The sequence below is a fragment of the Polaromonas sp. P1_F1 genome, from assembly GCF_056405795.1.
On the sequence record NZ_JBFUBJ010000002.1, the window covers coordinates 55,810 to 112,377 of the forward strand.

General features: G+C 60.7%; 55 protein-coding genes and 1 tRNA gene (2 of these 56 cut by a window edge). 21 read left to right on the plus strand and 35 right to left on the minus strand.

What is annotated here, in order from left to right; translation table 11 throughout:
• From AC1DZE_RS06440 to AC1DZE_RS06450, 3 genes are all read left to right on the plus strand, one after another.
• Positions 1-640, plus strand: the 3' portion of a protein-coding gene (locus AC1DZE_RS06440; RefSeq protein ID WP_477667835.1) for a Bug family tripartite tricarboxylate transporter substrate binding protein. Its footprint begins 350 nt before the window's first position; the window shows 640 of its 990 coding nt (coding positions 351-990); its start codon lies beyond the left edge, outside the window; the stop codon is at positions 638-640.
• A gap of 23 nt (positions 641-663) precedes the next feature.
• Positions 664-1,656, plus strand: a complete 993-nt coding sequence (locus AC1DZE_RS06445) for a substrate-binding domain-containing protein (RefSeq protein ID WP_477699888.1) — start codon at positions 664-666, stop codon at positions 1,654-1,656.
• Between the two features lie 75 nt (positions 1,657-1,731).
• Entirely contained in the window at positions 1,732-2,697 is a 966-nt protein-coding gene (locus AC1DZE_RS06450; RefSeq protein WP_477672803.1) for a DMT family transporter, read from the plus strand.
• A gap of 22 nt (positions 2,698-2,719) precedes the next feature.
• Here AC1DZE_RS06450 and AC1DZE_RS06455 read toward each other — a convergent pair whose 3' ends face one another.
• The 13 genes from AC1DZE_RS06455 to gabT form a co-directional block, all read right to left on the minus strand.
• Positions 2,720-3,355 (minus strand): hypothetical protein, encoded by a 636-nt coding sequence (locus tag AC1DZE_RS06455; RefSeq protein ID WP_477672802.1) that lies wholly within the window; start codon positions 3,353-3,355, stop codon positions 2,720-2,722.
• Between the two features lie 172 nt (positions 3,356-3,527).
• Positions 3,528-3,601, minus strand: a tRNA-Gly gene (locus AC1DZE_RS06460).
• Positions 3,602-3,659: 58 nt separating this feature from the next.
• On the minus strand, positions 3,660-4,109 hold the full coding sequence (locus tag AC1DZE_RS06465; RefSeq protein ID WP_477672801.1) for a DsrE family protein: 450 nt from the start codon (positions 4,107-4,109) through the stop codon (positions 3,660-3,662).
• A 111-nt stretch (positions 4,110-4,220) separates the two neighbouring features.
• Entirely contained in the window at positions 4,221-5,786 is a 1,566-nt protein-coding gene (locus AC1DZE_RS06470) for a tripartite tricarboxylate transporter permease (RefSeq protein ID WP_477672800.1), read from the minus strand.
• Positions 5,786-6,208, minus strand: coding sequence for a tripartite tricarboxylate transporter TctB family protein (locus AC1DZE_RS06475; RefSeq protein ID WP_477668897.1), 423 nt, complete (start codon positions 6,206-6,208; stop codon positions 5,786-5,788). Before AC1DZE_RS06475 ends, AC1DZE_RS06470 begins: the two co-directional genes overlap by 1 nt.
• Before the next feature lie 265 nt (positions 6,209-6,473).
• The gene (locus AC1DZE_RS06480) at positions 6,474-7,973 is read right to left on the minus strand and encodes a sensor histidine kinase (RefSeq protein ID WP_477699889.1); all 1,500 of its coding nucleotides are present in this window, start codon (positions 7,971-7,973) and stop codon (positions 6,474-6,476) included.
• A complete protein-coding gene (locus AC1DZE_RS06485) occupies positions 7,954-8,655 on the minus strand; it encodes a response regulator (RefSeq protein WP_477699890.1) in 702 nt (233 codons plus the stop codon). The genes AC1DZE_RS06480 and AC1DZE_RS06485 overlap by 20 nt, the downstream gene beginning before the upstream one ends.
• A 46-nt stretch (positions 8,656-8,701) precedes the next feature.
• A complete protein-coding gene (locus tag AC1DZE_RS06490; RefSeq protein ID WP_477699891.1) occupies positions 8,702-10,180 on the minus strand; it encodes an NAD-dependent succinate-semialdehyde dehydrogenase in 1,479 nt (492 codons plus the stop codon).
• A gap of 175 nt (positions 10,181-10,355) precedes the next feature.
• Entirely contained in the window at positions 10,356-11,180 is an 825-nt protein-coding gene (locus AC1DZE_RS06495; protein ID WP_477699892.1) for an ABC transporter permease, read from the minus strand.
• 35 nt (positions 11,181-11,215) lie between these two features.
• Positions 11,216-12,469, minus strand: a complete 1,254-nt coding sequence (locus AC1DZE_RS06500) for an ABC transporter permease (RefSeq protein ID WP_477673367.1) — start codon at positions 12,467-12,469, stop codon at positions 11,216-11,218.
• Between the two features lie 20 nt (positions 12,470-12,489).
• On the minus strand, positions 12,490-13,518 hold the full coding sequence (locus AC1DZE_RS06505; protein WP_477673368.1) for an ABC transporter substrate-binding protein: 1,029 nt from the start codon (positions 13,516-13,518) through the stop codon (positions 12,490-12,492).
• A gap of 67 nt (positions 13,519-13,585) precedes the next feature.
• Complete coding sequence (locus AC1DZE_RS06510) at positions 13,586-14,671, minus strand: ABC transporter ATP-binding protein (RefSeq protein WP_477667815.1); 1,086 nt, start codon at positions 14,669-14,671, stop codon at positions 13,586-13,588.
• Positions 14,672-14,697: 26 nt separating this feature from the next.
• On the minus strand, positions 14,698-15,990 hold the full coding sequence (gene gabT, locus AC1DZE_RS06515; protein ID WP_477699893.1) for a 4-aminobutyrate--2-oxoglutarate transaminase: 1,293 nt from the start codon (positions 15,988-15,990) through the stop codon (positions 14,698-14,700).
• A gap of 200 nt (positions 15,991-16,190) precedes the next feature.
• Between gabT and AC1DZE_RS06520 the strand changes: the two genes are divergently transcribed.
• On the plus strand, positions 16,191-17,606 hold the full coding sequence (locus tag AC1DZE_RS06520) for an aminotransferase-like domain-containing protein (protein ID WP_477699894.1): 1,416 nt from the start codon (positions 16,191-16,193) through the stop codon (positions 17,604-17,606).
• Between the two features lie 93 nt (positions 17,607-17,699).
• Entirely contained in the window at positions 17,700-20,360 is a 2,661-nt protein-coding gene (gene alaS, locus AC1DZE_RS06525) for an alanine--tRNA ligase (RefSeq protein ID WP_477699895.1), read from the plus strand.
• Between the two features lie 103 nt (positions 20,361-20,463).
• Here the strand turns inward: alaS and egtD are convergent, their stop codons facing one another.
• Entirely contained in the window at positions 20,464-21,492 is a 1,029-nt protein-coding gene (gene egtD, locus AC1DZE_RS06530) for an L-histidine N(alpha)-methyltransferase (RefSeq protein ID WP_477674405.1), read from the minus strand.
• Between the two features lie 247 nt (positions 21,493-21,739).
• Positions 21,740-22,246, minus strand: a complete 507-nt coding sequence (locus AC1DZE_RS06535) for an N-acetyltransferase family protein (RefSeq protein WP_477674404.1) — start codon at positions 22,244-22,246, stop codon at positions 21,740-21,742.
• Between the two features lie 146 nt (positions 22,247-22,392).
• Here AC1DZE_RS06535 and AC1DZE_RS06540 point away from each other — a divergent pair, with 146 nt between their 5' ends.
• The 9 genes from AC1DZE_RS06540 to AC1DZE_RS06580 all read left to right on the plus strand — a co-directional run bounded on the left by AC1DZE_RS06540 (position 22,393) and on the right by AC1DZE_RS06580 (position 28,620).
• Entirely contained in the window at positions 22,393-22,938 is a 546-nt protein-coding gene (locus AC1DZE_RS06540) for a TlpA disulfide reductase family protein (protein ID WP_477699896.1), read from the plus strand.
• 142 nt (positions 22,939-23,080) lie between these two features.
• Positions 23,081-24,202: a transglutaminase-like domain-containing protein gene (locus tag AC1DZE_RS06545; protein ID WP_477699897.1), complete on the plus strand. Its 1,122-nt coding sequence runs from the start codon at positions 23,081-23,083 to the stop codon at positions 24,200-24,202.
• A 323-nt stretch (positions 24,203-24,525) separates the two neighbouring features.
• The gene (locus tag AC1DZE_RS06550; RefSeq protein WP_477699898.1) at positions 24,526-24,990 is read left to right on the plus strand and encodes a hypothetical protein; all 465 of its coding nucleotides are present in this window, start codon (positions 24,526-24,528) and stop codon (positions 24,988-24,990) included.
• Positions 24,991-25,084: 94 nt separating this feature from the next.
• Positions 25,085-25,417 (plus strand): hypothetical protein, encoded by a 333-nt coding sequence (locus tag AC1DZE_RS06555; RefSeq protein WP_477674420.1) that lies wholly within the window; start codon positions 25,085-25,087, stop codon positions 25,415-25,417.
• Positions 25,418-25,501: 84 nt separating this feature from the next.
• Positions 25,502-25,825, plus strand: coding sequence for a hypothetical protein (locus AC1DZE_RS06560; protein ID WP_477668942.1), 324 nt, complete (start codon positions 25,502-25,504; stop codon positions 25,823-25,825).
• A gap of 381 nt (positions 25,826-26,206) precedes the next feature.
• Positions 26,207-26,920: a hypothetical protein gene (locus AC1DZE_RS06565; RefSeq protein WP_477668944.1), complete on the plus strand. Its 714-nt coding sequence runs from the start codon at positions 26,207-26,209 to the stop codon at positions 26,918-26,920.
• A gap of 123 nt (positions 26,921-27,043) precedes the next feature.
• Entirely contained in the window at positions 27,044-27,622 is a 579-nt protein-coding gene (locus AC1DZE_RS06570; protein ID WP_477673932.1) for a class I SAM-dependent methyltransferase, read from the plus strand.
• Positions 27,623-27,792: 170 nt separating this feature from the next.
• Entirely contained in the window at positions 27,793-28,167 is a 375-nt protein-coding gene (locus tag AC1DZE_RS06575) for a putative quinol monooxygenase (RefSeq protein ID WP_477673931.1), read from the plus strand.
• Positions 28,168-28,215: 48 nt separating this feature from the next.
• Positions 28,216-28,620 carry a DUF5071 domain-containing protein gene (locus AC1DZE_RS06580; protein ID WP_477673930.1) on the plus strand — a complete coding sequence of 135 codons (405 nt, stop codon included), beginning with the start codon at positions 28,216-28,218 and terminating at the stop codon, positions 28,618-28,620.
• Between the two features lie 170 nt (positions 28,621-28,790).
• Here AC1DZE_RS06580 and AC1DZE_RS06585 read toward each other — a convergent pair whose 3' ends face one another.
• From AC1DZE_RS06585 to AC1DZE_RS06605, 5 genes are all read right to left on the minus strand, one after another.
• Positions 28,791-29,711: an RluA family pseudouridine synthase gene (locus AC1DZE_RS06585; RefSeq protein WP_477668947.1), complete on the minus strand. Its 921-nt coding sequence runs from the start codon at positions 29,709-29,711 to the stop codon at positions 28,791-28,793.
• Positions 29,712-29,729: 18 nt separating this feature from the next.
• The gene (gene trmB, locus AC1DZE_RS06590; RefSeq protein ID WP_477668948.1) at positions 29,730-30,449 is read right to left on the minus strand and encodes a tRNA (guanosine(46)-N7)-methyltransferase TrmB; all 720 of its coding nucleotides are present in this window, start codon (positions 30,447-30,449) and stop codon (positions 29,730-29,732) included.
• A 17-nt stretch (positions 30,450-30,466) separates the two neighbouring features.
• Positions 30,467-31,447 (minus strand): tRNA glutamyl-Q(34) synthetase GluQRS, encoded by a 981-nt coding sequence (gene gluQRS / locus AC1DZE_RS06595; RefSeq protein ID WP_477673451.1) that lies wholly within the window; start codon positions 31,445-31,447, stop codon positions 30,467-30,469.
• A gap of 112 nt (positions 31,448-31,559) precedes the next feature.
• Complete coding sequence (locus AC1DZE_RS06600) at positions 31,560-32,633, minus strand: NAD(P)/FAD-dependent oxidoreductase (protein WP_477673452.1); 1,074 nt, start codon at positions 32,631-32,633, stop codon at positions 31,560-31,562.
• Between the two features lie 179 nt (positions 32,634-32,812).
• Positions 32,813-33,760, minus strand: a complete 948-nt coding sequence (locus AC1DZE_RS06605) for a LysR family transcriptional regulator (protein ID WP_477668951.1) — start codon at positions 33,758-33,760, stop codon at positions 32,813-32,815.
• Between the two features lie 124 nt (positions 33,761-33,884).
• Between AC1DZE_RS06605 and AC1DZE_RS06610 the strand changes: the two genes are divergently transcribed.
• From AC1DZE_RS06610 to AC1DZE_RS06635, 6 genes are all read left to right on the plus strand, one after another.
• On the plus strand, positions 33,885-34,586 hold the full coding sequence (locus tag AC1DZE_RS06610; RefSeq protein ID WP_477668952.1) for a pirin family protein: 702 nt from the start codon (positions 33,885-33,887) through the stop codon (positions 34,584-34,586).
• A 126-nt stretch (positions 34,587-34,712) separates the two neighbouring features.
• On the plus strand, positions 34,713-35,108 hold the full coding sequence (locus tag AC1DZE_RS06615) for a DoxX family protein (protein ID WP_477647720.1): 396 nt from the start codon (positions 34,713-34,715) through the stop codon (positions 35,106-35,108).
• Between the two features lie 96 nt (positions 35,109-35,204).
• Positions 35,205-35,759 carry a flavodoxin family protein gene (locus AC1DZE_RS06620; RefSeq protein WP_477668954.1) on the plus strand — a complete coding sequence of 185 codons (555 nt, stop codon included), beginning with the start codon at positions 35,205-35,207 and terminating at the stop codon, positions 35,757-35,759.
• A gap of 27 nt (positions 35,760-35,786) precedes the next feature.
• A complete protein-coding gene (locus tag AC1DZE_RS06625) occupies positions 35,787-36,194 on the plus strand; it encodes an OsmC family protein (protein WP_477672580.1) in 408 nt (135 codons plus the stop codon).
• Positions 36,191-37,075, plus strand: a complete 885-nt coding sequence (locus tag AC1DZE_RS06630; RefSeq protein ID WP_477672579.1) for a pirin family protein — start codon at positions 36,191-36,193, stop codon at positions 37,073-37,075. Before AC1DZE_RS06625 ends, AC1DZE_RS06630 begins: the two co-directional genes overlap by 4 nt.
• A 58-nt stretch (positions 37,076-37,133) precedes the next feature.
• Positions 37,134-37,829, plus strand: coding sequence for a DUF599 domain-containing protein (locus AC1DZE_RS06635; RefSeq protein ID WP_477668957.1), 696 nt, complete (start codon positions 37,134-37,136; stop codon positions 37,827-37,829).
• A gap of 1 nt (position 37,830) precedes the next feature.
• Here AC1DZE_RS06635 and egtB read toward each other — a convergent pair whose 3' ends face one another.
• On the minus strand, positions 37,831-39,111 hold the full coding sequence (gene egtB, locus AC1DZE_RS06640; RefSeq protein ID WP_477699967.1) for an ergothioneine biosynthesis protein EgtB: 1,281 nt from the start codon (positions 39,109-39,111) through the stop codon (positions 37,831-37,833).
• Positions 39,112-39,294: 183 nt separating this feature from the next.
• Positions 39,295-40,101, minus strand: a complete 807-nt coding sequence (locus tag AC1DZE_RS06645; RefSeq protein ID WP_477668959.1) for a sulfurtransferase — start codon at positions 40,099-40,101, stop codon at positions 39,295-39,297.
• 86 nt (positions 40,102-40,187) lie between these two features.
• Between AC1DZE_RS06645 and dnaE the strand changes: the two genes are divergently transcribed.
• Positions 40,188-43,670 (plus strand): DNA polymerase III subunit alpha, encoded by a 3,483-nt coding sequence (gene dnaE, locus AC1DZE_RS06650; RefSeq protein WP_477699899.1) that lies wholly within the window; start codon positions 40,188-40,190, stop codon positions 43,668-43,670.
• Positions 43,671-43,730: 60 nt separating this feature from the next.
• Here dnaE and tolA read toward each other — a convergent pair whose 3' ends face one another.
• From tolA to AC1DZE_RS06715, 13 genes are all read right to left on the minus strand, one after another.
• Positions 43,731-44,372, minus strand: coding sequence for a cell envelope integrity protein TolA (tolA, locus tag AC1DZE_RS06655; protein WP_477668961.1), 642 nt, complete (start codon positions 44,370-44,372; stop codon positions 43,731-43,733).
• 268 nt (positions 44,373-44,640) lie between these two features.
• Positions 44,641-45,081, minus strand: a complete 441-nt coding sequence (locus tag AC1DZE_RS06660; RefSeq protein WP_477668962.1) for a biopolymer transporter ExbD — start codon at positions 45,079-45,081, stop codon at positions 44,641-44,643.
• A gap of 106 nt (positions 45,082-45,187) precedes the next feature.
• Positions 45,188-45,880 (minus strand): protein TolQ, encoded by a 693-nt coding sequence (gene tolQ, locus AC1DZE_RS06665; RefSeq protein WP_457280238.1) that lies wholly within the window; start codon positions 45,878-45,880, stop codon positions 45,188-45,190.
• A gap of 13 nt (positions 45,881-45,893) precedes the next feature.
• Positions 45,894-46,328, minus strand: coding sequence for a tol-pal system-associated acyl-CoA thioesterase (ybgC, locus tag AC1DZE_RS06670; protein ID WP_477668963.1), 435 nt, complete (start codon positions 46,326-46,328; stop codon positions 45,894-45,896).
• Between the two features lie 115 nt (positions 46,329-46,443).
• Positions 46,444-47,640 carry a pyridoxal phosphate-dependent aminotransferase gene (locus AC1DZE_RS06675; protein ID WP_477699900.1) on the minus strand — a complete coding sequence of 399 codons (1,197 nt, stop codon included), beginning with the start codon at positions 47,638-47,640 and terminating at the stop codon, positions 46,444-46,446.
• A 25-nt stretch (positions 47,641-47,665) separates the two neighbouring features.
• Entirely contained in the window at positions 47,666-48,181 is a 516-nt protein-coding gene (nusB, locus tag AC1DZE_RS06680) for a transcription antitermination factor NusB (protein WP_348045906.1), read from the minus strand.
• Between the two features lie 38 nt (positions 48,182-48,219).
• Positions 48,220-48,684 carry a 6,7-dimethyl-8-ribityllumazine synthase gene (gene ribH / locus AC1DZE_RS06685; RefSeq protein ID WP_477672355.1) on the minus strand — a complete coding sequence of 155 codons (465 nt, stop codon included), beginning with the start codon at positions 48,682-48,684 and terminating at the stop codon, positions 48,220-48,222.
• Positions 48,685-48,722: 38 nt separating this feature from the next.
• Positions 48,723-49,829, minus strand: a complete 1,107-nt coding sequence (gene ribBA, locus AC1DZE_RS06690; protein ID WP_477668966.1) for a bifunctional 3,4-dihydroxy-2-butanone-4-phosphate synthase/GTP cyclohydrolase II — start codon at positions 49,827-49,829, stop codon at positions 48,723-48,725.
• 3 nt (positions 49,830-49,832) lie between these two features.
• A complete protein-coding gene (locus AC1DZE_RS06695) occupies positions 49,833-50,483 on the minus strand; it encodes a riboflavin synthase (protein WP_477668967.1) in 651 nt (216 codons plus the stop codon).
• Positions 50,484-50,723: 240 nt separating this feature from the next.
• On the minus strand, positions 50,724-51,824 hold the full coding sequence (gene ribD, locus AC1DZE_RS06700) for a bifunctional diaminohydroxyphosphoribosylaminopyrimidine deaminase/5-amino-6-(5-phosphoribosylamino)uracil reductase RibD (protein WP_477668968.1): 1,101 nt from the start codon (positions 51,822-51,824) through the stop codon (positions 50,724-50,726).
• A gap of 54 nt (positions 51,825-51,878) precedes the next feature.
• Positions 51,879-52,505 (minus strand): hypothetical protein, encoded by a 627-nt coding sequence (locus AC1DZE_RS06705; protein ID WP_477672359.1) that lies wholly within the window; start codon positions 52,503-52,505, stop codon positions 51,879-51,881.
• Between the two features lie 21 nt (positions 52,506-52,526).
• Positions 52,527-53,036, minus strand: a complete 510-nt coding sequence (locus AC1DZE_RS06710; protein WP_477668970.1) for a type IV pilin protein — start codon at positions 53,034-53,036, stop codon at positions 52,527-52,529.
• Between the two features lie 5 nt (positions 53,037-53,041).
• Positions 53,042-56,568 carry the 3' portion of a pilus assembly protein gene (locus AC1DZE_RS06715; protein WP_477699901.1) on the minus strand. It continues 1,549 nt past the right edge of the window, so the window shows 3,527 of its 5,076 coding nt (coding positions 1,550-5,076); its start codon lies off the right edge, out of view — the gene reads right to left on this strand; its stop codon occupies positions 53,042-53,044.

Genomic DNA, 56,568 nt, shown 5'->3' on the forward strand with positions numbered 1-56,568 from the left:
CTTCAAACGTGACTTCATGCCCGTGTCGCTCGCGGCTCGCGCGCCGCTGTACCTGGCGGTTCACCCCAAAGTACAGGTCAATACATTTCAGGAGTTCATCGCGCTCGCCAAGGCCAAACCGGGAACCCTGAACTACGGCTCTTCAGGTATCGGAAGCACGCACCATCTGACCATGGAGGCGCTGAAGGCATCGCTCGGCCTGCAAATCACGCATGTGCCGTTCAAGGGCACGGGCCAGTCGGTTCCCGCGCTGATCGGTGGACAGGTCGACGTGCTGTTCTCGGCGCTGCCGTCCCTGGCCGGTTTTGTAAAAGGCGGGCAGGTCAAGCTGCTGGCCAATAATGCCGCCCAGCGCTCCAGCCAGGAGCCCAATGTGCCGGCGATTGCAGAGACAATCCCGGGTTTTGACTTCGCGCCCATCGTGGGCGTGCTGGCTGCTACGGGCACGCCAGCCAGCGCGATAGAGCGCATCAGCGCGGAAATGGCACAGATCGCCAGGATGCCGGAAGTCATCACCACGCTGAACAACGCCGGCATCGAGCCCATCGGCAGCAGCCCTGCCGATTACAACAAGGCCATCCTCGGTGAGAACGAACGCCTCGCCAAAGCCATCGTGGCGTCCGGTATCAAGCCGGAATAACCATCTCAGGAACACACTGCGACATGTCAAAACTGAAACTGACCTTCGGCTGCTGGAACTATGACCGCACCCGCGCCCTGATGGACGGGAGCGTGCAGCCCGATGGCATCGACCTGAACTATCTCAACATGCCGGTGGAAGAAACTTTCTTTCGCATGCTCAGGCATAAGGAGTTTGATGCTGCAGAAATGTCGCTCTCGTCGTACACCGTGTCCCTGTTCAATGAGTCGCGGCCGTTTGTGGCGATTCCGGTTTTCCCCTCGCGCTTTTTCCGCCACTCCTGCATCTATGTGAATGCCAACTCCGGCATTCGCGAGGCGAAGGATTTGATAGGCAAGCGCGTGGGCAACCCCGAATACCAGATGACGGCGCCGGTGTGGATACGCGGCATCCTGTCCGACCACTACGGCGTGCCTGTCGACAGCGTCACCTACTTCACCGGCGGCGAGGAAGAACCCGGCCGCTCCGAAAAGATCAAGCTCGACCTGCCGCCCAACATCAAGGTCGAGCGCATTGGTCCCGGGCAGACACTGGCGCAGATGCTGCTCGACGGCGAGATCGACGCGCTCTACACCGCGCGTATGCCGTCAAGCTTTCTCAAGGGTGGCGGCAAGGTCAAACGCCTCTTTGAAGACTACGAGCAGGTCGAGCGCAATTACTTCAAGGAAACGAAAATTTTCCCCATCATGCATACGGTGGCGATTCGCCGCGACGTGTATGAAGCCAACCGCTGGGTGGCGCGCGCGCTGATGAAGGCGCTGGAGGAGTCGCAGCGGCGCACTTACGAAGACCTGTACGAAACAGCGGCACTCAAAGTCATGCTGCCCTGGCTGACGTCGCACATCGAGCAGGTCAAGCGTGAGATGGGCGAAGATTTCTGGCCTTACGGGTTTGAGAAGAACGAAGCCACGCTGCAGACCTTTTTACGTTACTCGTTTGAGCAGGGCCTTTCAAAGCGGTTGCTCAAGCCTGCCGAATTGTTTGCGCCCGAGTCACTCGAGGCGTTCAAGATATGAATAAGTTGCTATGAATTTTATAGCTGGTGGCGCACGTCCAACAGGCGCCAACGGTCAATAAGATGATGAATACGGATGACTGATTCCTTCCTCGGTTACTTGCTGGCCAGCGCTGCGCTGTTGCTTTTCACGGTCTCCATTCTGGTTACCAAGGTGGCATCCAGTCGCCTGGAGCTGGGCCTGGGCTTTCTCATCGCGGCTTCCTCGAACGTGGTGTTTTCTGCGTTGGCCACGCTGGTGCAGATGGGTCTGCGCACGGATGGCTTGCAGTGGAACGCGCAGGCGTTCTGGCTTTTTGCCGCCGCCGGTGCGTTTGCCACCTACCTGGGGCGCTGGTTTTTTTACGAGTCCGTGGTGCGTTTCGGACCGGCCAAGGCCAGTGTTTTCCAGATCAGCAGCCCGCTGTTCACCGCACTGATGGCCTGGCTGCTGCTGGGTGAGCGCCTGAGCATGCTGGTGGCGCTGGGCATGGTCATGACGATAGGCGGGCTGATGCTGGTCAGCTACAAGCCCGGCTTTTTTTCGCGCCGCGGTTCCACGGCAGCGCTGGCGCCCGACGGAGGCCCCGCACCTGCGCCTGTGCAATCCACCGCGCTTCAGCGGGCGCTGCAATCCGCCTTTTTGCTGGGTATGGGCAGCTCGCTGGCATATGCGATCGGAAACGTCCTCAGGGGATCTGCGGTGCGCAGCTGGAATGAACCCGTCGTGGGCGCGCTGATAGGCGCCGCCAGCGGCCTGGCCCTGCTCCTGGTTTTCACCGCCGACAAGGGCGCGATGGCCGCCCGCCTGCGCTCAGCCAGCCGCAGTGGCATGGCGCTGTACGCCCTGATCGGTGTGACCACCATTTCAGCGCAAATGTGCGTGATCGGCGCCATGCGCTACATACCGCTGTCCGTTACCACGCTGGTGACGTTGTGTACGCCGGTGTTGGTTTTTCCGCTCAGTCATCTGCTGTTCAAGGACCAGGACGCCATCAAGGCCATCACGCTGGCGGGTAGCGGCTTGACTTTGCTGGGTATCGTCATCATCGTGATGCGTTGAGGGTGGTCTGGACGCAGATTTCCTATACCGACGGCGACCCGGAGGCAGGCGAACTGCCTGGCGTCTCGGTGCGGCGTTTCACTTGGGCTTTTCTGATTTTGGCCAGCTCTTGCCACCCTATTAGTTCGCTACGTATGCTGGGCATGCACACCTCCACCATAATCTGGTGTCTTTGCACGTCCTCGCCATTGCGACTGTTTTTGCCGATTACCAAGGGCATTGATGCTTCGATTGGACCGTCATAGAACTCATGTCCTGCCCAACCTGACACTTCAAATGTCTTGCTCTCTTGAGCCTCAAGCGTTGGTATGTGGATTGGTGGCTTTATCCAGATGTCGCGTGGCATGTGAGTCTGGTCAACACCGAAGCAGTCAGGCTGCAAGAGCTGCGCGTAATGCAGCTCAAGCTGATGCAATGCTTCGCTCCCTTTATTTTTCACCATCAGCGAATACATCTGTTCCCCTACGTCCGAAGAATCCAGCACAACCAGCAACTGCTCGAAGATTTTTCTGGGAGGCATGACAGGCGGCGCCCACGAAGATGTGACTGCCGAAAATTCAGGATCGAGTCGATGTTCAACAGTGGGGGCCGTCCATACGGCCTTTATGGTTTTAAAGAACTCAAATGGCTTCAGCATCCAATGAAGTATTTTGGGCATACGAAGATATTAGCGCTTGTGATGAGCGGTATTCAGCGTCCACCGAATGGGTGTATTGGCCGCTGTGCGTTGCTTCTCGAAAGTGCGAGCGCAAGCGACGGTTTTGAGCCTTGGGCAAACCTTGGGGTGGAATGCCAAATCCTCAAAAATCCCAAAAAAAACTGGCTGATATTGGAGCGGGTGATGGGAATCGAACCCACGCTATTTGCTTGGGAAGCAAAAGTTCTGCCATTGAACTACACCCGCGTTGGTGCTGATTATAGAAGCGGTAGCCTGGCGAAGCCAACCCAAGCCTGACTGCCCATCATGGCCTCAAATAGGCCCAGCCTTCGTGCTGCTTCTTCATGATCTCCGTGACGCCGGCGGGCACATAGCTGATGCCAGCCAGCATGTCGTCTTTCGTCAACTTCTGGCCGCGCATGGTGTTTTCGCAGGCGGTGACCTTGATGCCGGCTTTGGCGGCGTCGGCGACGCGCGCGCCGGTGGGCGACTCCAGCTTGAGCATGCCGATGCCGGGGCCGTAGGCGACGATTTCAATGTCGACGTTGGCGGCGCCCACGTCGTCCTGCAGGTTTTTGGCGTTGTTCAGCGCCAGGTTCCACTTGGCCGGATCGTTGTCGCTGACCTGGATCACGATTCCATGGCGTTTTGTACCTGCAGCGCCCGCTGGTTGTGCGCGAGCAGCTATCAAAAAAGGAGCAAAAAGGGCCAGCGAGCCGACGGCCCCGGCCTGGATGAAGAGTCTGCGGTTCATGGTGGCGTGTCTCCTGAAGGGGACGCTCATTTCACCACATCAGCCGCGTGACACAAGCCCCCGAACCGTCGCGAGAGGGTTCGGGGGGCGTGCCGCTTCGCCGGGCCAGCCTTATTCCCCGGTGGCTACGGGCACAGTCGTGGCGGTTGCCGAAGCTGCCGTGGGCGTGCTGCTGCCGGCATGAATGACATGGTCGGGTGATTTCCACAACTTGCGGACAAACACCACGACCTGCCACACGACCAGAGTTCCGATCATGGCCAGCAAGGTCCCGCTGATGGGGCGGTTGACGAAGACGCTAAAACTACCCCGGCTGAGAAGCATGGCGCGGCGGAAATTTTCCTCCAGCATGGGTCCCAGAATGAAACCCAGCAGGAGTGGCGCGGCTTCCATCTCCAGGCGCAAAAACAAATAGCCCACCAGGCCGAACACGGCTGTGATGTAGATGTCGTCCAGGCTGTTGTTGATGCTGAAGGTGCCGATGCAGCAGAAAAAGAGAATCGCCGGAAACAGCACGGTGTAGGGAATCTTGAAGACCGACAGCCAGTAGCGCACCAGGGGCACGTTGAGGATGACGAGAAAGCAGTTGCCCACCCACATACTGGCCACCAGACCCCAGAATAAATCGGGGTGGCTGGCGATCATGTTGGGGCCGGGCTGGATCCCCTTGATGACGAAGGCGGCCATCATCAGGGCCATGACGGCATTTTCGGGAATGCCGATGGCCATGAGCGGGATAAAGCTGGTGCGTGCGGCGGCCTCGTCGGCGGCGGCCTGCCCGGCCACGCCTTCGATGCAGCCGGTGCCGATCTCATGCTTGTATTTGCTGAACTTCTTGTCGGCGGCGTAGGCGGCGAACTGGGCAATCGTGGGGCCGCCGCCGGGCAGTATGCCCAGGACCGAGCCGATGATGCTGCCGCGCAGGGCGCTGGGGATGATGCGCTTGAACTCGGGCCAGGTCGGCATGAGCTTGATCTCGCCGTTGAACGGTGTGAGGACGTTTTTGTTGTCGAGATTTTTCACCACCTCGGCAATGCCGAAGCAGCCCAGGGCGATGCTGATCAGGCCAATCCCGTCCATCAGGAAGGGCAGGTCCATGGTGTAGCGCGCAGTGCCGCTGTTCACATCGGTACCCACCATCCCGAGCAGGACGCCGACCATGGCCATGGCCAAGCCGTTGAGCAGGCTGCCGCTGCTGACAAAGCTCACGCAGAAAAACCCCAGCAGCATGAGGGCGCAATAGTCAGCCGGCCCAAACAAGAAGCCCACTTCACCCAGTGGTTGAGCCAGGGTCGAAAGCACCACAATGGCCACGGTGCCGCCAATGAAGCTGGAAATGCCCGCGGTGAACAGGGCCAGGCCGGTTTTTCCCTTGAGCGTCATCTGGTAGCCGTCTATACAGGCGACGATGCTGCTGGCATGCGGGATCTTCATCGTGATGGCGCTCACGCTGTCGCCATATTGGGCCCCGTAGTAAATGCCGGCCAGCATGATGAGCGCGCCGCCGGTGGGAATGGAATAAGTCAGGGGCAGCAACAGGCTGATGGTCGACAAAGGGCCCAGTCCCGGCAGCAGACCGATGAGTGTGCCCACCGTGCAGCCAAGAGCGCAATAAAGGAGGTTTTGCCAGGTCAGCGCATGCTCGAAACCCAGCGAGAGGTTATGCAGGATGTCCATCAGTAGAGAGGCAGGCTAAGGCCGAGAAAGTTTTTGAAGGCAAAGGCAACCAGGATCAGACCCACCGAGATCTTGATGTTGCGCACCACGGAATACGACGTACCTGCAAGCGTGGAACAAAACACCAAAAAGATGATGGCCAGAATCATGTTGAGGTAGTGGGAAATCACTGCAAACCCGACGAGGCTCAGCAGAATGAGGGCGATATTTTTGACGCCGTAGTCCAGGGGGACAGGGTCATAGAAGTGCGAGCGCACCACCGTGAGAACGCCAATCACAAACAGCAGGGAGCTCACGATCAGGGGGAACATGCCGGGTCCGGACCGGCTTAATTCGCCTATTGAGTAGTTCAGCGACACCCCGCCAAAGAGCAGGGCGATCGCCATGAGGCACAGGCCCCGCACGAAGTTTCGGTTCTTCATGTTCATAGGGGTTTGCTCCATGGCTGCGCCGCTGCGGGCGTTGTCACAAACGGGGGGTGAGTCATCCGTGTCTCCTTGGTGGTGGCCCTGCCTTTGGCCGGTGCACAAGTTGCAGTCGACTGGGGGCGTTTGGGATGGAGCGGATGTTAGGAAGCGAGGCTTCCAATCGGCTTTCGTTTTACGCAGCCGAACTCAAAATACGTGTTATCACTAACAGGGCCGGTGGCGCCTGCGGCGCTGCCGGCTACGGCTCAGCCGTGTGCGTTCAACCCTGGGGATCGGACGCCAGCGGCAGCCGCAGGATGGCGCGCAAGCCGGGGCCGGAGCCTGCATCGCCCAGCTCGATGTCGCCACCGTTGCGCCTGGCATAGGCGCGTGCGATGGCCATACCGAGCCCGGCGCCGCGCGCACCTTTTTCCGTCGGGCCGGCCGAATGAAAGCGTTCAAACACTTCTGCGTGCCGCGCTTTGGCTATGCCCGGGCCGTCGTCGCGCACCTCGGCGAGCGCCGCGCCATCGCCGGCGCTCACCTTCACGGTGATGTGCCCACCCGGCGGGGTGTAGACAATGGCGTTGTGCACCAGGTTGGACAGCGCCTCGTGCAGTTCGGCGCCGCGAGCCAGTACCGGGACTGCAGGGTTTTTGTGCAGCGCGTCGGGCACCGGTGCATCTTCAGCAGCGTCCAGGCCCAGGTCCTGGTCTTTCTCATGGGCCAGTGTCAGGTGCTGCAGCACCACGTCCCGCGCGATGCTGTTGAGGTCCACGACGGCGGGCGCATCTTCGGATGGTGCACCGTCGCTCGCATGGGCCAGCGACAGCAACTGCTCGCACAGGCGCCGGCTGCGCGAGATCTGCACGACCATGGCGCGCAAGGTGGAATGCAACTGCTCAGGGTCTTTTTCTCGCAGCGCAACCCCGGCCTGGGTCAGCATGATGGCCAGCGGTGTGCGCAGCTGGTGCGATGCGTCGGCCAGGAACTGCGATTGCTGCTCAAGCAAATCGCGGTAACTGGCCAGGTGCTGGTTGACGGCGTCGACCAGCGGCGCCACTTCATGTGGCACGTTGGTAGTGTCCAGCGGCTTGAGGTCACGCCCCTTGTTTTGCAGCACGGTTTTGCGCAGGCGTTCCAGCGGCCGCAGGGACCAGGTCACACCCAGCCAGACCAGCAGAATCATCACCAGCACCATTCGGGTGTCGCGTATCAATTCCTGGCGCAGCGTGGCCGCCTGCGCCCGGTCGCGCGGCTCGGTGCTTTCGGCCACCTGGATCAGCAGGTCAAAGGCCTGGCCACGCTCGTCAAGCACTTTGCTTTGAAGCGCCACCACGCGCACTGCATGGTCCCGGTAGTCGCTGTCGTACCAGACCACGGGGGAGGCGATGGAAGAGGGCGAGGGGGCTTGCTGCGCAGGCGGTGCAGGCAGGTCGGTTGCGCCTAGCAAGGTCACCTCACTTGCAGAGTCCACCCCTTGCGGCGTCAACCCGATATGCAGGTACTTTTGCAGCGGGCCGGCGGCATCGACCACCGCCTGTACCGCCAATGGCGCGTTCAGGTGCAGCAAGCCGTCCGGACCTACCGACAGACTGCCGCGCAGCACATGGACGGATTCGAGCATGGCCTGGTCGTAGGCGTCCTGCACCTGGTTGCGTAGTGCGCGGTAGTCGTTCCAGCTGTCCAGGGCCAGCAGGCCCAGGATGGCCGGCAGCAGCAGCGTCAACAGGCGCGCGCGTATGCCGAAGCGGTCGGGGTCAGTCCGCAGTATCTTCATGCGCGGTGCTTTCCGGCGTGATGCTTTCCAGCATGTAGCCCAAGCCGCGCACGGTGACGATGCGCACGTCGCCGCCGTCGAGCTTGCGGCGCAGCCGGTGCAGCACCAGTTCGATGGCGTCAGGGCCGGCATTGCTGTCGGCCGGAAACACCTTGGCCGAGAGTTGCGACTTTTCTACCGGCGAGCCGCTGCGCGCCAGCAGCACCGACAACGCGGCGCCTTCGCGCGGCGTGAGTTGCAGCAGCGTGCCGGCCAACGTGAAGGCGCGGCTGTCGTGGGCGCATGAGAGCGAACCGCACTGCAGCGGCGCGTGCGAGCGCCCCCGGCTGCGTCGCACCAGTGCGGCGATGCGGGCCTCGAGTTCTTCAATCGCAAAGGGTTTGGTCAGGAAGTCGTCAGCGCCGACGTTCAGGCCTTTGACCCGGTCTTGAAGCGAGCCCTGCGCGGTCAGCACCAGCACGGGCGTGCGGTTGCCTGCCTTGCGAATGTCGGCCAGCAGGTTCAGCCCGTGTTTGTCGGGCAGCCGCAGGTCGAGCACGATCGCGTCGTAGTCATTGCCGGCCAACAGCGACTCGGCGGTGCCGGCGTCCGACGCATGGTCGGGCACAAAGCCGCTTTGCTTGAATGCGCGCACCAGCCACGAGGCCATCTCGGCTTCGTCTTCCACAAGCAGCAGGCGCATGGATTCTTCAGTGGTAAGGGCGGTTGCGGATGTGTGGCGGTTCAGCTCAGCGCTGGATGTCCCCGAGGCACAGGTACTTCATCTCGAGGTACTCTTCCATGCCGTGGCGGGAGCCCTCGCGGCCCAGGCCCGACTGCTTCACGCCGCCGAAGGGCACGTGTTCGGTCGCGATCACACCCGCATTGATGCCGACCATGCCGTACTCCAGCGCCTCGGCCACTCGGTAAATGCGGCCGATGTCGCGGCTGTAAAAATAGCTGGCCAGACCGAATTCGGTGTTGTTGGCCGCGTCAATCGCCTCCTGCTCTTTCTGGAAGCGGAACACTGGAGCAAAAGGCCCGAAGGTTTCTTCGCGGGCGCAGAGCATGTCGGCGGTGGCTTCGGAGATGACGGTCGGCTCAAAGAACTGACCCTTGATCTTGTGACCACCCGCAAGCAGTTTTCCGCCTTTGGCCATCGCGTCATCCACATGGCGCTGCACCTTGTCGACAGCGGCGTCCTCGATCAGCGGGCCCTGCACCACGCCATCCTCAAAACCGTTGCCGACCTTCAGCAGCTTGACCTTGGCAGCGAACTTTTCAACGAACTGGTCGTACACCCCATCCTGCACATAAATGCGGTTGGCGCAGACGCAGGTCTGTCCCGCATTGCGGTATTTGCTGGCCATGGCCCCTTCCACGGCCGAGTCCACGTCGGCGTCGTCAAACACGATGAAGGGGGCGTTACCGCCCAGTTCCAGTGCCAGTTTTTTGATGGAGGGAGCACTTTGCGCCATCAGGATGCGGCCAACTTCGGTGGAGCCGGTAAAGCTGATGTGGCGCACCACGTCACTCGCGCAGAACACTTTGCCCACGGCAATGCTGTTGGCGCTGTCGGCTGTCAGCACGTTGAGCACGCCGGCCGGGATGCCGGCGCGAATGGCCAGCTCGGCGGCGGCCAGGGCCGTCAGCGGTGTGAGCTCAGCTGGCTTGATGACCACGGGGCACCCAGCGGCGAGAGCCGGGGCGACCTTGCGCGTGATCATGGCCAGCGGGAAGTTCCAGGGTGTGATGGCTGCGCACACGCCAATCGGCTGCTTGATGACCATCAGGCGGCGGTTGTTGTCGAACTGCGGCAGGGTCTCACCGTTGATGCGCTTGGCTTCTTCGGCAAACCACTCGACAAAGCTGGCGCCGTAGGCGATTTCGCCCTTGGCCTCGGCAAAGGGCTTGCCCTGCTCGGCCGTCATGATGCGGCCCAGGTCTTCCTGGTTGGCCATGAGCAGCTGATACCACCTGAGCAGGATGGCGTGGCGCTCCTTGCCGGTCTTGCTGCGCCATGCGGGCCAGGCCGCGTTGGCCGCGGCAATGGCGGCTTCGGCATCCTGGGCGCCCAGGTTGGCCACATCGGCCAGCTTCAGGCCGGTGGCCGGGTCATTGACGTCAAAGCGGGATGAAGCGGCGACCCACTGGCCATTGATCAGGGCGTCGGTCTTGAAAATGCTGGGGTCTTTGAGAAGGGAGATGGGGGAGGTTTTCATGTCCATGGAGATGTCCTGAAAAAATGGGATGTGGTTGCGGGTATCCGGGCAATGGGGCTGATTTTGACTGCTTTCGGATCGGGGTGCTTTGGGGCCGCTCGTTCTCCCGGTGCCAATGAGGGGCGGACGCCGTCACCCGCAGTTGGCGGTCCTGCAAGGGCATGGCATCACAAATGCCTTGTCAGCCCCGGCGCCCGCGTAACCACTCGAGGAACAGCAAAAGCGCCGTGGTGAACAGGATCAGCAGTGTGGCAACAGCGGCGATCGTGGGGGAGATGTTTTCCCGGATCCCGGTGAACATCTGCCTCGGCAGCGTGGCCTGGTCCGCGCCTGCCAGGAACAGCGTGACCACTACTTCGTCAAACGAGGTGGCAAATGCAAACAGAGCACCCGAGATGACACCCGGGGCGATGACGGGCAGTGTGATCCTGAAAAACGTCCGCAACGGGGTCTCGCCCAGGCTGAGCGACGCGCGCACCAGGTTGTGGTTAAAGCCTGCAAGCGTTGCGAGTACGGTGGTCAGCACAAAAGGCGCACCCAGCGCGGCATGCACCACGATCAGCCCGAAGTAGCTGTCGGCAAGGCCCAGCGGGGCGAAATACAGGTAGGTGGCCACGCCGACGACAACGATGGGGACCACCATGGGCGCGATGAGGATGCCCATGAGCAGGCTCTTGAACCGGAAGTTGGTTCTGGACAGGCCGACAGCCGCCAAAGTGCCCAGCGCGGTGGCGATCAGGGTTGCAGCGGGTGCCACGATGAAACTGTTTTTGGCAGCCCTGGCCCATTCAGGCGAATCCAGCAGGTTGCGGTACCACTTCAGCGACCAGCCCGGGATGGGGTAGCTCAGAAAAGAGCTGTCGGAAAAAGACAGCGGCACCATGACCAGGATGGGTGCCAGCAGGAAAACCAGAATGGCAACGCATGCGGCGCGCACCAGCCACCAGCCGGCCTTGTCTGCCAGGGTGGCATAGCGGGGAAAGGCGGGCCCTTTGATTTTAAACATGGTGGATTGGCGTCTGGGTCTGAAAAAGAAGGATGTCAACCAATGCTGAGTTCGGCCTTGCCGATGCGCCGGTAAACGCTGTAAAGAACCATGGTGGCCGTCAGCAGCACGGCACCCAGCGCACAGGCCATGCCCCAATTGACTTCCACGTTGGTATAGCGGGCGATGTAATAACTCAGCATCTGGTCATCCGCACCACCGAGCAGGGCGGGGGTGACGTAATAGCCGATCGAGAGGATGAACACCAGCAGCGCCCCGGCGCTGATGCCGGGATAGGTCTGCGGCACATACACCCGAAAGAAGGCAGCCAGCGGTGCGCTACCCAGGGAAACGGCGGCCCGCACGTACGTAGCGGGCACATTCTTCATCACGCTGTAAAGCGGAAGAATCATGAAAGGCAGCAGGATGTGCACCATGGCAATCACCACGCCTGCGCGGTTGAACAGCAGCGCCAGGGGGCTGTCTATGAGGCCGATACCCATCAGCCCCCGGTTGACCAAGCCTTCTGATTGCAGCAGCACGATCCAGGCCGCCACGCGCACCAGAATCGATGTCCAGAAAGGCACCAGCACCAGGATCATCAGCAGGTTGGCCTTGCGCGCCGGCAACGAGGCCAGCCACCAGGCCAGGGGGTAGCCCAGCGCCAGGCAAAAAACGGTGACCAGAAAACTGATCTGAAAAGTTCGCAGCAAAATGGCGCCAAACGCGCGCTGATCCGGCGGCATGCGCTCTACCTCGCCCTTGCTGTCTCGCCGCAAGTCCACCGATGCCAGCAGATAGTCGGGCGTCCAGCGGGAACTGTTTTTGGCGATCGCTTGCCAGAAAAGCGGCTCCGCCCAGCGCGGATCAAGCTGGAGCAGCCTGGCCTGTATTTCTTCAGACGAGCCCGTGATGGGCAACGCGCGGTAGGTGCCCATGACAAGGGAGCGCGCACCCGGCACTTCGGAGTTGAGTCGCCGCGCGAGGGCGCCGGCATCTGAACTGTCAGAAAGATGGCCCAGGTCTTCCACCAGTGCTGCGTAACTTGCAGGGCCGGGGGGAGTCTGGGCGTTCCAGTCCTTGAGGCTTTGCGCCGTCCGGGGCAGCGCCCGCGCCACCTCCGGATTTTCAACGGCGCGTTGCAACAGGGCCGCAATCGGTACCAGCAAGGTCAGCAGCAAAAACACCAGCAAGGGCACTGTGAGCGCAAAGGCGCGCCATTTACGCCGTACATCCGCGCGCGACAGCGCCTGACGCAATGTGACGGCGTCATTGCCCTGAAGGGCGCCCTGGCTGGTGATGCTGCTCATGGGGTGCTTGCTCCGCCGGCTTATTGCGTCGCCCAGGCAGCAAAGCGTTTTTCAAGCGCCTCGCCCTGGTCGGCCCAGAAGCCAACATTCATCTGGATGGCCTCTTTGGCATTGGCCGGCGACGTTGGCAGATCGTCCAGCACCTTCTTGTCGAGCTTGGCCAAAGCCTGGTTGTTGACGGGGCCGTAGGCAATGTTCTGCGCATAGACGGCCTGGGTGGCGGGCTGGCTGGCAAAGGCGATGAATTTCATCGACGCGTCCTTGTTGGGCGCGCCTTTGGGGATGACCCAATAGTCCAGGTCATAAATGCCGCCGGGCCAGTAGATCTTCAGGTTGCGGCCTTCGCGGTTGGCGGCGTCGATGCGGCCGTTGTAGACGGTGCTGAGGGCGACGTCACCGGCCACGAGGAACTGCGCAGGCTGGGCGCCGGCTTCCCACCACTGGATGCTGGGCTTGAGTTCTGTGAGCTTGCGAAATGCGCGGTCGGCTCCGTCCTTGGTGGCCAGGACCTTGTAGACATCTGCAGGCTTGACACCGTCAGCCAGCAATGCAAATTCCAGGTTGTAACGGGCGCCCTTGCGCATGCCGCGCTTGCCGGGAATCTTCTTGACGTCCCAGAAATCGGCCCAGCTCGTGGGGGCGGTCTTGACCTTGTCGGCGTTCCAGGCCATCACGGTAGACCACACAAAAACACCCACGCCGCATTCTTTGACCGCTGCGGGCAGAAAGTCTGCCTTGGGGCCAATTTTGCTGAAGTCGATTTTTTCAAACAATCCTTCATCGCAACCGCGTTGCACATCGGGTGCTTCGACCTCGACCACATCCCAGGTGACTTTTTTCGTCTCGACCATGGCTTTGATCTTGGCCTGCTCGCCGTTGTATTCCACGGCAACAACTTTGGTGCCTGCTTTTTCGAAGGGCTCGTAGTAGGCCTTTTTCTGCGCATTGGCATTGGCGCCGCCGAAGTTGACGACAGTGATCTGCTGCTGCGCGAACGCGGGTACGGCCAGGCACGAAGCCATGGCAAGGGCAATGATGTTTTTCTTCATGGTGCTATTTCCTCGGTGGTTGATAAAGGCAGAAGGGAACGTTGAAAATGGTGAAAAGAGAAAGCGGTTACACCGCATAAATCCGCGTAAATTCGGGCGGAAATTCGAGGTGCACCGCTTCGCCCGGTTGCGGCGGCGGCTGGCCGTTCAACAGGGTGAGCGGCAGCTTGACTGTCGCTTCCGGCTGGCCGGCGCCGATGTCGCACAACAGCCGCAGGTGGTCGCCGAAATAGATGATGCGAGCCACGCGGGCCGGTAGCACGCCGGCAGATGAAGCCGGTACCTGGCGGTGCAGCACAATGCGCTCCGGCCGGATATAGGCTTCGACCTGCGCGCCATCAGCCGCCTGATTCACGTTGGTGCCGCCCAGAACGCGGCCATCCGGCAATTCGATGCCTGTGGCATTTCCCTTGCCTTTGAGTACCGTGCTGTCTCCGACGAAACCGGCAACAAAACGGTTGGAGGGCGTTTCATACAGCGCCTCTACAGGCGCCAGCTGCTGGATCGCGCCGTCGTTGAAAACAGCTACTCGGTCGCTCATAGTCAAGGCTTCCCCCTGGTCGTGCGTGACATAGACAAACGTGACGCCTAGCTGCTTGTGCAACTCCTTCAGCTCGATCTGCATGTGCTCGCGCAGCTGCTTGTCGAGTGCGCCCAGCGGTTCGTCCATCAACACCAGCTGGGGCTCGAACACCAGGGCCCGTGCCAGGGCAACGCGCTGCTGCTGGCCACCCGACAGCTGCCCGGGCAGGCGGTCCGACATGCCCGACAGGCGAACCATATCGAGCGCACGCTGTACGCGGCTGGCCTGGTCGCTTTTTGACACCTTGCGCACCGTGAGCGGATAGGCCACGTTCTGGCCCACCGTGAGATGCGGAAACAGCGCATAGTTCTGGAACACCATGCCGAAGTTGCGTTTGTGCGGCGGTGTGCCCGTGATTTGCGAGCCGTTGAGGAAAATTTCCCCGGCGGTCGGCGACTCAAAGCCGGCCAGCATCATCAGCGTGGTGGTTTTCCCCGAGCCGGAGGGGCCGAGCAGGCTCAGGAATTCCCCGCGATGAATGTCGAGGTCGAGTTGCTGCACGACAAGCTGTTCGCCGTCATAGGTTTTCTGCACGCCTGAGAAGCGCACAAGGACATCGTTATCAGTCATCGTTTTTCCTGAGCTGTCCACGGAGATCAGCGCGATGCGGCGAGGCTGTCGGCCAGGATTTGCAGGCCCTCGTCCAGCAAGGCGTCTGACGCCGTGAGGGGAACCAGAATCCTGATCACGTTACCGTAGGTGCCGCATGAGAGCAATATCAATCCGCGCCGGGCGGCTTCGGTCACCACGCGTTTGGTCAGCGCCGCATCGGGGCGGGCAGGGTCCCCTTTTTCAAAGAGCTCTATGGCCACCATGGCGCCCAGGCCCCGCACGTCGCCGATAGAGGTTTCTTTTTTCGCAATCGCGTGCAGGCCTTTGACCAGATGGGCGCCCAGCGTCTTGCTGCGCTCCAGGAGTTTTTCTTTCTCAAAGGCCTTGAGCACAGCCAGCGCTGCCGCGCACCCAATGGGGCTGCCGGCGTAGGTGCCGCCCAGGCCGCCGGGGCCAGGTGCATCCATGACCTCGGCGCGGCCGACCAGGCCCGAGATCGGGAAACCGCCCGCCATGGATTTTGCGATGGCGATCAGGTCGGGCGCCACCGGCCATTGTTCACTGGCATACCAGGTACCTGTGCGGCCGGCGCCGGTCTGGACTTCATCGGCGATCAGCAGGATGCCGTGCCGGTCGGCCAGCGCCTTCAGGCGGCTGACGAACTCGGGCGGGGCAATGTAGAAGCCTCCTTCACCTTGCACCGGCTCAATGATGAAGGCTGCCACGCGCTCGGGCTCGACGTCGTTTTTGAGGATTTGTTCGACCGAATGCAGCGCCTGGTCGATGCTCACGCCGTGCAGCGCGTTGGGGTATTCGGCATGGAACACTTCGCCGGGAAAGGGGCCGAACCCCAGCTTGTAGGGCGCCACCTTGCCGGTCATGCCCAGTGTCATGTTGGTCCGGCCGTGATAGCCGCCGGTAAAGGCAATGATGCCGGGGCGCTTGGTGTAAGACCGCGCCACCTTGACTGCGTTCTCGACCGCTTCGGCGCCTGTGGTCAGCAGCAGGGTCTTTTTGGCGAAATTTCCAGGTGCCAGGGCATTGAGCTTCTCGGCCAGTTCAACGTAAGGCTCATAAGCGACGACCTGAAAGCAGGTGTGCGTGTAGAGGTCGAGCTGGGCCTTGACTGCGGCAATGACTTCGGTATGCAGGTGACCGGTGTTGAGCACGGCGATGCCGCCTGCGAAGTCAATATAGCGGCGGCCTTCAACGTCCCATAGTTCGGCTTTTTTTGCCCGGCTAACGAAAATTTCGTGGGCCTGGCCTACGCCGCGTGTCACGGCGGCTTGGCGGCGCGCCATCAGGGCGGCGTTGCTGGAAGTCTGGTTTGGCTGCATGGTGGAGGTGATTTCCGGAATTTCTGGGTTGACTGGGTTGAGGAAGGAGTTGGGTGGACTTTAGAAGTCGGGGCAAGGCCCGTCCATGTACACCGCCGCGCTGTTTTCGACACACTGTGCGGGTCTAGAATCCTGTACATGGATTCCCCAACCCGGTGCACGGGCATTGCGATGCACAATCTGCCCTTTTTGGTTTTTTGATGCTCACACTTCGCCCGGAACTGCAGACCCCCCTTGTGAGCCAGATCGTCGACGGCCTGCGGGGCATGATTGCCGGGCAAGCGCTGAAACCGGGCGTCAAGCTGCCGTCCATCCGCGGTTTTGCCGCCATGCACGGCGTCAGCGTCTTCACGGTGGTAGAGGCGTACGACCGCCTTGTGGCCCAGGGGTGGCTTGTTTCCCGAGCCAATGCCGGGTTTTTCGTCAAGCGCAGGGGCGATGATGGTGCATCGGGGGTGCCGTACGCGCAGCCCCCGCAACCTAAATTTGACGCCCGCTGGTACCTCAAGCAGATTTTTGAAAACCGCAACCTGCCGATGAAGCCCGGTTGTGGCTGGTTGCCGCACGATTTCCTGTTCGGGGACGCGCTCCGCCGCAGCATGCGGCACCTGTCGGTGGACGGTTCCTCTCTTGAGGGTTACGGCCTGCCTTATGGACATATGGCCCTTCGCATGGTGATTGCGGAGGCGCTCACCGAAAGCCAGATATCGGTCGAGGTCGACCAGGTGCTGCTGACGCAAGGCTCCAGCCAGGCGCTGGACCTGGTGGCCCGGCAACTGGTCAAACCGGGCGACACCGTGCTGGTCGATAGCCCCGGTTATCCCAACCTGATGTTCATGCTGCGTTTTCTGGGCGCCAACCTTGTGGGGGTGCCGCGCACCCCTACCGGGTACGACCTGGCTGCGCTGGAGGCGCTGCTGGCGGTGCACAAGCCCAAGGCCTTCTTCACGCAGCCGCGCCTGCAGAGCCCGACCTGCTCGATTGCCTCGGCGGCCCATCTGCACCGCTTGCTGCAACTGGCCGAGGCGCACGACTTCACGCTGGTGGAAAACGATATTTACGCCGACATGGACCCGGTCTCGCGGTCCACGCTGGCAAGCCTGGACCAGCTGCAGCGTGTGGTCTACATCGGCAGCTATTCCAAAACAATTTCCCCCAATTTGCGCGTGGGCTACCTGCTGGCACGAGGCGAGCTGATCGAGGACCTGGCGCAGCTCAAGATGATTTCGGGCCTCACCTCGTCCGATATCGCCGAACGGCTGACTTTCGGGGTGGTCACCGACGGCCGCTGGCGCAAGCACCTCAAGTCGCTTCGGGAGAAGCTGGCTGCAGCGCACCGCAAGACCGAAAAGAACCTGACCGGCCTGGGGTTTGAGCTTTTCCATGAGCCAGGGGCCGGCATGTACCTGTGGGCCCGGCACCCGGACCTTCCCGATGGGGCCGTCCTGTCCAAAGAGGCTACGCCCGAGGGCATCATGCTGGGCCCGGGACAATTGTTTCTGCTGGAGCCCCATCCGACGGGTTGGCTCCGCTTTAACGTGGCTTTCAGCGACGATGAGCGCATATGGCGCTTTTTGTCCCACCGCATTGATCTCGGCCGGCAGACAGCCCAATAAAGCGGGGGTATCCCCCTCAAACCTATAATCAAAGGCTTAGCCAAAGCGGGTGAGCCCGAGGGCGCCGCCTTGCCAAAACCACTATTGCAGACCATGAGCCATCCCACTTCCTCGTCAGCCTCCACGTCAGCTTCAACGCCCGTATTCACCGTCTCGGACATTCGCAAGACATTTCTCGATTTCTTCGCGTCCAAGGGCCACACCGTGGTGCCGTCCAGCTCGCTGGTGCCGGGCAATGACCCGACGCTGATGTTCACCAACTCGGGCATGGTGCAGTTCAAGGATGTGTTCCTCGGCACCGACAAGCGCCCCTACGTGCGCGCAGCGTCGGTACAGGCCTGCCTGCGCGCCGGCGGCAAGCACAACGACCTGGAAAACGTGGGCTACACCGCGCGCCACCACACCTTTTTCGAGATGCTGGGCAACTGGAGCTTCGGCGACTACTTCAAGCGCGAATCGCTCAAATGGGCCTGGGAGCTGCTGACCGAGGTTTACAAGCTGCCGCCCGAACGCCTGCTGGCCACGGTGTATGAAGAGGACGATGAGGCCTACGACATCTGGACGAAAGAAATCGGATTGCCGCCTGAGCGCGTGATCCGCATCGGCGACAACAAGGGCGGCCGCTACAAGTCCGACAACTTCTGGATGATGGCCGACACCGGCCCCTGCGGCCCGTGCAGCGAAATCTTTTACGACCACGGCGACCACATCCCCGGCGGCCCGCCCGGCAGCCCCGACGAAGACGGCGACCGCTTCATCGAAATCTGGAACAACGTGTTCATGCAGTTCGACATGGCCGCCGACGGCAGCGTCACCAAGCTGCCCGCGCCTTGTGTGGACACCGGCATGGGCCTGGAGCGCCTGGCCGCCATCCTGCAGCACGTGCACAGCAACTATGAAATTGACATCTTTGCCGAGCTGATCAAGGCGGCATCACGCGAGACTGGCGAAAAAGACCTGGGCAACAAGAGCCTGTTTGTCATTGCCGACCACATCCGCGCCACAGCGTTCCTGGTGAGTGACGGCGTCAACCCGTCCAACGAAGGCCGGGGTTACGTGCAGCGCCGCATCATCCGCCGCGCGATCCGCCACGGCTACAAGCTGGGCAAGAAGACGCCGTTCTTCCACAAGCTGGTGGCTGACCTGGCCCGCCTGATGGGTGATGCCTATCCCAAGCTCAAGGCCGACGAAGCCCGCATCACGTCCGTGCTGAAAGCCGAAGAAGAGCGCTTCTTCGAAACGCTGGAAATCGGCATGACGATTCTGGACACCGCTTTGGCCGGTGGTGCCAAGGTGCTGCCGGGTGACGTGGCCTTCAAGCTGCACGACACCTACGGCTTCCCGCTGGACTTGTCGGCCGACGTGTGCCGCGAACGCGGTGTGGAAGTTGATGAAGCCGGCTTCAAGGCGGCCATGGACAAGCAGAAGAACCAGGCACGCGCCGCCGGCAAGTTCAAGATGGACCGTGCGCTGGAATATTCCGGCGAAGGCCACGCTTTCACCGGCTACGAATTGCTCGAAGAGCCCGCCAAAGTCGTCGCGCTGTATGCCGACGGTGTGGCCGTGCAGGCACTCAATGCAGGCCAAAGCGGCGTGGTGGTGCTGAGCACGACACCGTTCTACGCCGAAAGCGGCGGCCAGGTCGGTGACCAGGGCCGGCTCACGGCTGCCGGCTCCACCTTCACGGTGGACGATACGCTCAAGATCAAGGCCGATGTGTTCGGCCACCATGGCACGCAGGAAGAGGGTACGCTGAAAGTCGGCGACACCGTGACCGCGCAGGTCAACACCGCGCTGCGCGCCGCAACCGTGCGCAACCACAGCGCCACCCACCTGATGCACAAGGCCCTGCGTGAAGTGCTGGGTGATCACGTGCAGCAAAAGGGTTCACTCGTGAATGCCGAGCGCACGCGTTTTGACTTTGCGCATAACGCGCCTGTTACTGACGCGCAGATCCGCGAGATCGAGGCGCGCGTCAATGCCGAAATTTTGTCCAACGTGGCCACCGATGCCAGCGTGATGGCCATGGAAGATGCCCAGAAGTCCGGCGCGATGATGCTCTTCGGTGAAAAGTACGGTGAGACCGTGCGCGTGCTGACGATTGGCTCCAGCAAGGAGCTCTGTGGTGGTGTTCACGTCAAACGCACCGGTGATATCGGCCTGTTCAAGATCGTGGCCGAGAGCGGTGTGGCGGCGGGCGTGCGACGTGTGGAAGCCGTCACCGGCGAAAACGCGCTGGCCTACTTGCAGACGCTCGAATCCACGGTAGAAGCCGCGGCCGGCTCGCTCAAGGCCAGCCCGTCCGAGTTGCAGGGCCGCATCAGCCAGGTGCTGGACCAGGTCAAATCGCTGGAGAAAGAAATCGCCGCGCTCAAAGGCAAACTGGCTTCGTCACAAGGCGACGAGCTGGTCACGCAGGCTGTCGACGTCAAGGGCCTTAAGGTGCTGGCCGCGAAGCTGGAAGGCGCCGATGCCAAGACGCTGCGCGACACCATGGACAAGCTGAAAGACAAGCTCAAGACCGCCGTCATCGTGCTGGCCGCCGTCGATGGCGACAAGGTGCAGATCGCCGCGGGCGTGACCGCCGACAGCGTGGGCAAGGTCAAGGCCGGTGAACTGGTGAACTTTGTGGCCCAGCAGGTGGGCGGCAAGGGCGGAGGCAAGGCCGACATGGCCATGGCCGGCGGCACCGATGCGTCCAAGCTCGGTGATGCACTGAAGTCGGTGCAGGCCTGGGTGACCGAGCGCGCCTGAGGCGGTCCGTCAAAGCGCTATTAATTTGATAGCTGCTCGCGCAAGGTAGTAAAGGGCTGGAGGCCAATTTCGTTCAGGAAATTGGCCTTTTTTCATTGCTTTTTCACTCAATAGCGGCCCAGAACACCGCAAACCAGCTTTGCGGGTCGGTCCAGTAGCGAACCTGCCCGAATCCGGCCTGCCGCAGCAGCGCCGTCATGCTTTCCAAGGTGTACTTGTAAGAGCATTCGGTGTGGATGCGCTCGCCGGCGCCAAAGCGCCGCGCATGCCCAGGCCAGCGCACCGTAAGGTCCGACAAGGCTTCCAGGTGCATTTCGATGCGCGACTCCGCGGCATTGAAGAGCGCCACATGGTGCCACTGGCGAACATCAAAATCCGCCTGCAGGAGCTCGTTGACGTTGAGCAGCAGGTTTTTGTTGAAGGCAGCGGTCACGCCCAGCGCGTCGTCATAAGCCGCTTCCAGCCGTGCGGTGTCCTTCACCAGGTCAATGCCCAGCAGCAGGCCGCGCGCCTTGCCTTGCGCCGGGTCGGCGATGTGCTGCAAGAACCGCAGGGCCTGCGCCGGATGAAAGTTGCCCAGGCTGGAGCCGGGGTAGAAAAACACCCGTTCCTGGCTTTGCACTTCGCGCGGCAATACCAGGCCGGACGAAAAATCCATGCCCAGGCCGACGATGTCGAGCGCGGGGAAGCTGTTTTGCACCTGCGCGGCGGCATCCCGCAAAAATTCCACCGAGATGTCGACCGGCACATATTGCCGCGGCTGAAGATGCGGAATGAGCGCTGCAGCTTTGGCGCAATTGCCGGCGCCCAGGTCGATCAGGCAGGCGTTGTGGATGCCGTTCGCGCTCAGCGTGGCGGCGATCTGCGGGTAAGACGCCGCAAATATGGCGGCCTCGGTGCGGGTTGGGTAGTACTCCTCCAGGCCCGTAATGGCCTCGAAAAGTTTGGAGCCCAGCTCGTTGTAAAAGAATTTGGGGCTGATGGTGGCCGTGGGCTCAAGCAAACCCTCTTCCAGCTCCTGCGCCACATTTTGGGTCTGGCCCGATTGCGACTCGTTGTAGAGGTTAATGAACTGCGGCGATGCCGTTGGCAGGGCCTCAGCCAGGCCGGGAAATTTGAGGGGCAGGTTCACGTTGGGTCAGCCAGTTAAGTGATATCGACAGATTTAAAAGCAGATAGCGAAACGCCTTTGTAGGACTGAACCGCTTTGGGCGCAAGCGGCGCCGGCCAAATGCTGTCCTATATAGGGTTCTTTTTTGGATCGCCCGCTGGGCTGAGCGGGGTCAATCACCGCCATCTGTACTTCCTGTGTCACTTGGTCGCTGAATGCTGCCATTTCTTACAAAAAGCCGGGTCTGCACCGATATTGCACGACCGGCTCAGGGCGTTGGCTGAACCTGGCTTGTGTCCCCCAGAGCGAAGTGCTGCAAGGTGTCACCGGTCATGCGGTAGCGCACCCATTCAGCTTGCGGCTTGGCGCCCAGCGACTGGTAAAACTGGATGGCCGGCTCGTTCCAGTCCAGCACGCTCCATTCGAGCCGCCCGCAGCCGCTGTCAAAAGCCAGCCGGGCCAGGTGGCGCAACAGCCGCTTGCCGGCGCCGCTACCCCGGTGTTGGGGCGATACGTACAAATCCTCCAGGTACATGCCTTTGCGTCCCAGCCAGGTGGAGTAGCTGAGAAAGTACACCGCAAAGCCCACTGGCTGGCCGTCTATCTCGCAGATGAGGGCCCGCGCAGGTGTCCCGGCCTCAAACAGGCTGCGCTCAATGTCGGCGACGCTCGCGATGACCTCGTGCTCAGCTTTTTCATAGATGGCCAGTTCCACGATGAAGGCGTGAATCACTGCGGCGTCGCTGGCTTGTGCATTCCGGATATGGATGTTCATGAAGTTCCCGTGATTTGTGTGAAGGCGCCGGCTGGCGCATGCAGCGGATGCTATACGGTCCCTAAAATGCAGGCAGTGCATGTTCTTGCAGCGATAGAAGTTGTCCACCCCATTTACCCCTCAACCTGCGTACCAACACCAGGCCCATGCCGACCCCGTTTATTTCCCGCCGCCATTTCCTGCTGCAGACAGTCACCGCCGGCTCAGGGGCGGCCGTGCTTCCCGCAATGTCGCAGGGGCTGACCGGCCCGGCTTATGAAGTGGCTCCCTGGGCTGGTCCATTGGCAGCGTTCTCGCTGGTGGACACAACCGGAAAGACCTGGCGCCCGGCTGATTTGCGCGGCCGTGCCGTGCTGTTGAATTTCTGGGCCAGCTGGTGCGAGCCCTGCCGCGCTGAAATGCCGACGCTGCAGCAGATTGCCGACCTCTACGGCGATGACAAACTGCTGGTGCTGGCCATCAATTTCAAGGAGCCGGCGGCGCGTGCGCTGCAGTTCGCCAAGACCACCGGGGTAACACTGCCGGTGCTGCTGGACCTGGATGGCAAAGTTGCCCGGGGCTGGGGTGTGAAGGTTTTTCCGACAACCTTGATGATTGACCGCAGCGGCCGGCCGCGCCAGCGCGTGACAGGCGAGGTCGACTGGACCAGCCCGGCCGCCGAAAAGCTGATTGCCGGCTTGCTCAAGCCCTGAATCTGTCTCGGCACGGCACCGGCGATAATCCAGGGCCAGCCCTTGCGCTGCCTTTGCGGGCTGTGTGGGCTGTCAGACATCCCGGAGCATCTTTACCTGCCCCGGTGCACGTCGCACTCACACCCACCCGGAGATACCTTTCATGTCGACCGTACGCCGCACTTTCCTCAAGAACACCGCAGCCGCCGCCGTGGCTGCTGCATTGCCAACCATCAACTTTGCCCAGACGCCCGCCGCCGCGCCCAGCCGCAGCAACTTTGCACCCCAAAGCGGCGCCTGGCGAACTTTCGACGTGACCACGCGTGTGGACATCGCCAAACCCCAAGGCGTGACCAAGGTGTGGCTGCCGATCCCCTCGGTCAACAGCGACTACCAGCACTCGCTGGAAAACGGCTTTTCGAGCAACGGCACCGCCAAGCTCATGCAGGACGGTCAGGACGGCGCGAAGATGCTGTATGTGGAGTTTGCGGCCACTGAAACAAAGCCCTATGTGGAGCTGACCAGCCGCGTGCAGACGCAAGGCCGTGCCATGGACTGGTCACAGAAAACCGCCCCAGCCGAAAGCGCCGACACGCTGCGTTACTTCACGCGTCCCACAGTCCTCATCCCGACCGACGGCATTGTGCGCAAGACAGCGCTGGCCGCCACCCAGGGTGCCAAAACCGATGTCGAAAAGGCGCAAAAACTCTACGACTGGATCGTGGCCAACACCTACCGCGAACCCAAGGTACGCGGTTGCGGCGAAGGCGACATCAAGACCATGCTGGAAACCGGCAACCTGGGCGGCAAGTGTGCCGACCTGAATGCGCTGTTCGTGGGCCTGTGCCGCTCGGTGGGCCTGCCGGCACGTGACGTGTACGGCATTCGCCTGGTGCCTTCAGCCTTTGGCTATAAGGAGCTCTCGGGCAATCCGACCAGCCTGAAGGGCGCGCAGCATTGCCGCTCGGAGGTCTACCTCAAGGGCTACGGCTGGGTGGCGATGGACCCTGCCGACGTGGCCAAGGTCATGCGCCTGGAAACGGCCGAATGGATCAAGACCACCGCCAACCCGGTGGTGGCTCCTGTGAACAAGGCGCTGTTTGGCGGCTGGGAAGGCAACTGGATGGCCTACAACACTGCGCATGATGTCACGCTGCCCAAGGCCAGCGGCGAGAAGCTCGGCTTCTTCATGTACCCCGTGGCTGAAAATGCGGCCGGCCGTTTTGACTCCTACGCACCGGATGATTTCAAGTATCAAATCACTGCAAAAGAGGTCAGGGCCTGAGCATCACGCGGCGTGCAGCCTTAAAAGGGTTGAAGATGCAGGAAACAATGGGACTGCGGAGCCGGCGGTTTTAAGGACGGCTTGCTCAGAGCGCTTTCATCGTTTGGATCATGTCGTCAACTTGCTCAATGCAAAAAGCTGGGTGAAACTGGACGGAAAATTTGCGGGGTTTCACGGAATTTTTATAACTGTATAAATTTACTGTTTGTGGGCTTGAAACCCAGCATGCAAGCGGCTTACAGGGGTTTTAGATGTCCAGATTAGATTGCAAGCGCCAGGTTATACCGCAGGTTTTGCGGCATACATTACGTTAAGTCTCACATATGTCACGCACTGACAAGCTCTCGAAGTTGGTCGCACTCTATGACGATCTGCACAGCGAACTCGCGACCGTAGAAGATGAGCGTACCCTGCAGCTATGCGAGAGCTGGAAAAAAGCTCGACCGATTTACGCTGAGCCTACCGGGGAACACCCGAGGTCCGCGCTTGCAACAGGCATGGAACAGGGCTTGCGAGAGACACCCATGCTGTTGAAATCGTTACCACCTGCGATGCGGGCGCATGCTGCAAAGGCGCTCGACCGTGCGATCGCTATCCATTACCCTGAATTCTCTGCTAAGGAGGAAGCGCGGCTGGAGAAAATCAAGGCGCGCGGACGGATACGAGGGGAAAATGAGTTCTACTTGGCGCGTCACCAAGTGGATGTCTTGGAAGGAAATGCGCAGCGAAGGGAAGAGATCGAGAAGTGGTACGCCTTGGTTGACGAATTTGAGGCGCGGGGTATATGAGACTTAACATTTCGCTCGGCACGGACACGCAGCTGCAGAATGCCGCTTCGCGGCGCATGCTGCGTGCCGGGCAGCTTCGACGTTAGATTTTCAAATGTACGCGCTCACGGTTTTAGTATTTCTGGTCCTGCCTGTTGGTATGGCGTCATTTCTTCTCTGGCGCGCCTATCAGATGGGAGTCAAAGGCCGCGTTGAACTTACACATCAATGGATTGCGCGCCCGCCTGAAGGCATTGAAGCATTTGCGCGATGGTTTGCTTGGCGCGACTTAACGTTTGGAGCGGGCCTGTTGGCTTGCCTGATGGTGCTACTGGCTTTGCCCCAATACTTTGCCGCTTGGATACCTCTCATGGCACTATTCGGTTTCATACATCAAGGATTCACTGGCTATGCACTTCACAAGCTCAGGAAAAGAAATTCAATCTAACAGGGTGCTCGACGCGGACATGCAGCAGCAGGTTGCCGCTTCGCGGCGCATGCTGCGCGCCGGGCAGCGCCAACGTTAGACCTCATGGACTCCATCGCACATCGACTCACGAAGCTATCGCTCTGGGGCTTGCCGCTTTTATGGCTTGCTCTAGCCGTGTTTGTATGGCTTCGTCACTCATGGCTTGCTGGTGCTTGCTTCGCCATAGCTGGCCTCAGCGGTTTGCTCTGGAACTTATTCTTTTTGCCGGTCGGCGTTGGTCGTCCCGCTGAAATCTGGCGCGCAGTGGTCTTCGTCGAATATGACGAAGCTCCTTTGGGTCACGTTCTTTCGGTATACCTCCCGCTGCTTTCAAAGCTGTCTCTTGTGGCCGCAGTTTCCATGCTTGCTTTCAAGCGTGCGGTTTAATCCATCATTCCAGCGGACCGCCATTGGCGGCCGCTGAATTCAAACGTCAGGTCGCATAAGAACAGCCGCCCATGTCCAAGGCCATTCATTTCATTGGCGCACTTTTCGCGATGGGGCTCGTCTGGTTTTTTGCCCTCGTGGGCTTGGTCGAGTGGCTAGCACCGGGCATTGTGTCGGGTTATGGCTTTGTCGCAATGCTCGCCACTTGTCTGCTACTTGCCGGATACCCCGCATGGAGGCTCTTTGTCCAGCGACGTCCTTAGCAGGGTTCCGCGGTCTAACAGGTCGCTCGATACGGAAAACGTCGCGGCGCATTGCCACTGCGTGCCGGCCAACTCCAATGTCAGGTTTCATTAAATTTTTAAACGCTATGCCCACGACATGATCCACTTAACTCGAACAACCATCGCACTATTCTTTATCTCGATTCTTCCATTGCAATTATCTGCAGCAGAGGCGAGTTTGACTCCCGGTGAAAGAGTTATCGCCGTAGCCTCCGTTCAGCCGGTAGAGAAGTTTTCAATTGAAAATGCGCCAAACGGCCTGGATATTATCTTTCCCGGCCCGGCCTTCTTCGTGAAAAAGGGGGTTGAAAAGAATCGAATCAACGAACTTAAGGCGGCGCTGGAAAAGCAGGCCTTCAACGTACAAGAGGAACTTGCATCTGCCACTTTGAGTGCTTTGAAGGAGGCCAACCAAAGCGCCATACCGGGAGATGGAATCAAATATGAAAAGGACGACCCAACTTCGATTGACTACAAAAATAGCGCAATCACCGCGGACAGCATACTGACAGTGACCATATCGAATATGGGACTTTATTCCAGTCGGCTAAAGACGACGTTCGCACCCAGATTGAATATCTCGTTTGAACTCGTAGACATAAAGACAGAAGATTCGATCTATTCGCAATCCATCAGTTATGGTGCAGACGCCAACAAGAATTCGGATGACGAGATCACCGCCAACGCGAATTACACGTTCGCATCGTTCGAGGATGCCCTCAGTAGAGCGGGGGAGCTGGTTGAGGCGTACCGAGATGGAATCAAGAGGACGGCGCAACTCGCTGCTCAACAAATCAAAAGGGCGCATTAGGCGGCACGACCGGCGGATGTAAGTCAATTACGCTTTTCGCACGCCCATGAAAAACCTACCCCATCATTCCTGCGGACTGCCTGCGGCAACCGTTCACCTCAAACATTAGGAATCAAGGAACACATGCTCCACGACCCGTGGCTTGGCCGATGGCTTCCGATGCTCCAGGAGTCCGTTGGCTCACAGCCGGTGCTTGAGATCGGCTGTGGAACGGGCGCAGACACGTCCACCTTGGTCGGTGCCGGCCTTTCTGTTCTCGCCTTCGATCTTTCCGCCACCTCTGTCGCCGCTGCGAGGCTCCGGGCACCTCAGGCACGCATCTCATGCCAGGACATCAGGGATCCGTTTCCCCTCCGCTCTGGCGAAGCGGGTGCCGTTGTGGCAAGCCTCACTCTGCACTACTTTCCATGGCATGAAACCCTGGAACTTGTGAGCCGGATCAGGCAGACGCTCAAGCCGGGTGGGCTGCTCTTGTGCCGGCTGAACTCGGTCCAGGACAAGAACTTTGGAGCCACTGGGCATCCTGCCATTGAGCCCAACTACTACCTTGTTGACGGCCAGGCCAAGAGGTTCTTTGATGCGCAGGGCGTCGACGAACTGTTCGCAACCGGATGGCAGGTCTTGTCCAGGGAACACCAGACGACCAACAAGTACGTTCGCAAGAAAGCATTGTGGGAGGTCTTGGTACAACGCGGCACCTGATCCACCGTTCCAGCGGACCACCTTCGGCGGCCGCTGAACTCAAACGTTAGGCATCGCGAGGGCTCTTCGGCAACTGCAGCGCCTCATCATTGTCTCTCTGGCACCCAGGTGAGTCACTACGTGCAGAATTGGCGCGGGCACATCGCCCGTGAGAACCACAGGAAACATGAATGTTTACGCTTGACACCTGCTGCACCTTGGTGCCGTATTTCGAGGTCCAAGACGGACAACTTGACGCTTTCAAAGCTCTGGCGCAGAAGCTCGTCGCCAAGACGAGCACGGAGCCGGGTTGCCTGCACTACGCCTTCTCTTTCAGCGGCAACGTCGCCCACTGTCGCGAGGGATACGTAGACGCAGCCGCCCTGCTCGCACATCGTGAGAACGTTGCTGAATTGCTTGGCCAAGCGCTGAAGATCGCAAAGATCGTCAGGTTCGAGGTCCACGCGCCAGAAGCGGAGATCGATAAGCTTCGCGGCCCGATGGCATCGCGCAATCCACAGTTCTTCGCGCTCGAAGAAGGCATTCGCCGTAGCAGCGAGGCCTAACCCTTGAATCGAGAGGGCCGCCTTCGGCAGCCTATCATCTCAAACGTTATGCGTACTGAACTCGCCGCACTGGTGCCACGTCACAAGAGTGATCTGCAAGTCGCACGTGATGTTGCGGGTCGCAGCTTCGCCGAAGTTGAACCCATTGTTCCCGCGCTTCTAGAGTGGACCCAGGACCGCAATTGGCCGGTGGCCACGATCCTCGGTCCGTTCTTTGCGAGCGTAGGCGTACCGCTCGTCCCCTACCTGCGTCGAGTCTTCGCCACGGACGACGAAAGCTGGAAGTACGAAGTCATTGTTTCCATCATCCGGCCGTCGTCGGAGTTGTGTTCGGCCTTGTCAAAGGATCTTCGGCGCATGGTTGACAGCCCGACAGCTGCTGAGGAGAAGGAAGAAGTGAATGTCGCGGCGTCGGAAGCATTGGAATCTCTCGCCGGTGATGGCAACGCATAACATGTCAATCGACACGGACCCGCAACAGCAGAAGGCGGCTTCGCCACTTGTGTTGGTGGTCCGATCATTTTTACGTTAGTTCCCACAGAGGGCTAGTGTTTGCGGCTGTGTTTGAGCAGATGCACTGGGTCATGGCCAGCTCGGCTTGGCGGACATATGCCAAGGCCTCATCAAGGCCGCAGGCCCCGCAGCGCCAGCCGGCTTTCAAAGCGTCGTTGCTCGCCTGTTACCGGGTCCGTGAACGCAATGGACTTGGCCAGCAACTGCAGCGGATAGCGATAATCGTCTTCCGGTGTCACTTCGACCGGCGGATACATGCGGTCATTCAGCAGTGGCAGGCCGAGCGCATTCATGTGTACGCGCAGCTGGTGCTTCTTGCCCGTTACGGGATTGAGGGCATACAGCGCGTGGTCGCCGCGTACCTCGATCACATCGATCTGCGTGTGGCTGTTGGGCTCACCCGTTATTTCACGCTGCCGGAAAAAAGGTTCGTCTTCGACGATGCGGCTTTTGCGTGTGAGGGGAAAGCCAATATCGCCGCGCCATGGCGCCACGGCTTCGTAATGCTTCGTGACCTCATGCCGGCGGAACAATGACTGGTAGGCATCACGCTCCGCCGGGTTGACGGAGAACAGCACCAGGCCTGCGGTTTCACGGTCGATGCGGTGAATCGGCACCAGGCCGTCGATGCCGAGCCGGTTTTTCAGGCGCACCAGCAGGGTCTCCTGCAGGTAGTGGCCGGAGGGCGTCACAGGCAAGAAATGCGGCTTGTCGGCCACGACAAGGTGTTCGTCCTGAAACAGCACGGACTCTTCAAACGGAATGCGGGGTTCTTCGTCCAGTGCGCGGTAGTAGTACACGCGCATGTGGCCACGGTAGGGGCGTTCGGCGGTGACGGCTTCACCGAATTCATCGACCACCAGGCCGTCCTGCATGCGTTGCAACCATACCTCGCGCGAGATGGCCGGAAAGCGTTCAACAAGAAAGTCTGTGATGCTGGGCCAGCTGCCGGCCGGCAGGCCGACACAACTGGGGCTGATGCCGGCCCGCGTGGCCAAACCATGCAGCCCGAGCTTGGGTGTTTTGCTCACACCCGCGCAGCCGCAAGATCACGCACGCACAAACACGACGTCCCAGACGCCATGCCCCAGCTTGATGCCGCGGTTTTCAAATTTGGTCAATGGGCGGTAGGCTGGCTTGGGGGCATAGCCACCAGCACTGCTGTCTGCCGTATTTTTCAACAGCGGCTCGGCGCCCAGTACTTCCAGGATCTGTTCGGCATAGGGTTGCCAGTCGGTCGCGCAATGCAGGTAGCCGCCGGGCTTGAGGCGGGCCGCGAGTTTGGTGATCAGCGGTGGCTGGATCAGCCGGCGCTTGTTGTGTTTTTTCTTGTGCCAGGGGTCCGGGAAAAAGATGTGCGCGCCGTCGAGGCTGGCGCGGGGGAGCATGTCGTCAATCACTTCGACCGCATCGTGCTGCAGGATGCGGATGTTGGACAGCTTCTGTTCGTCGATGCGTTTGAGCAGGGCGCCCACGCCGGGCGTATGCACTTCGCAGCAAAGGAGGTTCTTTTCGGGCATCAGTGCGGCAATGTGCGCCGTGGCCTCGCCCATGCCAAAACCTATTTCAAGGATCGTGGGAGCGTTGCGCCCAAAGGCCTTTTCAAAATCCAGTGGTGCATCGGCATACGGCAGCAAAAACTTCGGGCCCACATCGGCAAAGGCCTTGGCCTGGCCCGCGGTGGTGCGGCCGGTGCGGCGCACAAAGCTGCGGATGTTGTGGGGAGGATGGGTGTCGGCGGGCGCGCCTTCGGGTGAGGCAGGCGGCACAGGGGGAGAGGTTTGAATCACCCTGTGATTTTAGTCGCCCAGAGCGGCACGGCCAGTTGTAGCCAGGCGGCGGGTGTCGCTGCGTTGGCTATACGCTCAACCTCCAGCCCCAGCGTTTGGCCGGCCTGGACCAGCAGCGCCAGGGGGCGGGCGGTGTCCAGCGGCTGGGCGCCGTTCTGCTTGGACAGTTTTTCGCCGTTCGGGCCCAGCACCAGCGGCGTATGCAGGTAACGCGGCAGCGGCAGGCCGAGTGCGCGCTGCAACAGGATTTGCCGTGCGGTGTTGTCGGCAAGGTCTTCGCCGCGAACGATGTCGGTGATGCCCTGGGCTGCGTCGTCTACCACTACGGCGAGCTGGTAGGCCCAGAGGCCATCCGCCCGTTTGAGGACAAAGTCGCCGACCTCACGGCTGACGTTTTGCATCTGTGTGCCCAGGCGGCGGTCATCCCAGCTGATTTCGGCCTGTGCGGCGGCCGCTGGCGTGGCATCAGTTGCTATTAAATCTATAGCTGCTCGCGCAAGTTCTGATTGGGCCAGGGCACTATTTGGCACATAATTTGGCGTCAAAAACCGCCACGCACGTGCAGCACGGCCATGCAGCCCGTTGCGGCAGGTGCCCGGGTACACCAGTTCGCCATGGCGTTCCCGCGCCTGCCCGGACGCGGCCAGTGCCCGCGCGATATCTTGTCGCGTGCACGCGCAAGGGTAGGCGAGGCCGCGGGTGATCAGTGCGTCCAGGGCATTCTGGTACAGGGCGCCGCGTTGTGACTGGTAAACCGGTGCTTCATCGGGTACCAGGCCGCAACAGGCGAGTTGTTCAAGAATGACGCGGTCTGCGCCCGGCACACAGCGCGGGGTGTCGACATCTTCGATGCGTACCAGCCAGCGGCCACGGTGCGCCCGGGCATCCAGCCAGCTGGCCAGGGCCGCTACCAGCGAACCCGCGTGAAGCGGGCCTGTGGGCGAAGGGGAAAATCTACCTTTGTAGCCCGAGGCCATAAGCAGAAGGAACTATGAGAAGGCTAACCTGGCGGCCGCCGCGCCGGGCCGCCCCAAGCAAGGCCAGCCCCCTCGGGGGGCAGCGCAGTACGCGAAGCGACAAGCGTGGGGGCTAACAAATTTCGAGGGCCATTTCAAGGCCCGAGACAAAGCCGTCTTCGACACGGTGACCCAGACACCAGTCGCCGCAGGCGCCAATGCGCGATTTGGCGTCCCAGGCGTGGGTTTTGCCCAGCGGTTGCTGCGTTTGGGCGTGGCGCCAGCGGTGCACCGCCGCGTGTGACGGCTGGGCGCGGATGCCCGTCACTTCTGTGAAGGCCTTCAGCAGCTTGGCCTTGACGCGCTCGGCATCGTCTTCCAGGTGGCGCTCCGACCATTCCGGGCTGGCCTGCACGGTCCAGCGTTCGATCGGGCTGCGCCCAGGCTTGGACGATTCCCGCGCCAGCCAGGCAATGCGGTGGTGCGTGCTGCGCGCTGCATTCCAGTGGGGCCCCAGGTGCGCCATCGTGGGCTGCATCGCCTGCGGAAAGGCCAGCATCAACGTCCAGCAGGGCGCAACGCTAACCTCGGACAGCTCGGCCACCAGGGGCTTGGCCTGTTGTGAACTGAGCAACAGGGCCTGCGCCTGCGAAGACGGCACCGCCAGAATGACGGTATCAAAACCCGAATGGACGCGGCTGTCTGCGCCGGGCCCTTCGGTTTGCAATTGCCACTGGCTGGCGTGCAGCTTGTCGGGTTCGATCCGCATGACTTCAGTTTCCAGCGCTAGCTGGCCGGCAGCATCGAGGGGCTGGGCCCACAGCCGCACCAGTGCGTTCATGCCGGGTGAGGCGACCCAGTGGGCTTCCTTGGGCGGCAGCGCCGAGGCCACGACACGGCCGAGTTCATCGAGGATGCGCACGGTGTTGGCGCTCCAGGGCCGGACCAGCCCGGTAGCGGTGGCCAGGGCTTTTTCAAAGCGCGCGTCCCGCACGGTGAAATATTGCGTGCCGTGGTCAAAACCGCCGAATTCGCTTTCGCGTGTGGCCATCCGGCCGCCGGCGCCCCGGCTTTTTTCAAACACGGTGACGCGGTGCCCGGCCTGCACCAGGGTGCGGGCACAGGCAATGCCCGCAATGCCTGCGCCTATGACGGCAATGCGGCGCGGAGCCGCGGATTCAGGGGATCGGATGGATTTTTTTGTCATATCTTTGTACTTTGTGCGGTTTGACGAATGGGCGTACTGCGGATCATTCAAGTGATTTGCGGCGTCCCGGCGTATGTCATCACATCTCAACCATAAACGAAAACTTTAAGAACCTGTTTCAAGCACACTCTACACGCAGCCGCAGCGCATGCGCAGATATTGCGTGCCACTACGGGTTTTCATGCAGACTGGTCACGCTCCAGCAGGGCTTTTCGTGTGGCGGGATTTTCCAGTTGCTTCAGCCACCACTGCAGCGCCCGCCCGCCATGGCCGTCCACGACGCGCAGCCACGCATAGCTCATGGGCACGAGGCGTGGGGCTCGCTGCATTTTTTTCTCGACCAGCCTCCCGGTGGCGACATGCGGACGCGCAAGGTATTCAGGCAAAAAGCCGCCGCCCAGGCCCCGCAGTTGGGCCTGCAGTTTTTCCTGCATGCCGGGCACCGTAAAAATGTCCTGGCCGCCGAGCAGGCCCACAGTGATGCCGCTGCCACGCTGCACGGAATCCGCCACGGCCACGGCCCGGTGGGGCATCAGCATCGCATCCGTTATCGGTTCAGCAGCTTTTGCCAGTGGGTGATGGGGCGCCACGGCATAAATGAAATGAATGCTGCCCAGTGTCTTGTGTTGCACCGAGGTATTGACGGATGGTTCCATGGCCACCCCGATGGCCAGGTCTGCCTGGCCGGAGGTAAGCGCTTCCAGCGTGCCCGACAGCGCTTCTTCGCGAATCCGCAGGCGTGTGGGTGGGTTCAGGGCAAAAAAAGCTTCGCACAGTTCCATCACGGTGGTGCGCGAGATCACGCTGTCCACAGCCAGCGTGAGCTGCGGTTCCCAGCCGGTGGCGACGCGCTTGACGCGATTGGCCACGGCGTCGAGTTCGGCCAGCAGGCGGTTGCCTTCACGCAGCAATTCCTTGCCGGCCTCGGTCAGTTTGGCCTGGCGCGAAGAGCGGTCAAACAGCAGCACATCGAGGGCATCTTCCACCTGGCGGATGCGGTAGGTGAGGGCGCTGGGAACCAGGCCCAGCTCGCGTGCCGCAGCCGCCATGCTGCCGGTCCGGTGCACGGCGCCAATCAGGCTGAGGCTCTCCGGGGTCAGGGCGTCGCGAATCCGGTTATTGGTCATTGGGGGGAATATCATTCAAATAATTTGAATGATGCCATCAAAATGCAGCAATGAAAAGTGGGCTGCCCGCGCCTACATTGGAGTCATTGCAACGCAGTTCAACGCACCTTGAAAGGAGCACCTCATGATGACTTTAAGAACATCCGGCGAACGCGGTTACGCCGATCACGGCTGGCTCAAATCTTTTCATTCCTTTTCGTTTGCCGGCTATTACGACCCGGCCCACATGGGTTTTGGCAACCTGCGGGTCATCAATGAAGACCGCATTGCCGCCGGCCGCGGCTTCGGCACCCACGGCCACAAGGACATGGAAATCATCAGCTATGTGCTGAGCGGTGAGTTGGCGCACAAGGACAGCATCGGCAACATCAAGGGCATCCCGCCCGGTGATGTGCAGCGCATGAGCGCGGGCACCGGTGTGCAGCACAGCGAGTTCAACCACGCAGACGGCCAGACCACGCATTTCCTGCAGATCTGGATCGAGCCCAATGTGACCGGCATTCCTCCCAGCTACGAGCAAAAAACATTTGCCGATGCTGAAAAGCGCGGCACGTTGCGGCTGGTGGCTTCGCCCGACGGCAGCCAGGGCTCGGTGCTGATCCATGCCAATGCCAGGCTCTATGCAGGCCTCTTCAACGGCGCGGAAACCGCCACGTTGCCGCTCGACGCGAAGCGCAAGACCTATGTGTTCCTGATTCGCGGACAGCTTGAAGTCAACGGCCAGGTGCTGAAGGCCGGCGATGCCGCTGCGCTGCAGGCAGAAGGCACACTGCAACTGGGCCACGGCCAGGACGCCGAGGTGCTGGTGTTTGACCTGGCACCGTAACGCCCGGTCACATGCCGTAACCCATCACCCAGGTCGGGCGCCGAATGCGTACAGCCGCATGGCGCTTGCCCAGAGTGTTTTTTTCCTCCATCATTTCCCCGTTTACTTTATTTATAAGGACTCGTCATGCTCAATTCCCTGCAAAACCCTCTTTCCCTGATCGGCCGCCTGCTGTTGGCCTTGCTGTTTGTGCCTGCCGGTTTTTCCAAGATTGCCGGCTTTGCAGGCACGGTGGGCTACATCTCGTCCAAGGGCGTGCCGCTGCCTGAAGTCGCAGCCGCCATTGCCATCGTGGTGGAGCTCGGCCTGGGCATCCTTCTGGCCGTGGGCTTCCAGACGCGCTGGGCCGCGCTGGCCATTGGCGTCTTCACGGTCGTCATCACCTGCATCTTCCACGCCTTCTGGACCGACCCCACGCAACAAATGATGTTCTTCAAGAACATGGCCATCGTCGGCGGCCTGTTCACCGTCGCGGCTTTCGGTGGCGGCGCCTGGAGCGTAGACGGCAAGACCAAGGGCTGACACATCAACAGGGCTGCAGCTTTGGGCATGAAGCCCTGCTGCAGCCTTTTTGTTTGCCTGCTTTAGATTTCAACCCTCTGCCGCGAAAGATACCGAATGCCCAAAGTTGTCGTGATTTACCACTCCGGCTACGGCCATACCCAGCGAATGGCGCAGTCAGTCGCCGAGGGCGCGGGCGCTGAACTGGTAGCTATTGATGCCGAAGGCAACCTGCCCGAAGGCGGCTGGGAAACCCTCGATGCCGCCACCGCCATCATCATGGGATCACCCACCTACATGGGCAGCGTCAGCTGGCAGTTCAAGAAGTTTGCCGATGCTTCCTCCAAACCCTGGTACACCCAGGCGTGGAAGGACAAGCTGTTTGCCGGCTTCACCAACAGCGCAGCCATGAGCGGTGACAAGATGTCGACGCTGAATTACCTCTTTACTTTGGCCATGCAGCATGGCGGCATCTGGGTCAGCCAGGGCGTGCTGCCCAGCAACAGCAAGGCGGCGGTGCGCAGCGACACCAACTACCTCGGCTCTTACAGTGGCGCTGTCGCACAATCGCCATCGGATGCAGGTGCCGGCGAAATGAACGCAGGCGACCTGGACAACGCCCGCAACTTCGGACGGCGCGTGGCCGGTATCGCAGCGAGATTCGCTCCCTGATTCTTTTTCTTTTTTACAGGAATTGTCATGACCGTTGAACTCAGGCGCAATCCTCCGGCGGAGCTGGCCCAGCATCTGCAAATTCGCAGCCACGCGCTGATTACCGATGCGTCACTGGCAGAAGGCGGTGACGATGCCGGCCCCTCGCCCCATGACCTCTATGACGCGGCGCTCGGCGCCTGCAAGGCTGTTACCGTGATGTGGTACGCCCGCAAGAAGGGCATTCCCGTCGACGAGATAAAGACGCGGGTTGAGCGGGACGACTCCCAGGAGCGCACCGGTGTATACAGGCTTGCCACCAAACTCCAGATCAAGGGTGCATTGACGGACGCCCAATTGCAGGAATTGCACACCGTTGCCCAGAAATGCCCGGTGCACAAGCTCATGAGCACCGTCACGACGGAAATCACGACGGACGTGGAACGGCTGACATGAGCGCTGCACTGAAACTGACCGGGCATCACAAGGACCTGGGTGGCGGATTCATGGTGCGCCGCCTGCTACCTTCTGCGCAGCAGCAATCGGTTGGCCCTTTCATTTTCTTTGACCACTTCGGCCCGGTGACTGAACACCCCGGTACCAACCATGACGTGCGGCCGCATCCGCATATCGGCCTGGCCACCGTGACCTATCTGTTCGAAGGCGCCATGATGCACCGCGACAGCATCGGCTCTGCCCAGCGCATAGAACCCGGTGCCATCAACTGGATGACGGCAGGGCGGGGCATTGTGCATTCGGAGCGCGCGCCCGACGACCTGCGTGGTACTGCATATGTAAACCACGGCTTGCAGCTGTGGGCTGCCTTGCCCGCAGAGTTTGAAGAAACAGCACCCGGTTTTTCACACACGCCTGCGGACAGCATCCCAGAGGTGTCCGTGGACGGCGCGGTGGTGCGTGTCCTGGTCGGTGAGGCATTCGGAAAAGCCTCACCCGTCAAGACTTTCTCAAAAACACTCTACCTGGATGTGGCGCTCGCGGCGGGCACGCCTTTCACGTTGCCGCCACTGGCAGCGCAGATGGCGCTGTATGCGGTGGACGCCGACCTGCTGCTGGACGGCGAGCCGCTGGCGATGCACACGCTGGCGACCCTCTTACCCGGCACAGCAGTACAGCTCAGCGCAAACACCCCGGCGCGCCTGGTGGTGATCGGTGGCGACGCACTGGATGCGCACCGCTTCATGTGGTGGAACTTTGTTTCCAGCCGCAAGGAACGCATCGTGCAGGCCGGTGAGGACTGGGCCGCCCAGGCCATGGGGCAGGTGCCCGGGGAGACCGAATTCATCCCGTTGCCCGAGCGGAAGTTCACCGCGGGCTGAGGCCCGGCAAGTCAGGCAAAAGCTTTTTGAGGGAAAGCCCAGCGTTTAAGATCACGCGATGCAAATTTTCAGCCTGCTTCCCTGGTCCGACTGGATGGCCATCGCCTGGTTCTTTGGCGGCTGGATGGGCTATGCCTGGTTTGCCCGGCACTATGGGGTCAAGCGGCCTTCGCTGCTGCGCACCACCAACCGTTACCGGCACCATTGGCTGATACAGGCCACCTCGCGCGACCCGCGCGTGATCGACGGCATCATCACGCAGAACCTCTCCAGCACGCCGGCTTTTTTCTCGTCCACCACGATCATCATCATCGGCGGGTTGTTCGCGCTGCTGGGCACCACCGACAAAGCGGCCGAGCTGGTGCGCGAAATCCCGTTTGCCGTGCGCACCTCGGTGCTGATTTTTGACCTCAAGGTGCTGCTGATGGTGGCGGTGTTTGTCTACGCGTTTTTCCGCTTCAGCTGGTCCATGCGCCAGTACACCTTTGTCGCCCTGCTGATTGGCTCCATGCCGTCACCGCAGGAGTTTGAGGTGGGGAAGTTCGACCGTGAAGCGTTTGCCACACGCGCCAGCCGCATGGTGAGCCTGGCGGCGGAAACTTTTAACGACGGGCTCCGGGCCTACTACTTCAGCTTCGGCATCATGGCCTGGTTTTTTTCCACCTTTGCGTTTGCGCTGGCCACCGCCGTGGTGGTGCTGATTTTGTACAACCGCGAGTTCAACTCGGACGTGCTGGACGTGTTGCGCGAATAGTTCAGAGCCGGCCGTCGGGCAGGTCACGCGCCAGGCGCAGGCCGCTGAACTGCCAGCGGGCATCGGGCGGGAAAAAGTTGCGGTAGCTGGCGCGTATGTGGCTTTGTGGTGTGGCGCACGAGCCGCCGCGCAGCACAAACTGGTTGCACATGAACTTTCCGTTGTACTCACCCACCAGCCCTTCCCAAGGCTTGTAGCCGGGGTAGGGGTTGTAGTTGGACTGCGTCCATTCCCAGACGTCGCCATACATCTGGGCCGGCAGGCCGTGGCTTTCCTCCTGCTGCGGCAGGGGGTGGTATGCCGCCTTTTCCACAAAGTTTCCCTGCGGCACGGGGCTGGCCACCACGCTGCGCGCTGCCAGCTCCCATTCAAATTCTGTCGGCAGGCGTGCACCGGCCCAGCGCGCAAAGGCATCGGCTTCGAAGTAGCTGAGGTGGCAGGCCGGCGTGTTCGGGTCTACATCAATCAGCCCTTGCAGCGTGAAGTGCTGGTAACTCCCTTCGCTGCCCTGCCAGTAAAAGGGCAGGCTAACGCCGTTCTCAGTCACCCAATCCCAGCCCATGGAAAGCCACAACTCCGGGCGCTGATAGCCCCTGTCGGCGATGAAGGCCATGAACTCGCCGTTGGTGGCGGGCCGGCTGGCCAGCTCGAAGGCCGCCACATAAACTTTGTGGCGGGGCGTTTCGTTGTCGAAGGCAAACCCACCGTCGCGTCCCGCGTCAAAGCCGTGTTCCACCAGACCCGCGTCGTGGCGCATCCAGTTCACCGGCTGTGGGTGTATGCCCGCCAGCGGCCAGCGGCTGGCATAGGCCGGGCGCGCGGGGTTGAAAGACAGTGCATGCTTGATGTCCGTCAGCAGCAGTTCCTGGTGCTGTTGCTCGTGGTGCAGGCCCAAGGTGACCAGTTCGGCCAACTCTTTGTGCTGCGCGGTGTCATTACCGGCCTCTACCTGCGCAATCACTTCCAGTATGCGCTGGTCGACCTGGGCACGGTAGGCCAGCACTTCGTCGAGGGAGGGCCGGCTGATCAGCCCGCGTTTGGGCCGTGGGTATTTGTCGCCCACACCGTTGTAGTAGCTGTTGAACAGCACCCTGAAGCCTGAATCAAACGGCTTGAAACCGGATTCAAAACGCTCGAGGATAAAAGTCTCGAAGAACCAGGTCAGGTGAGCCAGGTGCCATTTGGCAGGGCTGGCGTCCGGCATGGACTGGAGCTGGCAGTCCTCGGGGCTCAGGGGCTCGATCAGGGCTTCGGTCTGCGCCCTGATGGCCATAAAGCGCATGGCCAGCGGAGACTGCCGCGCCTGAAGCGTGTGGGAGCGGGAGAGTGATGGTTCTGTAGGCATGATGGCTACCGTGTGGATGGGCGCGACAGAAGGCTGACCCATGACATGCACAAAAGGGAAACGGTGAAGTTCGGTGTGATAGCAATGAGCGGCTTAAAAGCTTTGCACGGCACCCGGCCTTCAGCTGTCAGACAAGGCCTCGAATGCAGTGGGGATGGCCGTGGGAACGGGCCTTGAAAGCGGCTTGGCCACGGGATTGACCTGAGGTTTCAGTTCAGGGTCCAGGGCGCGCCGCTCGTCAAACACAAAACATTCACCGTCAAAATGCGCGCGTCCGCTTTCCTCAAAATACTTGAGGATGCCACCCTCGAGCTGCCAGACGTTTTCCACCCCGGCTTCGCGCATGAAGATGGCTGCCTTTTCGCAGCGAATGCCGCCGGTGCAGAAGCTCACGACGGTCTTGCCCGCAAGCTCCTGCCGGTTTGCCACCAGGGCCTGGGGAAATTCCGTGAACTTGCTGATGCGCCAGTCAATGGCGTTTTTGAAGGTGCCGACATCGGCCTCAAAGTCATTGCGGGTGTCCAGCGTCACCACCGGTCGGCCCGTGTCGTCGCAGCCTGTGTCAAGCCAGCGTTTGAGCGTGGCGGCATCCACGGCCGGCGCGCGCCCGGCGGCTGGCTGGATGGCGGGGTGGTTCATGCGGATGATTTCCGGCTTGACCTTGACCAGCAGCTTGCGAAACGGCTGGGCACTTGACCAGCTTTCCTTGGCTTGCAGGTCGCTGAAGCGGGCATCCTGTTTCAGCCATGCCAAAAAATCATGAATATCTGCCGCCGTGCCCGCCAGGAAGAGGTTGATTCCTTCTTCTGCCAGCAGTACCGTGCCTTTGATCGCGCGTTGTTGGAGCGCCTGTTCGATGCTGCCCTGCAGCATCGCAGGGTGCGCCAGCGTGACGAATTTATAGGCCGCAATGTTCAGGATTTGCATGATCCGGTTGATTGTAGGCAGGCATGCAGGGCCTTGCACTGCGTCACGGCGCCTCAGCGGACAGCCTCGGCCCTAAAATGACCTTTATGTTTGTTCATTTGCGCCTTCACACCGAATTTTCAGTCGTCGACGGCACCAACCGCATCGATGAAGTCGTGGCCGCTGCGGCTGCTGACCACCAGCCGGCCCTGGCCATCACGGACCTCAGCAATCTGTTCGGAACCGTCAAGTTTTACAAGGAAACCCGGGGTGCTGGTGTCAAACCCCTGATTGGTGCCGATGTATGGGTGCAGGTGCCGGGCAAGGACGCCGGGGCGCCGGCCGCGCGCCTCCTGCTGCTGGTGCAAAACCGCCAGGGCTACCTGAACCTGTCCGAGATCCTGACGCGGGCCTGGACCAAAAACGTGGTGCGCGACCAGGCGGTGGTGAAGCTTGAGTGGCTGCAGGAACTCAATGAAGGCCTGATTGCGCTGTCGGGCGCGCAGGGCGGCGCTGTGGGCCAGGCGCTGCTGCAGGGCGACAGCGCGCGCGCCGTGGAATGTGCGCTGTACTTTGCGGGCCTCTTCCCGCACCGTTTTTACCTCGAACTGCAACGCGCCCAGCGTCCCGATGACGAACGTCATGTGGCGGCCGCCGTCCAGCTGGCGGCACGGCTCAAGCTGCCGGTGGTGGCGACCCATCCGGTGCAGTTCCTGACCTACGACGATTACGAGGCGCATGAGGCCCGTGTGTGTATTTCAGAAGGCGAAATCCTGGGCAATACGCGCCGCGTGCGCAAGTTCACGCGGGAGCAGTACTTCAAGTCGACCGCGCAGATGGCGGCGCTTTTTGCCGATGTGCCCACCGCGCTGGCCAACACTGTGGAAATTGCCCGGCGCTGCAACCTCACGCTGGAGCTGGGAAAACCCATGCTGCCCGACTATCCCACGCCGGAAGTCAATGGCGTGCGCATGCCGATCAACGAATACTTCCGCCACGCGTCGTTTGAAGGGCTGGAGGAACGCCTGGCTCACCTGTACCGCGACGTGGCCGTGCGCGACCAGAAGCGGCCATCCTATGTGGAGCGCCTGGAGTTCGAGATCAACACCATCCTCAAGATGGGTTTCCCAGGCTACTTCCTGATTGTGGGTGATTTCATCAACTGGGCCAAGAACAACGGCTGCCCGGTGGGCCCGGGCCGAGGCTCCGGCGCGGGCTCGTTGGTGGCGTATTCGCTCAAGATCACCGACCTGGACCCGCTGCAGTACAACCTGCTGTTCGAGCGATTCCTGAATCCGGAACGGGTTTCCATGCCCGACTTCGACATCGATTTTTGCCAGAGCAACCGCGACCGCGTGATCGATTATGTGAAAGACAAATACGGCAAGGAAGCCGTGAGCCAGATCGTGACCTTCGGCACCATGGCCGCGCGCGCCGCCATCCGCGACGTGGGCCGCGTGCTCGACTTCCCGTATGGCTTTTGCGACGGCATTTCCAAGCTGATTCCGAACAAGCCGGGCCAGCACATCACGATTGAACAGGCAAAGGAGCAGGAGCCCATCCTGGCCGAGCGCGAGCGCAAGGAAGAGGATGTACAAACCCTGCTGGCGCTCGCGCAAAAGCTCGAAGGCCTGACCCGCAATGTAGGCATGCATGCCGGGGGTGTGCTGATCGCCCCCAGCAAGCTGACCGATTTTTGCCCGCTCTATGCCCAGCCTGGCAGCGATTCCGCCGTGAGCCAGTTCGACAAGGACGACGTGGAAGCGATCGGCCTGGTCAAGTTCGACTTCTTGGGCCTGGCCACGCTGACCATCCTGGAAATCGCCCGGGAGTTCATCATCGCGCGCCATCCGGCGCAAAAAGACTTCAAGTTTGAAGACCTGCCGCTGAACGACCGAAAGGTTTACGAGTTGTTCGGCCGGGGCCAGACCGAAGCCGTGTTCCAGTTTGAAAGTATCGGCATGCAGCGCATGCTGAAAGACGCGAAGCCGGACCGCCTCGAAGACCTGATTGCGATGAACGCGCTCTACCGGCCGGGGCCGATGGAGCTGATCCCGACTTACATCGCGCGCAAGCAGGGCAAGGAAGTGCCCGAATACCCGGACCCGCGCGTCAAGGCCATTCTCGAAGAGACCTACGGCATCATGGTCTACCAGGAGCAGGTGATGCAGACCGCGCAGATCCTGGGCGGCTACTCGCTGGGCGGCGCCGACTTGCTGCGCCGCGCCATGGGCAAGAAGAAAAAAGAGGAAATGGACGCCCAGCGCGAGATCTTCCGCAAGGGCGCGGGCGAGGGCGGTCTCAGCGAAGAGAAAGCCGACGAGGTTTTCGACCTGATGGAAAAATTCGCGGGCTACGGCTTCAACAAGTCGCACTCCGCCGCCTACGCGCTGCTGGCGTACCACACAGCCTGGCTGAAGGTGCACTACACCGCCGAATTCTTCGCCGCCAACATGACGGTGGAAATGGACGACACCGACAAGCTCAAGATCCTGTTCGGTGACGCGCAGAAGATGGGCATCCAGTTCGAGTCGCCCGACATCAACCGCGGCGACTACCGCTTCGAGCCGATCAGTGCCACATCGGTGCGTTACGGCCTGGGCGCCGTCAAGGGCACGGGCCAGCAGGCGATTGCCGCCATCGTGGCGGCGCGCAAGGAAGGCGGCCCCTTTACCTCGCTCTACGACTTTTGCGTGCGCGTGGACCGCAGCCGGCTCAACAAGCGAACGGTGGAAGCCCTCATCAAGGGCGGAGCTTTTGACAACCTGCAACTCAACCGTGCGTCGCTGCTGGCGTCGGTGGACCGCGCCTTTGAATTCGCCGCCGCGACCGAAGCCAACGCCAACCAGGGCGGGCTGTTCGACATGTCCGACTCGCACGCGGCCAGCACCCAGGAGCCGGCGCTGGTCGAGGCCATGCCTTTCGGTGTGAAGGCGCGGCTGGTACTGGAAAAAACGGCGATCGGGTTTTACCTCTCAGGGCACCTGTTTGACGAGGTCGAAACCGAAGTGCGCCAGTTCGCCAAACGCAAGATCGAGGACCTGATCGATTCGCGCGAACCTCAGCTTCTGGCTGCCATTCTGAGCGACCTGCGCGTTATCAACGGCAACCGCGGCAAGCTGATCATTTTCAAGCTCGACGACAAGACCGACGTGCTTGAAGCCTCGGTGGACGAAACGACCTTCAACGCCAACCGCAACCTGCTCAAGGACGACGAACTGGTGATCGTGCAGGGCACGCTGCAGGGCGCGTCGGAGCGCTTCGGCCGCCGCTTCAAGGTCACGCAGGTCTGGGACCTGGAAACTGCCCGCTGCAAATTTGGCAAGTACCTGCGAGTGGCGGTCAATGGCACCACGCCGGATATTTCACGGCTGGTCAGGGACTTCCCGCCGCGCCGCGAGATGTCAGACCAGGGAGAGCTAAGCCGCGGCTTGCCGGTGCGCTTGAGCCTCAGGCGCCAAGGCGAGGCGGGCGGCGTGGCAGCGGAGCTTCATCTGGGGGAGGCAGCCAAATTCTTCCCGACCGATGCCGCACTGGCCAGCTGGATGGCGCAGGCCGACAAGGGGCTGGTGCAGATTGTTTATGAGTGAAACAGGCCTCTAGGCCAATAGAGACGAGCGCAAGCAGCTATAAAAAAGGTAGCGCTTGGCTTAGTCCTTGGGTCCGAATTCAACGGGAAAGTCTGTAATCACCTTGCCGTTTTCGTCTGGAGGAATGCGTTCTGCCTTCTCTACAGCCCGGAGAACGGCCTCGTCCCAAGCTTGCACTCCACTGGATTTGCTCAGCTTTGAACTCATGATAAGTCCTGTGGAAGAGACTTTCACCTGGACGATAGCTTTCGGGTTTCCCTGAATACTTTCAGGATTTGCAAAGGTGATGTTGCGCTTGAACAAAGCGGCCAATCGTCCTTTGTAATTTGCCGATGGACCGCTGGCCTTTTGAGCCGTACCAGTGGCCTCGGCGCCGCCGGTGGCGCCGGCCTGGCCCATCATCCGTTTGAGGTTTTCGTCACGCAGCTTTTTCGCCGCAGCGTCAGCCAGCTTTTGCTTCTCGTCGTCTTTCGCGTCCTGCTTCTTCGCTTCGGCCTTTTTGGCGTCTTCGGCGGCTTTGCGCTTGGCCTGCTCTTCTTTGGCCTTCAGTTCTTTTTCTTTCTTTGCCAACTGCTCAGCCTTGAGCTTTTCCTGTTTCAGTTTCTGCTGGTTCTCGGCTTCTTTTTGCTGCTGCAGCAGCTTGCGCTTTTTCTCCTGCTCCAGCGCGATGTCGACATTGGGCGCTGGCGGCGGTGTCTTCACTTCCGGTGTTGGGGGCGCGGGTGGAGGCGGTGGTGGGGTGGGGGCTTCCACCAGCCTGGGCGCCGCCGCCTGCGGCACGCTGGACCAGATTTCGGCATCGAACGACACGGCCTTGTCGCTGTGCTTCCAGTTGATGCCCCAGGTCAGCGCGGCCATCAGCAGGATGTGGGCAAGCAGGGCCAGCCCGAATGCGCGCAACGACCCGCTGTCGCGGGGCGGTCCGAATTCGAGGCGGTCTGCGGCGCTGGGCATGGCGGGTTGCGGGCGGCTACTTGTTGCCGGTTTGCACGGAAAGGCCTACGCGCGACACCCCGGCTTTTTGCAGATTGTCCATGACCTGGACCACGGTTTCGTACTTGATCGATTTGTCGGCGCTGATGACCACGGGAACCGCTTCGGCGCCGACGGCTTTCACGGCCGGCTCCAGCCGGGCGATGTCAGCTGCGACGTTGCGCACGTTGCTGGGCACGCTGTCGGTCTTGATCTTGATCTGCACGGTTTCATCCTTGCTGATCAGGATCTGCACCGGATTTTGCGGCTGGCTGGGCGCCTTGCCGACCTTGGGCAGCGCGATCATGCTGGGCGTGATCAGCGGCGCGGTCACCATGAAGATGATGAGCAGCACCAGCATGACGTCGATGAACGGCACCATGTTGATCTCGCTGATGGTGCGCCGGTTGCGGCCGCGGCGGGAATTGACTGCTGGCATGGCGGTCTCCTAGACGGACGGCCGCAGCGAAGGGCCGCCCCGAGCAAGGCCAGCCCCTTTGGGGGGCAGCGTATTACACGAAGTGAAAAGCGTGGGGGCCAACATTTCAGTGGCCGGAGGGTGATTGGGCGCCCAGATTGCGCTGCAGGATGTTGGAAAACTCTTCGATGAAGGTTTCGAGCCGGTTGGCAACGCGGTCGATGTCATGCGAGAAGCGGTTGTAGGCCACCACGGCCGGAATGGCGGCGAACAGGCCGATGGCGGTGGCGACCAGCGCCTCGGCAATGCCCGGTGCCACCGTGGCCAGCGTGACCTGTTCCAGGGCCGCCAGGCCGGTGAAGGCGTGCATGATGCCCCAGACCGTGCCGAACAGGCCGACGTAAGGCGAGACGGAGCCAACGGTGGCAAGGAAGGAGAGATTGGCTTCGATCGCGTCCACCTCACGCTGGTAGCTTGCGCGCATGGCGCGGCGCGCGCCGTCCAGCAGGGTACCGGCGTCGGTGATGCGGCGCTCGCGCAGCTTCTGGTATTCACGCATGCCGCTGGCAAAAATGCGTTCCATGGGGCCGGAGTGCTTGGCGTTTTGCGCAGCACCGGCGAAAAGGTCGTTGAGGCTCGTACCCGACCAGAATTCGCGGTCGAATTCATCATTGAGCTTTTGCACTTTTTTCAGGGCAATGATCTTCCTGAAGATGGCGGCCCAGCTGGCAATGGACACGCCCACCAGCAGCGCCACCACGGCCTGAACGACCCAGCTGGCATTGAGGATGAGGCTGACGATGGAGAGGTCTTGATTCATGTTGAAGCTTTGCTCAAGTTTTTAGGCTGTCAAGAATGGCAGCAGGAATCCGCCTGGGCTGCAGGCTGGCGGCGTCGACCCAGCCAATCCGTATGGTTCCTTCACAGAGCAGGACGGGTGGCAGTCCCTCTTCTTGCTCTGTTTTTAATAGCACCTGCTGCCCGATTATCATGGACGCGCGGCCTGCTTCGACCAGGCTTGCCGTAACAATGAGTTCATCGTCCAGGCGGGCAGAGCGATGGTAGCGGATGCTGGTTTCTGCCACCACAAATATGCCACCGGTACTTTCCCTCAGGCGCTGTTGTTCAACACCGAGTGATCTGAGCCATTCAGTGCGCGAACGTTCAAAAAATTTCAGGTAGTTCGCGTAAAAAACAATGCCGCCGGCGTCGGTGTCTTCCCAATACACCCTCACGGGCCAACTGAATGTGGCCCCCACGCTTTTCACTTCGTGTAATGCGCTGCCCCCCGAGGGGGCCGCTGCGCCTGCGGTCTGGCGAAGCCAGTCCCGCGGCCCCTGCTTGAAAGGACTTCCGCCTACGTTTGACTTGATCGTCCTCTGACTAGGCAAGGGCAGCCTCCAGACGGGCGATGGCTTCCTTCAATTGGTCCATGGAGTTGGCTGTGGAAAACCGTACGAACTGTTCGGGTGCCGCATGCCCGAAGTCACGGCCCGGCGTGACGGCCAGGTGGGCGCGGTTCATGAGCTCGAAGGCGAAGTCCCAGCTGCCGCTGACGCCCAGTCTGGCGGCCGCGGCGGTGCAGTCGGCGTAGGCATAAAACGCGCCGTCCGGCATCACCGGAACCGTGAGCCCCAGGCGGTTGAGCTCGGGGATGAAGTAGTCGCGGCGCGCCTTGAATTCGGCGCGGCGGCGTTCGTACTCTTGCAGGCTCTCCGGCTCGAAGCAGGCCAGGGCGGCATGCTGGGCCACGGTGCTGGCGCAGATAAAGAGGTTTTGTGCGATGCGCTCGATCACCGGCGCCAGCGCTTCGGGCACCACCAGCCAGCCCAGGCGCCAGCCGGTCATGTTGAAGTATTTGCTGAAGCTGTTGATGCTGATCACGCTGTGGCCCAGCTCGCCGGGCATGGCCAGCGCCGAATGGCCGAAGTGCTCTTCGTAGCTCAGGCCCAGGTAGATTTCATCGATCAGCGTGATGCCGCCGCGGCTGTGCACAAATTCGTGGATGCGCTGCAGCTCTTCCGGTGCAATCGAGGTGCCCGTGGGATTGGACGGGGAAGCCAGCAACACGCCGCGTGTTTTGGGGTTCCATGCCGCCTCCACCTTTTCGCGGGTCAGCTGAAAGCGTTCTTCGGCGGTGGTAGGGACCAGCACCGCATTGCCTTCTGCCGCGCTGACGAAATGCCGGTTGCAGGGGTAGCTGGGGTCGGGCATCAGGATTTCGTCCCCCGCCTCAATCAGGGCCAGGCAGGCCAGTTGCAAGGCAGCGGATGCACCCGCGGTGATGATGATGCGGCTGGGCGCCACCTGCGCCCCGAAGCGGGAGGCATACCAGCCGCTGATGCGCTCACGCAGTGCCGGCAAGCCGGTAGCCTGGGTGTACTGCGTGGTGCCGCGCTCAATGGCGCGGGTTGCGGCCTGTTGCACCAGGGGTGGCGCCGTGAAGTCGGGCTCGCCGATGTTCAGGAAGATCATGGGCGATGCGCTGTGCGCAAATTCCTGCGCCAGCGCAGAGGCCGCTTTGGCAACCTCCATGACATAGAAGGGCTCAATCCGCTGAGCCCGCTGGGCGATTTTCAAGGCTGGCCTTTCACGGGGCGAGCCCCTATCGGGATTTGTCGGCAGCGACTTCAGCGGCGCGCAGCGAGGGCGCCATTTTGTTCAGGACCCCGTTGACGTACTTGTGGCCGTCAGTGCCGCCGAAGGCTTTGGCAAGTTCGATGCACTCGTTGATCACGACACGCCAGGGCACATCGAGGCAGTGGGTGAACTCATAGGCGCCTATCCACAGCACGGCATGCTCCACCGGCGATATTTCGGCCATGGGCCGGTCCAGCAGGGGCGTGATGCCCGCATCGAGCGTTGCCGCGCCTTCGATGCAGCCGTGCAAAAGTGCATCGTAGTGGGCGGAGTCGGCTTTGTGAAAACCCACAAGGTCGCGGGTAAATGCGTCAATCGAATCCGCTTCGTTTCGACCTACCAGGTGTTGGTAGAGCGCTTGCAGTGCGAACTCGCGAGCGCGCGTGCGGGCGGATTTGTCCGCCGCCTTTTTGACGCCGGTGTCGGTCAGGCCGGTGCGGGTTTGGGGTGGGCGTTTGGGTTTGGTGATGGGGTCTGCCATGAAGTGCCAGTCAGGTTAAGGGATGCAGGAGCAGGCGCTCAGGCAATTTCATTGATCAGGTTCGCCATTTCGACGGCAACGCGGGCGGCGTCGCGCCCTTTGTCGACCTGCCGGGCTTCGGCCTGCGCGACGTTTTCCGTCGTGAGTATGGCATTGGCAATAGGCAACTGGTAGTCAAGCGCCAGGCGCGTGACGGCTGCGCCGCTTTCATTGGCGACCAGTTCGAAATGGTAAGTCTCACCGCGGATGATGCAGCCGAGGGCAATCAACGCGTCGTATTTGTCGCTTTCGGCCAGGGCCTGCAATGCAACGGGCACTTCCAGCGCGCCGGGCACCTTGATGTGCTTGATGTTGTCCTCTTGCACACCCAGGGAGGCCAGCTCGTGTTTGCAGGCTTCGGCGAGCGCATTGGTAATGCTTTCATTGAAGCGCGCCTGCACGATGCCGATGGAAAGTTTTCTGCCGTCAAGCTTGTCGCCTGAACCTTTTTCTGCTCCAAACACGGTGTATCCCTTTGATTGTTTTTTGTTTAACGAAGTGACTAGTCTTTGGTGGTGTAGCCGACGATCTCGAGCCCATAACCCGTCATGCTCGGCATGCGGCGCGGGTTGCCCATGAGGTTCATCCGGTGCACGCCGCATTCACGCAAAATCTGCGCACCCACGCCGTAGGTGCGCAAGTCCATGCGGCCGCGCTCAGGTGCCTGGCTGGCGCGTGCAGTGCCTTCAAACTGGGCCAGCAATTGCGCGGCACTTTCGCCGCAATTGAGCAGCACGGCAACACCCCTGCCTTGTTCTGCGATGTGTTTGAGGCTTTGGTCAAGGCTCCACGAATGCATGGAGCGGCCCGTTTCAAGAACGTCCAGCACCGACAGTGGCTCATGTACCCGTGCAGACACCACGTCATCGGCAGACCACGCACCCTTGACCAGGGCCAGGTGCAGGCTTTGGCTGGGTTTGTCCCGGAAGGCATGGGCGGTGAATTCGCCAAAGGCGGTTTGCAGTGTGCGGCTGCCGATTTTTTCCACCAGCGAATCGTTGCGGCTGCGGTGTTCGATCAGGTCGGCGATGGTGCCGATTTTCAGGCCGTGCTCCGCCGCGAATACCAGCAGGTCTGGAAGCCGGGCCATGGTGCCGTCGTCTTTCATGATTTCGCAAATGACGGCGGCCGGTGAGCAGCCGGCCATGCCGGCCAGGTCGCATCCGGCTTCGGTGTGGCCGGCGCGCATCAGCACACCACCATCGACAGCCTGCAGCGGAAAGATGTGGCCGGGCTGGACCAGGTCGGTGACCCTGGCGTCTTTGGCCACGGCGGCCTGCACGGTGCGGGCGCGGTCGGCGGCTGAAATGCCGGTGGTCACGCCTTCGGCGGCTTCAATGGAAACGGTGAAGGCGGTGGAGTGCTTGGTGCCGTTGCGCGTGGCCATGGGCGGCAACTGCAGCAGCTCGCAACGCTCGCGGGTCAGGGTCAGGCAGATCAGGCCGCGGCCAAAACGCGCCATGAAGTTGATGGCCTCGGGCGTGACGTGGTCTGCCGCCAGCACAAGGTCGCCTTCGTTTTCACGGTCTTCTTCATCGATCAGGATGACCATACGGCCGGCGCGCATGTCGGCAACGATGTCTTCAACAGGGGAAATGGCTGTGGTCATGGTTCAGGGCTTTTTTAGGATGTTGTTATGGGTGTCGCCCAGCATGCGCTCGACATAACGCGCGATCAGGTCGATCTCGAGATTGACGTCGGAGCCTGCGGCCAGCCGGCTCAGTGCAGTGTTCTGCACGGTGTGGGGAATGAGGTTGATGCTGATTTCCGTGCCGCCCGCGTCGCCAGCCAGGTCGGTGACGCGGTTGACGGTCAGGCTCACGCCGTTGACGGTGATGGAGCCCTTGTAGGCCAGGTACTTGCCGAGCTCGCGCGGGGCGCGAATGCGCAGCTCCCAGCTTTCGCCGACCTGGGCGAAATGCGTCACGCTGCCAATGCCGTCAACATGGCCTGAAACGATGTGGCCACCGAGGCGATCGTGCGCACGAAGGGCTTTTTCGAGGTTGATGGGGCCGGTTTCCGCCAAGCCGGTGGTTTTGGCCAGGGATTCGGCGGAAATGTCGATGGTGAAGCGATTGAGGGGAAGGTCCAGTGTTGTGGCCGTCATGCATGCGCCGTTGAGCGCGATGCTGTCGCCCAGGCCCACGTCATCAAGGTAACCCGCAGGCGCCTCGATGGTGAGGCGCTTGCCGTGGTCTGAAGAGCTGCCCAGGCTTTGGATGGCGACGATGCGCCCCAAGCCGGTAATGATTCCGGTAAACATGGTGCCATTTTCGCAGGGAATCCGGGCGCGGCGGCGCAGACAGCGCCAAAGGCCCGGAAAAGAGGGTGTTCAGCCGTGATTCACAAGGCTTGTGCAGGCACGCGTGGGCCGGTTCAGACGTCTATATCTAAGGGAAAATGGCCGTAACCCAATGGTTACGGGCGCAAGCAGCTATTGTTTTGATAGCGGATATGGGTGTTTTGCGAGCGTTCGCAGGGAAGACCGATGTCCACCATTGCGCTAGAAAGCTTCCCGGCCCGCCAGGCGAGCGACGATACGCAGGTCGGGCCCGACCCTGTCGGTAGACAGGAACTGGAGTTGGAGCCCGTTCGCGAGCGTTTGCAGGGGTTCCAGGGCAGCCATGCCCTGGCCAGGCCCAAGCAGCCTGGGCGCGAGGTAAACCAGGAATTCATCCACCAACCCGCTGCGGATCAGCGATGCGTTGAGCTTGCTGCCGGCTTCGACATGCAGTTCGTTGATTTCGCGCTGCGCCAGGTCTTTCATCATGGCCGCCAGATCCACTTTTCCCCGGGCGTCGGGCAGGCAGGTGACCGTCGCACCTTTGGCGACCAGCGCGGCTTCTTGTGGCGAGCCTCGTGTGGCGGTGTAGATCCACACCGGACCTCCTGACTGGAATATCCTGGCACCAGGCGGTGTTTGCAGCAGACTGTCGACAATCACGCGGCAGGGCTGCACCTGCGTTTCCACCAGCCGCACGTCCAGCTGAGGGTCATCCTCCAGCAGGGTCCCGATGCCCGTCAGCACGGCGGAGGCCCGGGCCCGCCACGCGTGGCCGTCTGTCCGCGCCTCAGGCGAGGTGATCCACTGGCTCTGACCGTTGGCCAGCGCCGTGGTGCCGTCCAGCGAAGCGGCAACTTTCAGGCGGACCCAGGGGGTTTTGCGGATCATCCGGCTGAAAAAGCCGATATTCAGTTCCCTGGACTCCTCGGCGCCCGGCCCGACCTCCACCTCGACGCCGGCGGCCCGCAGGCGCTCAAATCCCTGGCCGGCCACCAGCGGATTGGGGTCCGCTATCGAGGCGACCACCTTTTTGATGCCAGCGGCAGTCAATGCATCACAGCAGGGGCCTGTTCGTCCGTGGTGGGAGCAGGGCTCGAGGGTGACATAGGCGGTGGAGCCTTTGACCGAGTGGCCTTTATTCGCTGCATCGCGCAGGGCCATGATTTCGGCGTGGGGGCCGCCTGCCTGCTGGGTATGGCCAGTTCCCAAAATTTTGCTTCCACCTGAATCGGTCAGGACGCAACCTACGCGAGGGTTTGGCGCGCTGAGATACAACGCCTCTTCGGCCACACGCAAGGTCTGCAGCATCGCTGGGTTCATGATGGATTTTCTAACGGGGCAGATTTAAGCTGAAAGGTTGTAGGGTCAGGGATTTCATTCTGAGGCAAAGCCCATTTCCAGCACCCTGCGACTGGCGACTATATTCCCTTGCCTTGTCGCGGGGGTCATTTTCGTCTGCATAAGCGCCTCTATGATTTCGGCTTGCTGGCTTCGGCTGATTTCTGGTCTCGAAGAAATGATGTTCATATCCAGCAAACGGCCATCCTCTGCAATCCATATTTCTATGACCAGACGACGCAGTTTCAGGCTTGTTGCAGTTTTGTCCGGAAAGTTCCAGTCGAGCATCGGAAGGGCCGGCTGGTCGACCTCTTCAATGTCAAAAAAACGAACATCAGACATGCCGGGCTTTCTCGGGCTGGTGGAAGAAAGCTCCTGGCCGGGGGCAACCAAACCTTCAGCAGGCGCTGGTTTGATAGTTGCCGCAAGCTTTTCAGGCGGTATGGACTCGGTGGGTTCTGCCTGAGCAGCATTGCTGGGCTCGGTCATGACCCGAACGACCATGCTGTGATTCGCCGGACGTGCCGCAGTTGCAGTTTTTCCGGGTTTTTCGATGGATTGCGATACGAACAACAGCACGCTACCGTGCATGACTAGGGAAGCAATGGCCGCAATCACCCAGCGGTTGTGCTGAGAAAAACGTCTTTCCTTCTTATGTTTCACCGGTTGGTGCGGCTGGGCTCATCATTTCCAGCAAGAAGTGGCTGCATCCTGGGCAGAAGAAAATGCTGTTGAATAATTCACGTTGCTTTTTACGCCCGTATTCGTGATCTGGTAGTCGCCGCATTTATCAGCAGACATTGGGCCAGGTGAATTGCGCGTTGCGGTGACGGTATAAGTTCTTGCTGCCGCGGCAGATACGGCAATGCTGTAGGCGCCACCGCCATCACGGGGTGATTGCTTCAGATTCGCCGGGAACAAATCGGCCACCGCGGTCCCCGCGGTATTGGTGTCGTACTTCATGTTTTCCGTGTAGTGGCGCTCCATCCATTGAGAAGCTTCAAGGAGCACGGTGCGAACCTCGGCCCTGCGCCCCCTCGCAACGTACTCCTTGTAGCTCGGAAGCGCGACAGCACTCAAGAGGCCAATGATGGCGACCACGATCATCAGCTCAATCAGTGTGAAGCCCCTGCTTCGAGGCGCAACGCCGTGGGGTCGATTTTTCGCGGTTGCCTTGTGGAAAGGAATTTTCATAGGTTTTACCTGGTCTTGAAGGAGGGAATTTCGCGCCAGTAAATTCGCGCTTTCGTGTTGTCTCCCTTGCCCTGCAATCTGGTGCGATCACCAACGACAGCTGTGCAATTGAGTTCCCCCGAGGCACATGCGGTACCGGTTGAATCCCCGGAGACGGTGACACGTTGGTCGATGATCTTGACGGACGCGACGTTATAAACGACACCGCCAATCGTGATCGTGCCAAAGAGCCCCGTGTTCAGCAAGCCCGTGATGGGGTCTACAAAGGTGATGTAAGCAGCGGGCCCGCTAAAGCAGATGTTGCTGCTGGTGGCGGACGGTGCGATGGATACCGTTGCCAGCAGGCCTTGGCTCATGGTCGGGTTACTCACCACCATTTCCGAGGTGTCCGGCAGATTGATGTACCAACCCTTGTTGTTCGTCCAGTCCATGGCTGCGCCAGTCACATAGCCTTGGCCCAGAATGCCATTGGTGGGGTCCGCGTCATCCACAGTAATGCGTACGAATGTGCGGGCTGCCAGCTGCGTCCGCAGGCGGGGAAGGCCGGTCGTCGTATTGTCGAGCAGCGACGGATCCGCAATGTAGGCGGCGCTGGAATAGATGGGTTTATCCCAGATGCCAAAAATCCCATTAACGTTGCCGGAGCCGTCAGGGAAGTCGGAACTGACAATGGACTTGCCGGTTGCGAAATTAACCACCACGCCGCCCAATGGATGGAACCGATACTCTGGTGCAGAGGTGATGGGCAGGCGGTTCACCGATGCATCTGTAGGCTTGGCGATGAACAGTGGCCGTTTGTTGGTGCCATCCGTATTGGCATAAGCAACCTTCCAAAGCGCTGGGTTGGGGCTTGAAACGTCGAACTTCCACAGGTTGCCCTTGAGGTCACCCGCATAGATGACGTCGGCGACCCCATCATTGTTCGTGTCCACCCAGGTAGCTTGCGACAACCCATTGCTGGGCCCGGCGGCGGCCACCAGCTTGACGTAATTCACGCCGGGCGTCCAGACACCGCTATACGGGCCATTTGCAAACAGGATATAGAGCGCCGCCGATCCGTTCGTGCTGTTGACGCCGTTAGGAACAATCGTCGCAAATTTGCCATTGTTCATCTTGGCAACAGCGCCGGCTTGTCGACTTGAACGATTCGTGGTGCCCATTTGCGCCAGGTTGTATCCAAGGTCGCCACTGCTGTCGTCTGCTTCGGAGAATTGCCACTTGAAGACGTTCGCTGCATTTGCTTCTGTCAAGGTATCCGGATCCGTTACGTCAAGAGCAAACACACCCTTGGCGCCGCGTCCCAAAGACCCAAACAGATAGGTTTTCCAGGCGGCTGCAGGGACCAAGGCGTCATAGCCGGGCGCTGCGGCATTGGTGATCGTGGATCCCAGCAATACGTCCGCGGAGTAGGGCGTTCCATCCATAAATGACTGGACTTTTTCGCCAGCGGGGTCTACCCAGTTCTGCAGGCGGGAATGAACAAGTTGTGGCACGTACGAAACGATGGGTGTGCCGCCTTCCGATACGACTGCGGAAGCGTTGAAGCCGTGCAGCATGCCATCGCCTGCACCGATCCAGAGAATGCTCTTGCGGTCTTTTTGGGCTGTGACAAACGTACCGTAGCCTGGGAAAAGGGTTCCGAAATAGTCTGCGTTGGGCTTCGAGGTCACCACGGGGTTGGAGTTGACGACAGGCCCCATGATGGAATTGGTATTGCGTTTTCGGAACCGGAGACCTGTCGGGGTTTCGTCAACGCGGCTGCCCCGAAGCCAGTTGAGCTTGGCCTGGGCCGTTGCATCTGTGCCGCCCACCGCAGTCGTTTTAACGGCATTCGACAAGGCTGCCCAGGTAAATGGCGTGCCGGTCGAGTTCCCGACATTGGTAATGATCTGCCGCGAAGTGGACGCCGTCAATTTGGTATGGCCATCCCAGTAGTAATAGCTGCGGTCCAGCGTGCCGTCGCTCTTGAGGCGAATATCAAAGTCACCGTCAGGCTTGACGATAAATGACAGCACTTCGCCATGGCCGTCGTCGCCGTCAAAGCTGGCCAGATATTTCAGGCTGCCAGTCGTGAGCTGCGAAGCGGCAAGTGCAGGCGCCGTGTTGGAAGCGCCCACAATCGCACTGAAGGCGGCGCGCAAGGCTTTTTCCAGCTCGCTGGGGCGAATTGCCAGGAAATAGTTATCCGGGTAGCCATCTGCGCCAGGCGTACCATCCAGCTTCTTCACATCCCAGTTGGCCTTGTCGGCGGTGGGTTTTTCGAAGTAAATTTTCGGATCAGACGGTGGTACGGTGACATTTTCATTTTTACTGAACCCGCCCCATTTCGCTGCAAGCCAAAGCGGATCCTGAAGCTGAGCAGCGGTTGCCGTCCCAAAATCATATTCAGCGCGGCTCTCTTCCTGGTTCACTTCGCAATTGTTGCAGCCGCCCGATGTATTGATATTGGGGTGCACTGTACCGTCAGCCTTCTTCACGGTCAGCGTGGTGCTGTCTGTGAAACTGTAGGTATAGATACCGGAATGGAAGTGCGCGCCGTCTTTGGTGCTGCCGGATATGGTGTAGCCAAAGCCCTGGGGGTTCACCGACGCGGCGTTGAAAACCCGGGTGTACACATACAACTTGGTGCCTATGACCTCGTACCGCAGGATACCGGAGGCATCGCTGTCATAGTCACCACCTTGTTCAGAGTCTTCCCAGATGATCAGGAATTTCCCTGACGTGGCAGTCGGCGTGCCCACTACGCGGAAGTCAACGAGGGTACCGCCACCAACCGTGCCGCCCGCAACCAGCTGGTAGGAGGGTTGAATGATGATTTTTCGGCCTGCGATCGTCGGGTGGGGGACTTCAATACGCGGTTTACCGGGAGACAGCGCAACTGAAAAGCTTTTGACCTTGAACGCATCCGGGTTGGCGATCAGTTGCGCGGCCGTCGGCGTCCGCACGGCGTTGGTTCTGGCCCAATAGGCAGCACCAGACAGCGCATACGAGCCCGCATACGTTGGGGCGTCAGGACACAGACCATCTACCGCAGCCAGCGTGGAAACTGTCTTGCCGGTACAGGTTCCATCGTTTGTGGTGCCATTGTTTCCGATGAAAAACTTGTTGCCATGAATTCCTTCATCCGTACCAATCACATTGATCATGTTGACCAGGCTTGGGCTGCCCGGCAATGTGGCGAAAGGACTCCATTGAGTGCTGGTGTTGTTGTCATAAGACGTCACGCTGGCATTGAAGTTAATGGCATTGATGGCGCGGCACTGGCCCTGGCCGAAAATGGCATCGGCCGCTGTTTTGGCGGCGGCATTAGCCCGGTTCACCGGGTCAACCCATGCCGGTTTGGGCAGGCCCATGGCGGCATCTTTCGAGCCGGTTTGTGTGTAGTCATAAGTGCCGCTTGGCGACAGGCCGCCAAGATAGCGCAGCGTTTCGGTGAACATCTCACCCATGGGGTTGCCCCAGCTGGTGCACTGGTTGTCCGTTAGCGAGGTCAGCTGGAAAGTACAGTTGCCGTCACCAATGTAGGTGCCGT

Coding starts and splice junctions, on each gene's coding strand:
- gluQRS (WP_477673451.1), bottom strand. CDS start 31,447: ATGGCCTCGGGCTACAAAGGTAGATTTTCCCCTTCGCCCACAGGCCCG.
- AC1DZE_RS06710 (WP_477668970.1), bottom strand. CDS start 53,036: ATGAAAATTCCTTTCCACAAGGCAACCGCGAAAAATCGACCCCACGGC.
- AC1DZE_RS06615 (WP_477647720.1), top strand. CDS start 34,713: ATGCTCAATTCCCTGCAAAACCCTCTTTCCCTGATCGGCCGCCTGCTG.
- AC1DZE_RS06570 (WP_477673932.1), top strand. CDS start 27,044: ATGCTCCACGACCCGTGGCTTGGCCGATGGCTTCCGATGCTCCAGGAG.
- gabT (WP_477699893.1), bottom strand. CDS start 15,990: ATGCAGCCAAACCAGACTTCCAGCAACGCCGCCCTGATGGCGCGCCGC.
- AC1DZE_RS06550 (WP_477699898.1), top strand. CDS start 24,526: ATGTCACGCACTGACAAGCTCTCGAAGTTGGTCGCACTCTATGACGAT.
- AC1DZE_RS06660 (WP_477668962.1), bottom strand. CDS start 45,081: ATGCCAGCAGTCAATTCCCGCCGCGGCCGCAACCGGCGCACCATCAGC.
- dnaE (WP_477699899.1), top strand. CDS start 40,188: ATGTTTGTTCATTTGCGCCTTCACACCGAATTTTCAGTCGTCGACGGC.
- nusB (WP_348045906.1), bottom strand. CDS start 48,181: ATGGCAGACCCCATCACCAAACCCAAACGCCCACCCCAAACCCGCACC.
- AC1DZE_RS06520 (WP_477699894.1), top strand. CDS start 16,191: ATGCTCACACTTCGCCCGGAACTGCAGACCCCCCTTGTGAGCCAGATC.
- AC1DZE_RS06565 (WP_477668944.1), top strand. CDS start 26,207: ATGATCCACTTAACTCGAACAACCATCGCACTATTCTTTATCTCGATT.
- AC1DZE_RS06470 (WP_477672800.1), bottom strand. CDS start 5,786: ATGGACATCCTGCATAACCTCTCGCTGGGTTTCGAGCATGCGCTGACC.
- AC1DZE_RS06645 (WP_477668959.1), bottom strand. CDS start 40,101: ATGCAAATCCTGAACATTGCGGCCTATAAATTCGTCACGCTGGCGCAC.
- AC1DZE_RS06540 (WP_477699896.1), top strand. CDS start 22,393: ATGCCGACCCCGTTTATTTCCCGCCGCCATTTCCTGCTGCAGACAGTC.
- AC1DZE_RS06620 (WP_477668954.1), top strand. CDS start 35,205: ATGCCCAAAGTTGTCGTGATTTACCACTCCGGCTACGGCCATACCCAG.
- ribBA (WP_477668966.1), bottom strand. CDS start 49,829: ATGACCACAGCCATTTCCCCTGTTGAAGACATCGTTGCCGACATGCGC.
- AC1DZE_RS06455 (WP_477672802.1), bottom strand. CDS start 3,355: ATGCCCAAAATACTTCATTGGATGCTGAAGCCATTTGAGTTCTTTAAA.
- AC1DZE_RS06605 (WP_477668951.1), bottom strand. CDS start 33,760: ATGACCAATAACCGGATTCGCGACGCCCTGACCCCGGAGAGCCTCAGC.
- AC1DZE_RS06535 (WP_477674404.1), bottom strand. CDS start 22,246: ATGAACATCCATATCCGGAATGCACAAGCCAGCGACGCCGCAGTGATT.
- AC1DZE_RS06445 (WP_477699888.1), top strand. CDS start 664: ATGTCAAAACTGAAACTGACCTTCGGCTGCTGGAACTATGACCGCACC.
- AC1DZE_RS06485 (WP_477699890.1), bottom strand. CDS start 8,655: ATGCGCCTGCTGCTTGTGGAAGACGAAGCCGAGATGGCCTCGTGGCTG.
- AC1DZE_RS06495 (WP_477699892.1), bottom strand. CDS start 11,180: ATGTTTAAAATCAAAGGGCCCGCCTTTCCCCGCTATGCCACCCTGGCA.
- AC1DZE_RS06625 (WP_477672580.1), top strand. CDS start 35,787: ATGACCGTTGAACTCAGGCGCAATCCTCCGGCGGAGCTGGCCCAGCAT.
- AC1DZE_RS06505 (WP_477673368.1), bottom strand. CDS start 13,518: ATGAAGAAAAACATCATTGCCCTTGCCATGGCTTCGTGCCTGGCCGTA.
- AC1DZE_RS06560 (WP_477668942.1), top strand. CDS start 25,502: ATGGACTCCATCGCACATCGACTCACGAAGCTATCGCTCTGGGGCTTG.
- AC1DZE_RS06545 (WP_477699897.1), top strand. CDS start 23,081: ATGTCGACCGTACGCCGCACTTTCCTCAAGAACACCGCAGCCGCCGCC.
- ribD (WP_477668968.1), bottom strand. CDS start 51,824: ATGAACCCAGCGATGCTGCAGACCTTGCGTGTGGCCGAAGAGGCGTTG.
- AC1DZE_RS06575 (WP_477673931.1), top strand. CDS start 27,793: ATGTTTACGCTTGACACCTGCTGCACCTTGGTGCCGTATTTCGAGGTC.
- AC1DZE_RS06635 (WP_477668957.1), top strand. CDS start 37,134: ATGCAAATTTTCAGCCTGCTTCCCTGGTCCGACTGGATGGCCATCGCC.
- AC1DZE_RS06580 (WP_477673930.1), top strand. CDS start 28,216: ATGCGTACTGAACTCGCCGCACTGGTGCCACGTCACAAGAGTGATCTG.
- AC1DZE_RS06480 (WP_477699889.1), bottom strand. CDS start 7,973: ATGAAGATACTGCGGACTGACCCCGACCGCTTCGGCATACGCGCGCGC.
- AC1DZE_RS06475 (WP_477668897.1), bottom strand. CDS start 6,208: ATGAAGAACCGAAACTTCGTGCGGGGCCTGTGCCTCATGGCGATCGCC.
- AC1DZE_RS06500 (WP_477673367.1), bottom strand. CDS start 12,469: ATGAGCAGCATCACCAGCCAGGGCGCCCTTCAGGGCAATGACGCCGTC.
- AC1DZE_RS06465 (WP_477672801.1), bottom strand. CDS start 4,109: ATGAACCGCAGACTCTTCATCCAGGCCGGGGCCGTCGGCTCGCTGGCC.
- tolQ (WP_457280238.1), bottom strand. CDS start 45,880: ATGAATCAAGACCTCTCCATCGTCAGCCTCATCCTCAATGCCAGCTGG.
- AC1DZE_RS06610 (WP_477668952.1), top strand. CDS start 33,885: ATGATGACTTTAAGAACATCCGGCGAACGCGGTTACGCCGATCACGGC.
- alaS (WP_477699895.1), top strand. CDS start 17,700: ATGAGCCATCCCACTTCCTCGTCAGCCTCCACGTCAGCTTCAACGCCC.
- egtB (WP_477699967.1), bottom strand. CDS start 39,111: ATGCGCTTTATGGCCATCAGGGCGCAGACCGAAGCCCTGATCGAGCCC.
- AC1DZE_RS06695 (WP_477668967.1), bottom strand. CDS start 50,483: ATGTTTACCGGAATCATTACCGGCTTGGGGCGCATCGTCGCCATCCAA.
- AC1DZE_RS06450 (WP_477672803.1), top strand. CDS start 1,732: ATGACTGATTCCTTCCTCGGTTACTTGCTGGCCAGCGCTGCGCTGTTG.
- AC1DZE_RS06630 (WP_477672579.1), top strand. CDS start 36,191: ATGAGCGCTGCACTGAAACTGACCGGGCATCACAAGGACCTGGGTGGC.
- AC1DZE_RS06510 (WP_477667815.1), bottom strand. CDS start 14,671: ATGACTGATAACGATGTCCTTGTGCGCTTCTCAGGCGTGCAGAAAACC.
- AC1DZE_RS06600 (WP_477673452.1), bottom strand. CDS start 32,633: ATGACAAAAAAATCCATCCGATCCCCTGAATCCGCGGCTCCGCGCCGC.
- AC1DZE_RS06555 (WP_477674420.1), top strand. CDS start 25,085: ATGTACGCGCTCACGGTTTTAGTATTTCTGGTCCTGCCTGTTGGTATG.
- AC1DZE_RS06490 (WP_477699891.1), bottom strand. CDS start 10,180: ATGGACATGAAAACCTCCCCCATCTCCCTTCTCAAAGACCCCAGCATT.